Source organism: Enterobacter sp. kpr-6, from assembly GCF_900116015.1.
Classification (GTDB): domain Bacteria; phylum Pseudomonadota; class Gammaproteobacteria; order Enterobacterales; family Enterobacteriaceae; genus Enterobacter_D.
Map to the genome: position 1 here is coordinate 777050 of NZ_FOYH01000002.1, position 57671 is coordinate 834720.

The 57671-nt window shown below is 56.4% G+C and carries 55 protein-coding genes (2 of these 55 running past the window's edge); 19 read left to right on the top strand and 36 right to left on the bottom strand.

Annotation, left to right across the window (positions count from 1 at the left end; all coding sequences use genetic code 11):
* The 5 genes from panE to BM373_RS08420 form a co-directional block, all read left to right on the top strand.
* Positions 1 to 524, top strand: the 3' portion of a protein-coding gene (gene panE, locus BM373_RS08400; protein WP_090460958.1) for a 2-dehydropantoate 2-reductase. 388 nt of this gene lie to the left of the window's left edge; only the last 524 of its 912 coding nucleotides appear in the window; its start codon lies beyond the left edge, outside the window; its stop codon occupies positions 522 to 524.
* Positions 487 to 1086 carry a protein deglycase YajL gene (yajL, locus tag BM373_RS08405; protein WP_090460959.1) on the top strand — a complete coding sequence of 200 codons (600 nt, stop codon included), beginning with the start codon at positions 487 to 489 and terminating at the stop codon, positions 1084 to 1086. Before panE ends, yajL begins: the two co-directional genes overlap by 38 nt.
* A 244-nt stretch (positions 1087 to 1330) precedes the next feature.
* Positions 1331 to 2599, top strand: coding sequence for a PTS sugar transporter subunit IIC (locus tag BM373_RS08410; RefSeq protein WP_090460960.1), 1269 nt, complete (start codon positions 1331 to 1333; stop codon positions 2597 to 2599).
* Positions 2600 to 2610: 11 nt separating this feature from the next.
* Entirely contained in the window at positions 2611 to 3939 is a 1329-nt protein-coding gene (locus tag BM373_RS08415) for a 6-phospho-beta-glucosidase (protein ID WP_090460961.1), read from the top strand.
* Positions 3936 to 4658, top strand: a complete 723-nt coding sequence (locus BM373_RS08420) for a glucosamine-6-phosphate deaminase (protein WP_090460962.1) — start codon at positions 3936 to 3938, stop codon at positions 4656 to 4658. Before BM373_RS08415 ends, BM373_RS08420 begins: the two co-directional genes overlap by 4 nt.
* 1 nt (position 4659) lies before the next feature.
* On the opposite strand, the gene BM373_RS08425 is transcribed toward BM373_RS08420, so the two are convergent.
* Positions 4660 to 5394 (bottom strand): GntR family transcriptional regulator, encoded by a 735-nt coding sequence (locus BM373_RS08425; protein ID WP_090461094.1) that lies wholly within the window; start codon positions 5392 to 5394, stop codon positions 4660 to 4662.
* A 63-nt stretch (positions 5395 to 5457) separates the two neighbouring features.
* Positions 5458 to 6906: a tRNA uracil 4-sulfurtransferase ThiI gene (gene thiI / locus BM373_RS08430; RefSeq protein WP_090460963.1), complete on the bottom strand. Its 1449-nt coding sequence runs from the start codon at positions 6904 to 6906 to the stop codon at positions 5458 to 5460.
* A gap of 196 nt (positions 6907 to 7102) precedes the next feature.
* Here thiI and xseB point away from each other — a divergent pair, with 196 nt between their 5' ends.
* From xseB to BM373_RS08450, 4 genes are all read left to right on the top strand, one after another.
* Positions 7103 to 7345 carry an exodeoxyribonuclease VII small subunit gene (xseB, locus tag BM373_RS08435; RefSeq protein WP_090460964.1) on the top strand — a complete coding sequence of 81 codons (243 nt, stop codon included), beginning with the start codon at positions 7103 to 7105 and terminating at the stop codon, positions 7343 to 7345.
* 1 nt (position 7346) lies between these two features.
* Positions 7347 to 8246: a (2E,6E)-farnesyl diphosphate synthase gene (gene ispA, locus BM373_RS08440; RefSeq protein ID WP_090460965.1), complete on the top strand. Its 900-nt coding sequence runs from the start codon at positions 7347 to 7349 to the stop codon at positions 8244 to 8246.
* Between the two features lie 24 nt (positions 8247 to 8270).
* On the top strand, positions 8271 to 10133 hold the full coding sequence (gene dxs, locus BM373_RS08445) for a 1-deoxy-D-xylulose-5-phosphate synthase (RefSeq protein ID WP_090460966.1): 1863 nt from the start codon (positions 8271 to 8273) through the stop codon (positions 10131 to 10133).
* Positions 10134 to 10197: 64 nt separating this feature from the next.
* Positions 10198 to 11172 (top strand): aldo/keto reductase, encoded by a 975-nt coding sequence (locus BM373_RS08450; RefSeq protein WP_090460967.1) that lies wholly within the window; start codon positions 10198 to 10200, stop codon positions 11170 to 11172.
* A gap of 140 nt (positions 11173 to 11312) precedes the next feature.
* Here BM373_RS08450 and pgpA read toward each other — a convergent pair whose 3' ends face one another.
* The 6 genes from pgpA to nrdR form a co-directional block, all read right to left on the bottom strand.
* Positions 11313 to 11825 carry a phosphatidylglycerophosphatase A gene (pgpA, locus tag BM373_RS08455; protein ID WP_090460968.1) on the bottom strand — a complete coding sequence of 171 codons (513 nt, stop codon included), beginning with the start codon at positions 11823 to 11825 and terminating at the stop codon, positions 11313 to 11315.
* Positions 11806 to 12783 (bottom strand): thiamine-phosphate kinase, encoded by a 978-nt coding sequence (gene thiL, locus BM373_RS08460; protein ID WP_090460969.1) that lies wholly within the window; start codon positions 12781 to 12783, stop codon positions 11806 to 11808. The genes pgpA and thiL overlap by 20 nt, the downstream gene beginning before the upstream one ends.
* 81 nt (positions 12784 to 12864) lie before the next feature.
* The gene (gene nusB, locus BM373_RS08465) at positions 12865 to 13284 is read right to left on the bottom strand and encodes a transcription antitermination factor NusB (protein ID WP_072567523.1); all 420 of its coding nucleotides are present in this window, start codon (positions 13282 to 13284) and stop codon (positions 12865 to 12867) included.
* 21 nt (positions 13285 to 13305) lie between these two features.
* Complete coding sequence (gene ribE / locus BM373_RS08470) at positions 13306 to 13776, bottom strand: 6,7-dimethyl-8-ribityllumazine synthase (RefSeq protein WP_090460970.1); 471 nt, start codon at positions 13774 to 13776, stop codon at positions 13306 to 13308.
* An 86-nt stretch (positions 13777 to 13862) separates the two neighbouring features.
* Positions 13863 to 14966, bottom strand: coding sequence for a bifunctional diaminohydroxyphosphoribosylaminopyrimidine deaminase/5-amino-6-(5-phosphoribosylamino)uracil reductase RibD (gene ribD / locus BM373_RS08475; RefSeq protein ID WP_090460971.1), 1104 nt, complete (start codon positions 14964 to 14966; stop codon positions 13863 to 13865).
* A 4-nt stretch (positions 14967 to 14970) separates the two neighbouring features.
* Positions 14971 to 15420: a transcriptional regulator NrdR gene (gene nrdR / locus BM373_RS08480; RefSeq protein ID WP_090460972.1), complete on the bottom strand. Its 450-nt coding sequence runs from the start codon at positions 15418 to 15420 to the stop codon at positions 14971 to 14973.
* Between the two features lie 154 nt (positions 15421 to 15574).
* Between nrdR and BM373_RS08485 the strand changes: the two genes are divergently transcribed.
* Complete coding sequence (locus BM373_RS08485; RefSeq protein WP_090460973.1) at positions 15575 to 16117, top strand: SadB/YajI family lipoprotein; 543 nt, start codon at positions 15575 to 15577, stop codon at positions 16115 to 16117.
* Between the two features lie 269 nt (positions 16118 to 16386).
* The gene (locus tag BM373_RS08490) at positions 16387 to 17271 is read left to right on the top strand and encodes a nucleoside-specific channel-forming protein Tsx (RefSeq protein ID WP_090460974.1); all 885 of its coding nucleotides are present in this window, start codon (positions 16387 to 16389) and stop codon (positions 17269 to 17271) included.
* Between the two features lie 37 nt (positions 17272 to 17308).
* On the opposite strand, the gene BM373_RS08495 is transcribed toward BM373_RS08490, so the two are convergent.
* The 6 genes from BM373_RS08495 to queA form a co-directional block, all read right to left on the bottom strand.
* On the bottom strand, positions 17309 to 18709 hold the full coding sequence (locus BM373_RS08495) for a M24 family metallopeptidase (RefSeq protein ID WP_090460975.1): 1401 nt from the start codon (positions 18707 to 18709) through the stop codon (positions 17309 to 17311).
* A gap of 114 nt (positions 18710 to 18823) precedes the next feature.
* Positions 18824 to 19795, bottom strand: a complete 972-nt coding sequence (secF, locus tag BM373_RS08500; protein ID WP_090460976.1) for a protein translocase subunit SecF — start codon at positions 19793 to 19795, stop codon at positions 18824 to 18826.
* A 10-nt stretch (positions 19796 to 19805) separates the two neighbouring features.
* On the bottom strand, positions 19806 to 21653 hold the full coding sequence (gene secD, locus BM373_RS08505; RefSeq protein ID WP_090460977.1) for a protein translocase subunit SecD: 1848 nt from the start codon (positions 21651 to 21653) through the stop codon (positions 19806 to 19808).
* A 27-nt stretch (positions 21654 to 21680) separates the two neighbouring features.
* The gene (gene yajC, locus BM373_RS08510) at positions 21681 to 22013 is read right to left on the bottom strand and encodes a preprotein translocase subunit YajC (RefSeq protein ID WP_002890398.1); all 333 of its coding nucleotides are present in this window, start codon (positions 22011 to 22013) and stop codon (positions 21681 to 21683) included.
* Between the two features lie 22 nt (positions 22014 to 22035).
* Complete coding sequence (gene tgt / locus BM373_RS08515; protein ID WP_090460978.1) at positions 22036 to 23163, bottom strand: tRNA guanosine(34) transglycosylase Tgt; 1128 nt, start codon at positions 23161 to 23163, stop codon at positions 22036 to 22038.
* Between the two features lie 228 nt (positions 23164 to 23391).
* On the bottom strand, positions 23392 to 24462 hold the full coding sequence (gene queA / locus BM373_RS08520) for a tRNA preQ1(34) S-adenosylmethionine ribosyltransferase-isomerase QueA (RefSeq protein ID WP_090460979.1): 1071 nt from the start codon (positions 24460 to 24462) through the stop codon (positions 23392 to 23394).
* 216 nt (positions 24463 to 24678) lie between these two features.
* Here queA and acpH point away from each other — a divergent pair, with 216 nt between their 5' ends.
* Entirely contained in the window at positions 24679 to 25260 is a 582-nt protein-coding gene (gene acpH, locus BM373_RS08530; RefSeq protein ID WP_090460981.1) for an ACP phosphodiesterase, read from the top strand.
* A 3-nt stretch (positions 25261 to 25263) separates the two neighbouring features.
* Here acpH and BM373_RS08535 read toward each other — a convergent pair whose 3' ends face one another.
* The 7 genes from BM373_RS08535 to phoB all read right to left on the bottom strand — a co-directional run bounded on the left by BM373_RS08535 (position 25264) and on the right by phoB (position 36498).
* Positions 25264 to 26634 carry a DUF3999 family protein gene (locus tag BM373_RS08535; RefSeq protein WP_090460982.1) on the bottom strand — a complete coding sequence of 457 codons (1371 nt, stop codon included), beginning with the start codon at positions 26632 to 26634 and terminating at the stop codon, positions 25264 to 25266.
* Positions 26631 to 29309, bottom strand: a complete 2679-nt coding sequence (locus BM373_RS08540; RefSeq protein ID WP_090460983.1) for a DUF2339 domain-containing protein — start codon at positions 29307 to 29309, stop codon at positions 26631 to 26633. The genes BM373_RS08535 and BM373_RS08540 overlap by 4 nt, the downstream gene beginning before the upstream one ends.
* 27 nt (positions 29310 to 29336) lie before the next feature.
* Positions 29337 to 31178 carry a maltodextrin glucosidase gene (gene malZ / locus BM373_RS08545; RefSeq protein ID WP_090460984.1) on the bottom strand — a complete coding sequence of 614 codons (1842 nt, stop codon included), beginning with the start codon at positions 31176 to 31178 and terminating at the stop codon, positions 29337 to 29339.
* A 140-nt stretch (positions 31179 to 31318) separates the two neighbouring features.
* Positions 31319 to 32689, bottom strand: a complete 1371-nt coding sequence (proY, locus tag BM373_RS08550) for a proline-specific permease ProY (RefSeq protein ID WP_090460985.1) — start codon at positions 32687 to 32689, stop codon at positions 31319 to 31321.
* Between the two features lie 73 nt (positions 32690 to 32762).
* Positions 32763 to 34082, bottom strand: a complete 1320-nt coding sequence (gene brnQ / locus BM373_RS08555) for a branched-chain amino acid transporter carrier protein BrnQ (protein ID WP_090460986.1) — start codon at positions 34080 to 34082, stop codon at positions 32763 to 32765.
* 409 nt (positions 34083 to 34491) lie between these two features.
* On the bottom strand, positions 34492 to 35787 hold the full coding sequence (gene phoR / locus BM373_RS08560; protein ID WP_090460987.1) for a phosphate regulon sensor histidine kinase PhoR: 1296 nt from the start codon (positions 35785 to 35787) through the stop codon (positions 34492 to 34494).
* A gap of 21 nt (positions 35788 to 35808) precedes the next feature.
* On the bottom strand, positions 35809 to 36498 hold the full coding sequence (gene phoB, locus BM373_RS08565; protein WP_090460988.1) for a phosphate response regulator transcription factor PhoB: 690 nt from the start codon (positions 36496 to 36498) through the stop codon (positions 35809 to 35811).
* Positions 36499 to 36696: 198 nt separating this feature from the next.
* On the opposite strand from phoB, the gene sbcD reads away from it, so the two are divergent.
* Genes sbcD through araJ form a run of 3 tightly spaced genes read left to right on the top strand, consistent with a single transcriptional unit; the run spans position 36697 to position 42240 of the window.
* The gene (sbcD, locus tag BM373_RS08570; RefSeq protein ID WP_090460989.1) at positions 36697 to 37899 is read left to right on the top strand and encodes an exonuclease subunit SbcD; all 1203 of its coding nucleotides are present in this window, start codon (positions 36697 to 36699) and stop codon (positions 37897 to 37899) included.
* Positions 37896 to 41051, top strand: coding sequence for an exonuclease subunit SbcC (gene sbcC, locus BM373_RS08575; protein WP_090460990.1), 3156 nt, complete (start codon positions 37896 to 37898; stop codon positions 41049 to 41051). The genes sbcD and sbcC overlap by 4 nt, the downstream gene beginning before the upstream one ends.
* 25 nt (positions 41052 to 41076) lie before the next feature.
* Positions 41077 to 42240 carry an MFS transporter AraJ gene (araJ, locus tag BM373_RS08580; RefSeq protein ID WP_143102640.1) on the top strand — a complete coding sequence of 388 codons (1164 nt, stop codon included), beginning with the start codon at positions 41077 to 41079 and terminating at the stop codon, positions 42238 to 42240.
* Between the two features lie 5 nt (positions 42241 to 42245).
* Here the strand turns inward: araJ and mak are convergent, their stop codons facing one another.
* Positions 42246 to 43154, bottom strand: coding sequence for a fructokinase (gene mak / locus BM373_RS08585; protein ID WP_090460992.1), 909 nt, complete (start codon positions 43152 to 43154; stop codon positions 42246 to 42248).
* A gap of 124 nt (positions 43155 to 43278) precedes the next feature.
* Between mak and rdgC the strand changes: the two genes are divergently transcribed.
* Positions 43279 to 44190 (top strand): recombination-associated protein RdgC, encoded by a 912-nt coding sequence (rdgC, locus tag BM373_RS08590; protein WP_090460993.1) that lies wholly within the window; start codon positions 43279 to 43281, stop codon positions 44188 to 44190.
* A gap of 125 nt (positions 44191 to 44315) precedes the next feature.
* Here rdgC and ppnP read toward each other — a convergent pair whose 3' ends face one another.
* From ppnP to BM373_RS08615, 5 genes are all read right to left on the bottom strand, one after another.
* Positions 44316 to 44600, bottom strand: a complete 285-nt coding sequence (gene ppnP, locus BM373_RS08595; protein ID WP_090460994.1) for a pyrimidine/purine nucleoside phosphorylase — start codon at positions 44598 to 44600, stop codon at positions 44316 to 44318.
* 74 nt (positions 44601 to 44674) lie between these two features.
* Positions 44675 to 45352 carry an AroM family protein gene (locus tag BM373_RS08600; RefSeq protein ID WP_090460995.1) on the bottom strand — a complete coding sequence of 226 codons (678 nt, stop codon included), beginning with the start codon at positions 45350 to 45352 and terminating at the stop codon, positions 44675 to 44677.
* A 252-nt stretch (positions 45353 to 45604) separates the two neighbouring features.
* Positions 45605 to 45796 carry a protein YaiA gene (gene yaiA / locus BM373_RS08605; RefSeq protein ID WP_090460996.1) on the bottom strand — a complete coding sequence of 64 codons (192 nt, stop codon included), beginning with the start codon at positions 45794 to 45796 and terminating at the stop codon, positions 45605 to 45607.
* A gap of 44 nt (positions 45797 to 45840) precedes the next feature.
* On the bottom strand, positions 45841 to 46365 hold the full coding sequence (gene aroL, locus BM373_RS08610; protein ID WP_090460997.1) for a shikimate kinase AroL: 525 nt from the start codon (positions 46363 to 46365) through the stop codon (positions 45841 to 45843).
* Positions 46366 to 46591: 226 nt separating this feature from the next.
* Entirely contained in the window at positions 46592 to 47050 is a 459-nt protein-coding gene (locus BM373_RS08615; RefSeq protein ID WP_090460998.1) for a YaiI/YqxD family protein, read from the bottom strand.
* 141 nt (positions 47051 to 47191) lie between these two features.
* On the opposite strand from BM373_RS08615, the gene proC reads away from it, so the two are divergent.
* Complete coding sequence (proC, locus tag BM373_RS08620; RefSeq protein WP_090460999.1) at positions 47192 to 48001, top strand: pyrroline-5-carboxylate reductase; 810 nt, start codon at positions 47192 to 47194, stop codon at positions 47999 to 48001.
* 15 nt (positions 48002 to 48016) lie between these two features.
* Here proC and adrA read toward each other — a convergent pair whose 3' ends face one another.
* From adrA to BM373_RS08650, 6 genes are all read right to left on the bottom strand, one after another.
* Positions 48017 to 49132 (bottom strand): diguanylate cyclase AdrA, encoded by a 1116-nt coding sequence (adrA, locus tag BM373_RS08625; protein ID WP_090461000.1) that lies wholly within the window; start codon positions 49130 to 49132, stop codon positions 48017 to 48019.
* A gap of 90 nt (positions 49133 to 49222) precedes the next feature.
* Positions 49223 to 49543 (bottom strand): phosphate starvation-inducible protein PsiF, encoded by a 321-nt coding sequence (psiF, locus tag BM373_RS08630; RefSeq protein ID WP_090461001.1) that lies wholly within the window; start codon positions 49541 to 49543, stop codon positions 49223 to 49225.
* Positions 49544 to 49636: 93 nt separating this feature from the next.
* Positions 49637 to 51052, bottom strand: a complete 1416-nt coding sequence (gene phoA, locus BM373_RS08635) for an alkaline phosphatase (RefSeq protein WP_090461002.1) — start codon at positions 51050 to 51052, stop codon at positions 49637 to 49639.
* A gap of 87 nt (positions 51053 to 51139) precedes the next feature.
* Positions 51140 to 51400 carry an anti-adapter protein IraP gene (gene iraP / locus BM373_RS08640; RefSeq protein WP_090461003.1) on the bottom strand — a complete coding sequence of 87 codons (261 nt, stop codon included), beginning with the start codon at positions 51398 to 51400 and terminating at the stop codon, positions 51140 to 51142.
* Positions 51401 to 51590: 190 nt separating this feature from the next.
* Entirely contained in the window at positions 51591 to 52796 is a 1206-nt protein-coding gene (locus tag BM373_RS08645) for a multidrug efflux MFS transporter (RefSeq protein WP_090461004.1), read from the bottom strand.
* A 30-nt stretch (positions 52797 to 52826) separates the two neighbouring features.
* Positions 52827 to 53510, bottom strand: coding sequence for an extensin-like domain-containing protein (locus tag BM373_RS08650; protein WP_090461005.1), 684 nt, complete (start codon positions 53508 to 53510; stop codon positions 52827 to 52829).
* 107 nt (positions 53511 to 53617) lie between these two features.
* On the opposite strand from BM373_RS08650, the gene ddlA reads away from it, so the two are divergent.
* Positions 53618 to 54715 (top strand): D-alanine--D-alanine ligase, encoded by a 1098-nt coding sequence (ddlA, locus tag BM373_RS08655; RefSeq protein WP_090461095.1) that lies wholly within the window; start codon positions 53618 to 53620, stop codon positions 54713 to 54715.
* Here ddlA and BM373_RS08660 read toward each other — a convergent pair.
* The gene (locus BM373_RS08660; protein ID WP_090461006.1) at positions 54712 to 54939 is read right to left on the bottom strand and encodes a DUF2754 domain-containing protein; all 228 of its coding nucleotides are present in this window, start codon (positions 54937 to 54939) and stop codon (positions 54712 to 54714) included. The genes ddlA and BM373_RS08660 overlap by 4 nt on opposite strands.
* 252 nt (positions 54940 to 55191) lie before the next feature.
* On the opposite strand from BM373_RS08660, the gene BM373_RS08665 reads away from it, so the two are divergent.
* Positions 55192 to 55500 carry a YaiY family protein gene (locus tag BM373_RS08665; protein WP_090461007.1) on the top strand — a complete coding sequence of 103 codons (309 nt, stop codon included), beginning with the start codon at positions 55192 to 55194 and terminating at the stop codon, positions 55498 to 55500.
* Positions 55501 to 55509: 9 nt separating this feature from the next.
* On the opposite strand, the gene BM373_RS08670 is transcribed toward BM373_RS08665, so the two are convergent.
* Together BM373_RS08670 and sbmA are read right to left on the bottom strand one after the other, a co-directional pair.
* Positions 55510 to 56601 (bottom strand): DUF1615 domain-containing protein, encoded by a 1092-nt coding sequence (locus BM373_RS08670; RefSeq protein WP_090461008.1) that lies wholly within the window; start codon positions 56599 to 56601, stop codon positions 55510 to 55512.
* 13 nt (positions 56602 to 56614) lie between these two features.
* Positions 56615 to 57671, bottom strand: partial view of a peptide antibiotic transporter SbmA gene (gene sbmA / locus BM373_RS08675; protein ID WP_090461009.1) — the 3' portion only. It continues 164 nt past the right edge of the window; the window shows 1057 of its 1221 coding nt (coding positions 165–1221); its start codon lies beyond the right edge, outside the window — the gene reads right to left on this strand; it ends in the stop codon at positions 56615 to 56617.

Here is a 57671-nt window from a genome sequence, read left to right on the forward strand (position 1 = left end):
TCCACGTCGCCAGCGGCACCACCCACATCGGCCCGGCGCGCGTGCATGACGGCGATTACAGCTACCTTGCGGATACCCTGCAGGAAGTGCTGCCGGATGTCGCCTGGCATAACCGCATTCGCCCGGAACTCTGGCGTAAGCTTGCGGTGAACTGCGTCATTAACCCGCTTACCGCGCTGTGGGATTGTCCTAATGGTCAGTTGCGCACGCAGCCGGAGCTGATCAACAGCATCTGTAATGAAGTCGCGGCGGTCATGGAGCGTGAAGGCCACCACACCTCCGTGGAGGATTTACTGCACTACGTGCATCAGGTCATTGAAAGTACGCAGGATAATATCTCGTCGATGCTCCAGGACGTGCGCGCCCTGCGCCACACGGAAATAGATTACATCACCGGGTATCTGCTCAGGCGCGCCCGCGCGCACGGTATCTCCGTACCGGAAAACACCCGTCTGTACGAACTGATTAAGCGTAAGGAAAGTGAATATGAGCCGATCAGCACTGATATGCCTCGCCCCTGGTAGCGAAGAAACCGAAGCGGTCACCACCATCGATCTGCTGGTGCGCGCGGGGATCAGCGTCACCACGGCTAGCGTCGCGGGCGATGGCGATAAAGTGATCGTCTGCTCACGCGGCGTAAAACTGCTGGCGGATGCGCCGCTGGTAGAAGTCGCCGACGGCGATTTTGATGTGATTGTGCTGCCCGGCGGCGTGAAGGGCGCGGAGTGCTTCCGTGACAGTCCGCTGCTGGTGGAAACGGTCAGGCAGTTTCATCGCTCCGGGCGCATCGTGGCGGCAATTTGCGCCGCCGCAGGCACGGTGCTGGTGCCGCATAACCTGTTCCCCATCGGCAATATGACCGGCTTCCCGGCGCTGAAAGACCGCATCCCCGATGAGCAGTGGCAGGATAAACGGGTGGTCTGGGACCCGCGCGTCAATCTGCTGACCAGCCAGGGACCGGGCACCTCCATTGATTTCGCCCTGAAGATTATTGACCTGCTGGTCGGGCGCGAAAAAGCCCATGAAGTCGCGTCACAACTGGTGGTCGCCGCCGGGATCTACAGCTATCGGGATTATATCGACTAATCCCACTCCAGCCCGGTGCACGCTGCGCCGGGCTTTTTCTTTGTGCTTCTTATCACATCCTGCATTTAAATCTCCCCGTATTTCTGTGAACCGGCGCAGCCCGCTTTCATAAACATCATTTTAAATCAAATAAATACGTGCATGCATGGGTGAAATCGCCTGCCTTGACGGGCTGACGTTGCCGTGAAAAACTTCAATAACTGGTATATACCAGTACAAAGCGACTTCATGCGGAGGAGTTAAGGTGATCCAGTTTATTGAAGGCAAGGTCGTCCCGATCCTTATTCAGGTAGGCGAAAATAAAATGCTGGTGGCGGTGCGTAACGGGATTGCGCTGACGCTGCCGTTTACGATTACCGGCAGTCTGTTTCTGATCGTGGCGAATCTGCCCATTCCCGGCTGGGCGGAATTTTTAGGCCCGGCGGCGAATAAACTCAGCGCCCCGGTCGCCGTCACCTTCGGCGCGATTGGTTTGATCTCGGCTATCGGCATCAGCTACAACCTGGCGAAAGAGTACCAGCTTAACGCCCTCACCTGCAGCGCCGTGGCGATGGTGGTGTTTCTGCTCGCCCAGCTTAACGAGAATTATCAACTTAACGTCGATAACCTTGGCGCGGCGGGCCTGTTCTCGGCAATTATTCTCGCCATCGCCACCGTGCAGATCATGCGCTTTTTTGTGGTGAGAAACATCGTCATTAAACTGCCGGACGGCGTGCCGCCCGCCGTCGCGCAATCATTTGTCAGCCTGATCCCGGCGGCGGCGATCATCACGCTGGTGTGGCTGGTGCGGGTGATGCTGAACTTCGATATCAACAGCTTCTTTACCTGGCTGGTCAGCCCGCTGGTGAGCGGTTTAGGCTCGCTGCCGGGCATGCTGGTATTAATCTTCCTGATTTCTCTGCTCTGGTGCTGCGGTATCCACGGCGACAACATTCTCTCTGGCATCACCAGCCCCATCTTCCTGAAATATATCGCTGAAAACACCCAGGCATATCTCAATCATCAGCCCATCCCGCACATCACCGCCGATGGCTTTTACATCGTCTTTATGTGCCTCGGCGGAACTGGCGCGACGCTGGGCCTGGTGCTGGCGATGCTGCGCTCCCGAAGCAAAATGTATAAATCGGTCGGCAAGCTCTCGCTGCCCTCGGCGATTTTCTGCATCAACGAACCGGTCATTTTTGGCTGCCCGATCGTCTTTAACCCTTTACTGATGATCCCTTTCACCTTAACGCCGATGATTTTATGCACCGCAACCTACAGCCTGATGTATTTCGACATTATCGGACGCCCGGTGCTGCAAATTCCGTGGACCATGCCGCCGATATTTGCCGCCTGGTTCGTGACGGGCGGCAATATTCCGGCGGTGATCTGGTCGGTCTGCACCATCGTTATTTCGGCGCTGGTTTACCTGCCCTTTTTCAAAATTGCCGAACGCCGGCAAATGGAAAAAGAAGCGGCCGCCCAGGATGCAGAAAACGCCAGCACCACCGTCTCTGATTCAGCACTGTAAAAGGACACCTTATGAAAAAGCTTAAAATCGTTACCATCGGCGGCGGGTCCAGCTATACGCCGGAACTCATCGACGGCTTTATCAAACGCTACGCTGAATTACCGGTCAGCGACTATTACCTGCTGGATATTGAAGAGGGGCGTGAAAAGCTGGAAATCGTTGGCAAACTGGCAAAAAGAATGGTGGAAAAAGCCGGTATTCCGATGACGATCCATTTAACGCTGGATCGGGAAGAAGCATTAAAAGACGCGGATTTCGTCACCACTCAATTGCGCGTCGGGTTTCTTGATGCGCGCATTAATGATGAAAAAATCCCGCTTAAATATGGCGTGCTCGGCCAGGAAACCACCGGCCCCGGCGGATTTATGAAAGCGCAGCGTACCATTCCGGTGCTGCTGGATATTTGCCGCGACATGGAAAAATATTGCCCCAACGCGTGGCTGATTAATTTCACCAACCCGGCAGGCATTGTTACCGAAGCCATTGCCCGTCATTCTTCCATCAAATCGCTGGGTATTTGCAGCGGCGCAAACAGTATGCTGATGGATATTGCCAAAGCCTATGACGTGGAAAAATCGCAGGTCTACGCGCGGATCATGGGATTAAATCATCTGATCTTTGCCGATCGCATTTATATCGACGGCGCAGACGTCACGGATGATTTTATTGAAAAACTGGCACAGGGGAGCGCGACAAACGCCCTAAAAAATATCCCGGATATTGGCTTTTCCGCGCGCTTTGCGAAGGCGCTGCGTATGTACCCCATCTCCTATCTGAAATACTTTTTCCTCACCCGCGAAATGGTGGACGCCGCCCTTGCCGATCAAAAAACCAAAGGCACCCGTGGGGAACAAACCCGGGAAATTGAGCGTAAATTATTTGAGCTGTATCAGGACGAAACCCTGACCGGCAAGCCGAAAGAGCTGGAGCAGCGCGGCGGGGCCTGGTACTCGGATACCGCTTGCTCGATTATCAGCGCCATCTATAACGATAAAAAAGAAATCCACGTGGTGAATACCACCAATCGCGGCGCAACGGGCGATCTGCCGGATCACGTCACCCTTGAAACCAACGCGGTGATCGACCGCCAGGGTGCTCACCCGCTGGCTTACGGCCCGCTGCCGGTGAAAATCCGTGGCCTGATCCAGAGCGTCAAAGCCTATGAAGAACTCACCGTCGAGGCGGCCATCACCGGTGATTACGACACCGCGCTGCTGGCGCTGACGATTAACCCGCTGGTGCCTTCCGCAAACGTCGCCGAGCAGATCCTCAACGAGTATCTGGAAGTGAACCAGCGCTATCTACCGCAATATTTCAACAACGCTAAGGAGCAGCAATGAACATAGATATCAAACAGGATTACCCGGAACTGTGCGCCGCTGTTGCACAGCAGGTCATCGACTGCGTGGCGGCCAAACCCGACGCGCTGATTTGCATCGCAGGCGGCGACACGCCGCTCGGCGTCTTTGCGGCACTGGTGGAGGCCAGCAATGATGGACGGGTGGATTTCAGCCGGGCGTTTTTTCTGGGCCTCGACGAATGGCTTGGCCTGGGCCGGGACGATAAAGGCAGTTGCCGGGAAATGGTCTGGCACCATTTTTTCGACAAACTGCCGCTGCGGGATGAGCAGATTTGCTTTTTTGACGGCCTGACAAACGATCCGGCGGCGGAATGCCAGCGCGTTGACGCGTTTATTGCCGCCCACCAGCAGATCGACATTGTGGTATTAGGCATCGGCATGAACGGGCATATAGGCTTTAACGAACCGGGCGTGTCAGCGGAAAATACCTGCCACGTTGTCGATCTCGATCCTGTGACTCAGGCGGTATCGGTGAAATATTTCGGCGAACCGCGCGACGTTAAGCAGGGAATATCGCTGGGGATTAAAACGCTTCGCGCGGCGAAGCGCATGATCCTGATGGCCAGCGGCGAGAAAAAAAGCGCCATCGTGGCCAAAACCGTGCAGACAGAAAGTAGCAGTGATATTCCGTCCACCCTGGTTAAGGATCACCCTAACGTAACGTTAATGGTGGATCGGGCGGCGGGCGGTCAGCTTTAATTCAGCGCTCAATGCGCATGTTTTTCACCCGGAAAATATCGGCGCGGTTGAAACTGAGCGAAAAGTTAAACACAGTTTTGTTATCCAGCCGCGTGACTTCGGTGATTTTCAGCATGGGCAGACCGGGGGCAATATTCAGTAAACCCGCCATTTCTTCATCAAACAATGCCGCTTCGATAATCGAATCGGCATCTTTAATTTTGCGTTGGGTAAACTCTTCGATATAGCGATACAGCGATCCCTGCCGTAATACCTCTTCCGGGATCTCAGGGATCACGCTAAGGGGGATATTACTCTCTTCGATCAGTACCGGAATATCATCCAGCAGGCGGATACGGCGGATAAAATAGATCTTCTCGCCGGGCGTAATATCCAGATGGCGGGCAACGTTACGGTCGGCGTCGATGACGTCAAAAGCCAGTAACTGGCTGCTGACTTTCACCTGCCCCTGAAATTCGCGGGAAAAACCTAAAATGCTGTCGCTTTTTTCATTGTTGAGAATATAGATGCTGGTGTCGGTGTTCTTCAGGACAAACATCCCTTTGCCGTGGATGCGCTCGATAAAACCATCCTGCACCAGACTGGCCATCGCTTTTTGCACCGTGACACGGGTGACCTGATATTCACGGGCGATGTCGCGCTCGGAGGGAATGCTCTCACCAACAAGATATTTGTGAGCGAGAATATCGTGCTTAAGTTTTTCCTTAATCTCCAGATATTTATGCTGCTTTTCCAAAAGCACCTCCGATCGGTCCAGAATCTGTGCCCGGTAACCTTGCGCTACCGGGCATTCGGGCAATTACGGGCGATACACTTTCACGTTGTTAAAGCCCTGCTCGCGCAGATAGAGCGCCTGCAGGCGGCTCATCACACCGCGTTCGCACCACAGCAGCCAGGTTTTGCTCTGATCGAGATCGCCAAACTTCGTGCTGAGTTTGTAGAACGGCAGCGACACCACTTCAACGCCTTCCACGTTTAACGGCTTGTCGTCCTGCTCGTCAATGGAGCGGATATCCAGAATCGCCTCGTTCGGGCCAAAACCGGTGACGGTTTCCACTTCCACCACGTCCTGCTCGGTCTGGGTGGCGATTTCGCGGATGTCGATATTGCTCGCCGCTGCGACCACTTCATCGAGAATAGCAAAGTTGAAGTTTTCTTCTTCCGCTTCGATCTTTCCTTTAACGGCTTTCACGGTCGGGCTTTTCGAAATCACGCCGCAGTATTCCGGCATGGTACGGGCAAAATCAGCGGTGCCGATTTCGCGCGCCAGATCGATGATGTGCTCTTTATCGTGAGAGATCAGCGGACGCAGGATCAAGGTGTCAGAAACGTTGTCGATAAGGCGCAGGTTGGTCAGCGTCTGGCTGGACACCTGGCCCAGCGCTTCGCCGGTGACCAGCGCCTGCACGCCGTAGCGTTCTGCTACCTGCGATGCCGCGCGGACCATCATGCGTTTGAGTACCACGCCCATCTGCCCGTCTTCGACTTTTTCGAGGATCTCGCCGACAACCGGTTCAAAATTGATGGCCACAAAACGCACGCGGTGCGAACTGCCAAAGCGGTTCCACAGATAATGCGCGACCTGGCGGACGCCGATTTCATGCGCCGCGCCGCCCAGATTAAAGAAGCAATAATGCACGCGGCAGCCGCGACGCATTAGCATGTAGCTGGACACACCAGAGTCAAATCCGCCGGAAATCAGCGACAGCACATCTTCCTGGGTACCGATCGGATAGCCGCCGATGCCTTCATAGCGGCCTTTGACCAGCAGCAGGCGATCGTTTTCGATTTCCAGATGAACGGTGACGTCCGGCTGGGTCAGCTTCACGCGCGCCGATTCGATATGCTGATTTAATCCGCCGCCGACATAGCGTTCGACTTCAATCGAACTAAACTCATGTTTACCGCGGCGTTTTGCGCGTACGCAGAAGGATTTTCCTTCCAGCTGGTCGCGGAACTGGACCAGCGCTTTCTCAAAGATGTCGTGCAGGGAGGTGAAAGGGACATCTTCCACTTCCAGAATATGGTGGATCCCCGGAATGCGGGTCAGGGCATCACGAATCGCCAGACGTTCGTTCTCGTCTTTGGCGCGGACTTCGATATGATCCCAGTGGCGAACAATAGCAATGGTTTCGGCGTACTGCTTAAGGACGTTACGAATATTTCCGGTCAGCATCTTAATAAAGCGCAAACGCACAGATTGGCTTTTGATGGTGATTTCCGGGAACAATTTAATGATAAACTTCATGGCGGCAATGGTTCTTTGGCAAGTCGACAGACTGACTTGTGAGGGGAAAAATACAGCAGCCCACACCTGCGGCTGCATCCAGGCGCAGAAGTATACCACCATCATGGGCAAGCTGTGCATATTCGCGTTATTTGCTTAGCTTCGCGACTCCGCTACCATAGCGGGGCCGAATAAATATGAGAGTCAGATATTCACTATGCCAAAAAAAAACGACGCACCGGCCAGTTTCGAAACGGCGCTTACTGAACTGGAACAGATCGTAACGCGTCTTGAAAGCGGCGATTTACCGCTCGAAGACGCACTCAATGAATTCGAGCGCGGTGTTCAACTGGCGCGCCAGGGGCAAACCCGGCTGCAACAGGCGGAACAGCGCGTGCAGATCCTCCTTTCTGACAACGAAGATGCGCCTCTGACGCCTTTTACCCCGGACGCCGGTTAACATGGATTTTATTTCGCAACTCGATCTCTGCGTGGATCGCGCTAACAGTGCGCTGCGGCAGTTTATTGCGCCCCTGCCCTTTCAGAACACTCCTCTGGTTGAGGCCATGCAGTATGGCGCATTGTTAGGCGGTAAGCGGCTGCGACCTTTTCTGGTGTATGCCACCGGCGAGATGTTTGGCGTCAGCGTGCAAACGCTTGATGCGCCTGCGGCCGCGGTGGAATGCATCCACGCTTATTCGCTGATCCATGACGATCTCCCGGCGATGGACGATGACGATCTGCGTCGTGGGCAGCCGACCTGCCACATTAAATTTGGTGAAGCGAATGCCATTCTTGCGGGCGATGCCCTTCAAACGCTGGCGTTTTCGATTCTCACTGACGCGCCAATGCCGGAAGTGGCATTACGCGATCGCCTGGCGATGGTTTCCGAACTGGCGCAGGCCAGCGGCGTGGCGGGAATGTGCGGCGGTCAGGCGCTGGATCTGGAAGCCGAAGGCAAACAGGTCAATCTTGAAGCATTAGAGCGCATCCATCGGCATAAAACCGGTGCGTTGATCCGCGCAGCGGTCCGAATGGGTGCGTTAAGCGCGGGCGATAAAGGCCGCGAAGCGTTGCCGGTGCTCGACAGGTTTGCTGAGAGCGTCGGCCTGGCGTTCCAGGTTCAGGATGACATTCTGGATGTGGTGGGTGATACTGCGACCCTTGGCAAACGCCAGGGTGCCGATCAGCAATTAGGTAAAAGTACCTACCCCGCACTGCTGGGCCTGGAGCAGGCCCGAACAAAAGCCCGTGACCTGATTGATGATGCCCGCCAGTCATTAGCACAACTGGCCGCACAATCACTGGATACCACGGCACTGGAAGCACTGGCGAATTACATAATCCAGCGTGATAAATAATGTTCAAATTCTATTGAGAACCTGATGAGTTTTGATATTGCCAAATACCCGACTCTGGCGCTGGTAGACTCCACTCAGGAGTTACGCCTGCTGCCGAAAGAGAGCCTGCCGAAACTGTGCGACGAGCTGCGCCGCTACTTGCTCGACAGCGTAAGCCGTTCCAGCGGCCACTTCGCCTCCGGGCTTGGCACCATCGAGCTGACCGTGGCGCTGCATTACGTCTATAACACGCCCTTCGATCAGTTGATCTGGGACGTGGGCCACCAGGCTTATCCGCATAAAATCCTCACTGGTCGCCGTGACAAAATCGACACTATCCGTCAGAAAGGCGGCCTGCACCCGTTCCCGTGGCGCGGCGAAAGCGAGTATGACGTATTAAGCGTTGGCCATTCGTCCACCTCCATCAGCGCCGGGATCGGCATTGCGGTGGCGGCGGCGAAAGAAGCCAAACAGCGCCGCACCGTCTGTGTAATTGGCGATGGCGCGATCACCGCGGGCATGGCTTTTGAAGCGATGAACCACGCGGGCGATATCAGACCTGACATGCTGGTGGTGCTGAACGACAACGAAATGTCGATCTCAGAAAACGTCGGCGCGCTGAATAACCATCTGGCGCAACTGCTCTCAGGCAAACTCTATTCCACGCTGCGCGAAGGCGGCAAAAAAGTGTTCTCCGGCGTGCCGCCAATTAAAGAGCTGCTCAAACGCACCGAAGAACACATCAAAGGCATGGTCGTGCCGGGCACGCTGTTTGAAGAACTGGGCTTTAATTACATTGGCCCGGTTGACGGACACGATGTGCTGGGCCTCGTCACCACGCTTAAAAACATGCGCGATCTGAAAGGCCCGCAGTTTTTACATATCATGACCAAAAAAGGTCGTGGCTATGAACCGGCAGAAAAAGACCCTATCACTTTCCACGCTGTGCCGAAGTTCGATCCCGCCAAAGGGACGTTGCCGAAAAGCAGCGGCGGTATGCCGTCTTATTCAAAAATCTTTGGCGACTGGCTGTGCGAAACCGCCGCCATCGACAGCAAACTGATGGCGGTCACGCCCGCCATGCGTGAAGGCTCCGGCATGGTGGAGTTTTCCCGTCAGTTCCCGGATCGCTATTTCGACGTGGCGATTGCCGAACAGCATGCGGTCACCTTCGCGGCAGGGCTGGCGATTGGTGGCTACAAGCCGGTGGTGGCGATCTACTCCACCTTCTTGCAGCGCGCCTACGATCAGGTGATCCACGATGTGGCGATCCAGAAATTACCGGTGCTGTTCGCCATTGACCGTGCGGGCATCGTCGGCGCTGACGGGCAGACGCACCAGGGCGCGTTCGATATCTCTTACCTGCGCTGCATCCCGGACATGGTGATCATGACGCCGAGCGATGAAAACGAATGCCGCCAGATGCTGTTCACCGGTTATCACTATAACGACGGCCCGGCTGCGGTGCGTTACCCACGCGGCAATGCGGTGGGCGTTGAACTCGCTCCGCTGGAAAAAATGCCGATCGGTAAAGGGGTGGTAAAACGTCGCGGTGAGAAGCTGGCGATCCTCAACTTCGGCACCCTGTTGCCGGAAGCGGCAGCGGTGGCGGAATCGCTTAACGCGACGCTTGTGGATATGCGTTTTGCCAAACCGCTGGATGAAGCGCTGATTCTGGAGATGGCGGCGCGTCATGAATCGCTGGTGACGCTGGAAGAAAACGCCATTATCGGCGGCGCGGGCAGCGGCGTGAATGAAGTGCTGATGGCGCATCGCAAACCGGTGCCGGTTCTTAACCTCGGCCTGCCTGACCACTTTATCCCGCAGGGCACGCAGGATGAAGCGCGCGCGGAGATTGGCCTGGACGCCGCAGGCATGGAATCACGCATCCGCTCCTGGCTGGCATAACTCCCCTCTTCCGCTCCTGCTATGCTTAAAGGTAATTTCTTACCCCAATAGCAGGAGTGGAACCATGCAATACAACACGTTAGGAAAAACAGATCTCAAGGTTTCCCGTCTTTGTCTGGGCTGTATGACTTTTGGTGAACCAGACCGCGGGAATCACGCCTGGACCTTGCCCGAAGAGAGCAGCCGCCCGATCATCAAACACGCCCTTGAAGGCGGTATCAACTTTTTCGATACCGCGAACAGCTATTCCGATGGCAGCAGTGAAGAGATCGTTGGTCGCGCACTGAAAGATTTTGCCCGCCGCGAAGAAGTGGTGGTCGCAACCAAAGTGTATTACCCGTCCGGCGATCTCACCGAAGGCCTTTCCCGCGCGCAAATCCTGCGCTCCATCGACGACAGCCTGCGTCGTCTGGGCATGGAGTATGTCGATCTGCTGCAAATCCACCGCTGGGATTACAACACGCCGATTGAAGAGACGCTGGAAGCGCTGGATGAAGTAGTGAAATCCGGCAAAGCGCGGTTTATCGGCGCATCGTCGATGCACAGCGAGCAGTTTGCTCAGGCGCTGGCGCTGCAAAAACAGCACGGCTGGGCCTCTTTTGCGACCATGCAGAACCATTACAACCTGATCTACCGCGAAGAAGAGCGGGAGATGCTGCCGCTATGCTATCAGGAAGGCATCGCCGTGATCCCCTGGAGTCCGCTGGCGCGTGGTCGCCTGACGCGTCCGTGGGGGGAAACCACCGCCCGCCTGGTCTCTGACGAAGTGGGGAAAAATTTGTATAACGATGCAGATGCCAGCGACGCGCAAATCGCGGAACGACTGGCGGGCGTGGCGGAAGAGACGGGTGCAACGCGGGCGCAGGTGGCACTGGCATGGCTTCTGAGCAAACCGGGCGTGGTCGCGCCGATTATCGGTGCCTCGCGGGAGGAACAGCTTGAGGAGTTACTTCAGGCGGTGGATCTGACGCTGACTGAAGAGCAGATTGCCGAGCTGGAAACGCCGTATAAGCAGCATGCGGTGGTGGGGTTTAAGTAACCCCTCACCCCGGCCCTCTCCCCAGGGGAGAGGGAGAAAGGCGGGCAACTCTCCCGGCTAAAGGGAGAGGGAGAAAGGCGAGTTCACGCACGGTTTGTCCCCTCTCCCTCAGGGAGAGGGTTAGGGTGAGGGTGGTGTTGTTAGATAATCCCAATCGGCCAGTGATGCCCGATATAGTACAAAATCCCCGCCGCCACGATCCCGGCAACGATATCATCCACGATAATCCCCATCCCACCATGCACGTTGCGGTCAAACCAGCGGATCGGCCAGGGCTTCCACATATCAAAAATACGGAACAGCACAAATCCGGCGGCGACCCACTGCCAGTCGTTGGTGGGCAACGCCATCAGGGTGATCCACATGCCGATAAATTCATCCCAGACAATGCTGCCGTGATCGTGCACGCCCATGTCTTTCGCGGTCTGGTGGCAAAGATACACACCGATGCTGATCGATAACATCACCACCATCGAGTAAAGCTGCCACGGCAGGAAGGTCATCAGATACCAGAAGGGAATGGCCGCCAGCGAGCCTGCGGTTCCTGGCATAATTGGGCTTAAGCCGCTGCCAAAACCAGTGGCCAGCAAATGCCAGGGATTGCGTAAATTAAGACGGCTTTTAGCGATATCTTTAGTGCGCTGCAAAGTGATCGTATCCTTTTAAATCAAATTTCACCGGCTGGCCCGCGCGGGTATAGCTGATGCCCTCGACATCTGCGCTCATCTGGCCCACGCAGGTGAACTGCGTGCCAGTCTGCTTTAGCGCCACATCAAGCGCACCGCGATTGAGTTCCGGCACGGTAAAGCACAGCTCGTAATCTTCGCCGCCCGCCAGCGCCCAGTGCAGAGCCTGCTCAGGATCGACGTGTCGTTGCATCGCCTCGGACAACGGCATGGCGTCCATATCGATAAACGCCCCGCAGTCGCTGGCTTTCAGGATATGCCCAAGATCGGAACTAAGACCGTCAGATAAATCGATAGCTGAACTCGCCAGCCCGCGTAACGCCTGCCCCTGCAGAATGCGCGGCGTCGGGCGCAGATGGCGTTTTACCAGCCAGTCGGCGTCTTTCGCGTCTTCAACGCACAGGCGGTTTTGCAAAATCGCCAGCCCGGCGGCGCTGTCACCCGGCGTGCCGGTGACGTAGATCCAGTCACCCGGTTTTGCGCCGGAACGTTTCAATGCGCGGCCCACGGGAACGTAGCCGTAAATACCCAACGTCATCGACAGCGGTCCACGCGTGGTGTCCCCGCCGATCAGTTGCATATCGTAGTAATTAATTTGCTCAAACAGGCTGTCGCTGAAGGCAGCAAGCCACGCTTCATCCACTTCGGGCAGCGTCAGTGCAAGGGTAAGCCAGGCCGGATCTGCGCCCATGGCAGCCAGATCGCTTAAGTTTGAGGCCAGTGCTTTATGCGCCAGATCGGCGGGAGAAATGTCCGGCAAAAAGTGATTGCCGCATACCAGCGTATCAGTGCTGATCGCCAGCGTTTGTTTTTCCGGGACGTTGAGCAGTGCGCAATCGTCACCAATGCCGGTTTCGACATCCAGACGCGCACGTCTGACTCGGTCAAAATAACGGGCAATAAGGGAGAATTCGCCGCATGCCATACGTTATGCCTCAGCAGAAAAATAGACGGGAGCCTGGCGCGCAACGAAATGCCATCAGCACTTCGTTACGCAGACCAGAGATTACTTTTTGTGGGGGCGGATCGCGGGTGCGGCTTTATCCAGCACGCCATTGACGAACTTGTGGCTGTCTTCAGCGCCAAAGGTCTTAGCCAGTTCGATGGCTTCGTTAATGGCCACTTTGTAAGGCACGTCAGCACGTTTTGACAGTTCAAACAGCGCAATGCGCAGCACCGCTTTCTCAACCTGGCCCAGCTCTTCGAGCAAACGGGACAGGTAAGGCTTCATCAGTCCGTCGAGATATGCGCTGTTAGTCGCCACCCCGGACAGCAGTTCGCGGAAATACGCGATGTCGACATCTTTGACATCCTGTTCAGACAGGAACTGGTATTCAACATCGGCGATGTCGTTCTGGGACAACTGCCAGGAGTAAAGCGCCTGAACGGCACACTCACGGGCGCGGCGACGAGCAGCAGGTTTCACGGAATTCCCCTTACAAAAAAATCAGCCTTTAATGGCCTTCAATACATTAATCATCTCAAGCGCGGTCAGTGCCGCTTCAGCACCTTTGTTACCCGCTTTGGTACCCGCGCGCTCGATGGCTTGTTCAATACTTTCAGTGGTGAGTACACCAAAGGCTACCGGAATTTCGCTGCTTTCAGCGACATGCGCCAGACCATTGCTTGCACCGCCAGCCACATATTCAAAGTGAGCGGTACCGCCACGGATCACCGTGCCGAGCGCAATAATCGCATCATATTTAGCGGTCTTCGCCAGCGCACCCGCAGCCAGAGGCAGCTCATAGGCACCTGGAACCCAAACCACGGTGATGTTTTCATCTTTAACCTGACCGATACGTTTTAACGCATCAATAGCGCCGTCCAGCAGGCTGTCGTTGATGAAGTTGTTGAAACGCGCAATGGTGATGGCGACGCGAGCGTCCGGGGCAGCAACGGTAGCTTCAATAATGTTCATACTCTTCCTTTACGGGTTCATTTGCCCCACAAGGGGGGCGGATTTTATCATAATAATTCGCGCACTGCTTCCCTTTTACGAGGGCATTACACGTTGGTCAGATGCAGGCAAATATCGCGCCCCACCTGTCGAATTTCACTGAATGTAAACTGCGGCGCGTCGGCCAGTTTTTCAAGTCCTGGCAGAACGCAAAGGCCGCGCGCGTCGCTTCCGAGCAGCGTCGGCGCAAGGTAAACCACCAGTTCATCCACCAGTCCCGCGCTTAACAGTGCACCGGCAAGGCTGGCACCGGCTTCAACCCAGATGCTGTTAATCTGCTCGCGACCGAGCAACATCATCATGACCACCAGGTCAAGATGGCCGTTGTGTTCCGGCACAGTAATATGGCGTACGTTCTCCGGCCAGTTTTGTGCATCCGGCCGGGTGCGGGCAAACCAGGTTTCGCAGGGCTGATTCACCAGACGATGCGCAGGCGTGACGCGGTTCTGGCTGTCGATCACAATGCGCAACGGCTGACGCAGATCCTCTTTGGCGTACAGGTCCTGGGTGTCGGCTGAAAGCTCACCCCAGCGCACGTTAAGCAGAGGATCGTCGGCCAGCACCGTGGCGCTGCTGGTGAGAATAGCATGGCTCTGCGCACGCAGGCGCTGCACGTCCCGGCGCGCTTCCGGGGAGGTGATCCACTGACTTTCACCGCTGGCCATCGCCGTGCGACCATCGAGGGACGCGCCCAGTTTCAGTTGCACATACGGAAAGCCGGTGCGCATCCGTTTCAAAAAGCCTTTGTTGAGGTTTTCCGCTTCACTCATCATCAGCCCGTGGCTGACTTCAATGCCTTCCTGTTGCAGACGGTACAGCCCTCGCCCGGCGACCTGCGGGTTAGGGTCCTGCATCGCCGCAACCACCCGGCTCACCCCGGCGGCAATCAGCGCTTCGCAGCAGGGCGGCGTGCGGCCGTGGTGGCTACAGGGTTCCAGCGTCACGTAAGCCGTGGCACCGCGCGCCTTCTCGCCTGCCATACGCAGGGCATGAACTTCGGCGTGGGGTTCGCCCGTGCGCTGGTGGAAACCTTCCCCGACAATCACGCCGTCTTTGACGATCACACAGCCGACGTTCGGATTGGGATGGGTGGTAAAACGCCCGCGCTGCGCCAGTTTCAGCGCACGCGCCATGTACATTTCGTCCTGCATGAACTTAATCCTGTAAGCGGGCGATCTCTTCGCCAAATTCGCGGATATCTTCGAAACTGCGGTAAACGGAGGCAAAGCGGATATAGGCCACTTTATCGAGCTTTTTAAGCTGCTCCATCACGAGGTTGCCGATCATTTTGCTGGGGACTTCGCGCTCGCCGGTAGCACGCAGTTGCGATTTGATGTGATTGAGCGCCATTTCGACGTCATCGGCGCTGACCGGGCGTTTTTCCAGCGCGCGGAGCATGCCGTTGCGTAATTTATCTTCGTTAAACGGCTCGCGGATTTCATTGCTCTTCACCACGCGCGGCATGACCAGTTCGGCCACTTCGAAGGTCGTAAAGCGCTCGTTACAGACCAGGCACTGGCGGCGACGGCGTACGGATGAACCTTCGCCCACCAAACGAGAGTCGATTACTTTGGTATCCACGGCTAAGCAAAATGGGCAATGCATACGGCGTCCTGACGGTAAAGTGATATGAAACCTATTTTAACCCGAACTGGCACGACAACAAAGGCAAGACCGCTTTTGAGACAAAGGATCGATGCCAGCGCCGCGCCGCCGGACTACTATTAACAGCAATGCTATGTTGAAGGAAACCGACACAATGACAAGACGTTACCTTAAATCGCTGCTCCTGATGAGCGCTTTTGCCCTCAGCGCCTGTGCACAGCAAAGCGAAGTGCGCCAGTTGCATCAAAGTGTAAGCACGCTTAACAAAGAGATGAGCAAGCTGAATCAGGAAACGGTGAAAATCACTCAGCAAAACTCACTGAATGCCAAATCCAGCAATGGCGTGTACTTGTTGCCGGGGGCCAATACCCCTGCCCGCCTGCACAGCCAGATTGGAATGCTGAAAATGTCGCTGAAGGATGTGGCACCCAATGCAGGCGGTACGCGTGTGACGCTGCGCATTCAGGGAGAATCTAACGATCCGCTCCCGGCGTTTAGCGGCACCGTCGAGTGGGGTCAAATTCAGGGCACCACAGAAAACTTCCAGGAAGTTAATGTGCAAAATCAGCTGATTAATGCGCCCGCCAGCACGCTTGCCCCGAGCGATGTGGATATTCCGTTGCAGCTTAACGGTATCACGCCTGAGCAGTTAGGCTTTGTGCGTATTCACGATATTCAGCCTGCCATCACGCAATAAATTCTTACAGGGCGGTGCCAGCCGCCCTTCTTCTTTGCGCCACTGATTTCCCATCAAATATTGGCAATGTGAATTATTGCCAGTACAATCGCGCCGTTTTATCTACGCAAACGTGAACGCAATCGATTACGCGTGTGACAGATCTGTGAAACAACACATATTTTTGTGAGCAAGGATACTTATAATAGCCCGCAGAAATACAAAACATTTAGTAACGCAATTTGCGCGTCCTTTCGCTCCCGTAAGGGAACTCAATCAGTGGCTAAACTATGAAAAAAACTTTACTCGTCGCCGGTGCGGCACTGGCGCTCTCCTCCGCTTTCTCTGCTAACGCGGCTGAAAACGACAAACCGGAATTCGTCTCTGACTGGTGGCACCAGAGCGTAAACGTGGTGGGCAGCTATCACACCCGTTTTGGACCGCAGATCCGCAACGATACCTATCTGGAATATGAAGCGTTCGCGAAAAAAGACTGGTTTGATTTTTATGGCTATCTGGATGCGCCGGTCTTCTTCGGCGGTAACACCGATGCGAAAGGGATCTGGAACCACGGTTCTCCGCTGTTTATGGAAATCGAACCGCGCTTCTCTATCGACAAACTGACCGACACCAGCCTGGCGTTTGGCCCGTTCAAAGAGTGGTATTTCGCCAACAACTATATCTACGATATGGGTCGCAACGAATCTGGCCGTCAGAGCACCTGGTACATGGGTCTGGGCACGGATATCGAAACCGGCCTGCCGATGAGCCTCTCTCTGAACGTCTATGCAAAATACCAGTGGCAGAACTACCTGGCAGAGAACGAAAATGAGTGGGACGGCTACCGTTTCAAAGTGAAATATTTCGTGCCGATCACCCAACTGTGGGGCGGCAACCTGAGCTACATCGGTTTCACTAACTTTGACTGGGGTTCAGACCTTGGCGACAACGGCTTCCGCGATCTGAACGGTCGTAAAGCGCGTACCAACGACTCTATCGCCTCCAGCCACATCCTGTCTCTGAGCTACGATCACTGGCACTACTCGGTAGTTGCCCGTTACTGGCACAACGGCGGTCAGTGGAACGACGACGCGAGCCTGAACTTCGGCAACGGCAACTTCAGCGTGCGTTCTACCGGTTGGGGTGGTTACCTGGTGGCAGGTTACAACTTCTAATCGGCCTGATAAGCCCGGCAAGCGCTGCCGGGCTTTTTTAATTTTTACACACCAATGCCGACGACTTATCCAGCAGCCACGGGCGCAAATACCCCACCGTGTTGGAGAATGGCAGCACCTCTTCAGGCAGTTGAATATTCAGCGTGCTGGTGATGTACGCCCGCCGGTGCTGGACGCGCGCCCACAGATCCGGGTACTCACTCGCCAGTTGTTCCCGCAAGGCGGTATCCGCCAGCGCCACCGTGTCTTCAATACTCGCACCCGCATACCCCGCCCGTGACGGGATAATATCGATTTGCAGCAGCATGCCGCTTTTTAACGTTTGCGAAGAACCGGGCGCGATCGGCGAGCACAACCACTCTTCGTCGGCGACCAGATGCCCCGGATTCAGATGCCAGTGGTATTCCGCTTTCGGTAATACTGATTCTATCAGCGCGTAAATCTCACCGCCCGTCACCCCGACGCGCAGGTTTTCAAGCCAGGCGACTACCGCGCGGTAATAAGGGATCGCCACCACGTCCAGATAATTCGCCACCTCCGGCATCAGTTCTGACGCATCATGGACCACATACGCCGCCCGGCTGCTTAAGCCGCCTTTGTAACTGGTGGTCAGGGAAAACTTATCGCCGAGGGTAATAATTTTATCGCCCGGGTAAAGACCGGCGTTGGCGAAACGCTCGCCGGTGGCGGCAATGGAGATCACATTATGCGGCTGGCCCTGGGCTGCCAGACATGCGCCGATCTGCTTTTCGGTTTTACCCGGTTCAATGGCATTCAGCGCAGTGAGAATGGCCGTGGACGCCAGATTCGCGCCGTATTCGTAATGCGCCAGCTCGTTGGCGTTGTTAACCACGCGCGCGCCGGAATCGGGCGAGATAAACACCCCGGTGGCGTTGACCACCGCCGTTCCGGGTGTGACGGCCGCGTGGAGTGTCTGCATGATGAAGTACGGCACATCGAACATCTGCTCAGGAACATCCTGCGTACCGGTAAACAGCTTCCAGCCCGCCACGCCGACACGGAGTTTATCGGTCAGGCCTGCCTGCTGGAGTAATTCCGCCAGCGTGACGTCATGCGTCATCGGCTGATTGGGCAGCGAAAACCACGGCGCGTGCAGCACCCGGTTTTCGAGACGGGCATAACGCGCCAGCTTGAGATTCTCATTACCCAGCACCAGCACCGCCTCGCCCGACTGATGCAGTACCAGCAGCGCCTCTTCAAAGCGGGGAATAAATCCGGTCAGGTATTCAAAATTGCCGCCGTGCTCTTTATCGGCGTACACCACCAGCGCATCCAGCGCCAGCCGCTGCATCTGCGCAATCACCCGCGCTTTACGCGCTTTCAGGGTGGCATCGCTGAGCGTGACCGATGGCAGATTGTGCCAGCAGGTGGGTTGGGGTATGGACTGAAGGACAAACGAATGGGCGGGCCTGTTCATTGCAAAGTGCTCCCTGTCATCTGGACGTGAACAGGCAGAGTAGCGCAAAAACGAATAGTCAGAATAAAAAAATCCCGGCCTGTTGACCGGGATCTTCTTTCAGCGGAGCAAAAGTTACGGAAGGATGGACGGTTGATCCGCGCCTTCTTTCTCGACTTTTTGCACCAGCAGATGCTCGCGCTTCATGCCCAGTTTCAACGCCAGCGCGGACGCGACGTAGATGGACGATGCCGTACCGATGGAAACACCGATAAGCATGGTCAGGGAGAAGCCCTGCAGCATTGCGCCACCGAACAGGTAGAGCATCAGGATAACCACTAACGTGGTACCTGAGGTGATCAAGGTCCTGTGCAGCGTCTGGGTCAGCGACACGTTAAAGATTTCGTAAGGCGTTCCGCGGCGGATCTTGCGGAAATTCTCACGAATACGGTCGGAAACCACGATGCTGTCGTTAAGCGAGTAACCGATCACCGACATCAGCGATGCCACGATGGTCAGGTCAACTTCGATATGGAACAGCGACAGCACGCCCATGGTAATGATCACGTCGTGCGCCAGCGCAATAACCACACCGGCAGCCAGACGCCACTCAAAGCGGAAACCGACATACACCAGGATGGAGATCAGGGCCACCATTAGCGCCATCGCGCCCGTTTGTGCCAGATCGGCACCCACGCTCGGCCCGACAAACTCAATGCGCTTCACAGCGGCATTCTGGCTGGTCGCTTCGTTAATCACGCTCACGACCTTGCTGCCCAGTGCCTGGCCGCCGTTCGCGCCTTCGGCTGGCGGCATACGCACCATGATGTCGCGGCTGCTGCCAAAGTTCTGCAACAGCGGATCGGCAAAACCTGCTTTCTCCAGCGATTCACGCATCAAATCCATATCGGCTGGTTTTTCCAGCGAGATTTCAATGACCGTGCCCCCGGTGAAATCCAGACCCCAGTTAAAGCCTTTCACGCCAATAATGACCAGTGACAGGATCAGCAGAAAACCGGAGAGGCCGAACGCCCAGTTATCCCAGCGCATAAAGTCCCAGACTTTACGGCCGTAGTTCAATTGTTCAACAGTATATTCCTGTGCCACAACGCACTCCTCAGATAGACAGCTTTTTGACGCGCTTGCCGCCATACAGCAGGTTCACGATGGCACGGGTGCCGACAATAGCGGTAAACATCGACGTTGCCACACCGATACCGGTAGTAATAGCAAAGCCTTTGATCGCGCCAGTACCCACTGCATACAGGATCAGAACCTTGATCAGTGTTGTTACGTTCGCATCGAAGATGGAGCTAAACGCCCCTTTGTAACCTTCATCAATCGCCTGTTGGACAGAGCGACCGTTGCTCAGTTCTTCTTTAATACGCTCGTTGATCAGTACGTTCGCATCCACCGCCACCGCAAGGGTTAAGACGATACCCGCGATCCCCGGCATCGTCAGCGTCGCCCCTGGCAGCAGGGACATAATGCCAACAATCAGCACCAGGTTCGCGATAAGCGCAGTGGTCGCAATCAGGCCAAACTTCTTATAGAAGAACAGCATGAAGAGGATGGAAACGGCCAGACCCGCCAGACACGCTTCCAGACCCTGAGTGATGTTTTGCATCCCAAGGGTTGGACCGATCGTGCGTTCTTCAACGATCTGAATCGGCGCAATCAGCGCACCCGCACGCAGCAGCAGCGACAGCTGACGCGCTTCGTTCGGGTTGTTGATACCGGTAATACGGAAGCTGTTACCCAGGCGAGACTGGATATTCGCGACGTTAATCACTTCTTCCTGTTTCACCAGCACCGCGCGCCCGTTGGCATCTTTTTTACCGCTGTCTTTGTACTCCACAAACAGGGTCGCCATCGGTTTACCGATGTTGTCCTTGGTGAAGTTAGACATGATGTTGCCACCTGCGCTATCAAGCGAGATGTTAACCTGCGGCTGGTTGTATTCGTCCTGGCTGGAAGTGGAATCGGTGATGTGGTCACCGGTCAGGATCACGCGTTTGTACAGCACAACTGGCTGGCCTTCGCGCATCTGTTTCACTTCGGAATCACCCGGTACACGGCCAGAAGCCGCCGCCGACTGATCGACGTTCGTGTTTACCAGACGGAATTCCAGCGTCGCGGTTGCGCCCAGAATTTCTTTCGCGCGAGCGGTGTCCTGAATACCCGGCAGTTCAACCACGATGCGGTCAGCACCCTGACGTTGAACCAGCGGCTCAGCCACGCCCAGTTGGTTTACACGGTTACGCAGGATATTGATGTTCTGCTGAACGGCGTATTCACGCGCTTCGCTCAGACGCGCATCGGTCATGACCGCGCGCAGAGCGTTACCGCTTTGGCTGGTGATCACCATATCGCGATGGCGCGCGGTCAGATAGCTGATGGCTTTATCGCGCGCCGCGCTGTCGCGGAACACAATGCTGACGCCATAGTTATCTTCTTTACGCACGTTGGTGTAAGGGATGCCCTGCTCACGCAGATCGCTACGCAGGCTGTCGGTATTTTGTTCCTGGAGCTTACCGAGGGCGGTATCCATGTCCACTTCCATCAGGAAGTGCACGCCGCCACGCAGGTCGAGACCGAGTTTCATCGGCTCGGCGTTGATGGTGGATAACCAGCGCGGCGTTGCGGGCGCAAGGTTCAGCGCGACAACATATTTGTCACCCAATACGCTGAGCATCGCCTCACGAGCGCGAAGCTGCATATCGGTGGAGTCGAAGCGCGCCAGAATAGCGCCCTCTTCCAGTGCCACAGACTTAGCGGGAATTTTTTCTTGTTGTAAAGTTTTCTGGACCTGGATCAGCGTTTGCTCACTGGCGGCGACACCGCGCGCGCCAGTGATTTGAACAGCCGGATCCTCACCATACAGGTTGGGAAGTGCGTAAAGCAGGCCGACGATAATCACGACGACCAGCATAATGTACTTCCACAAAGGATAACGGTTTAACACGGCAGTTCCCTTTGGGAAAACGAAAGATTACAGCGCCTTCATGGTGCCTTTCGGCAGAACGGCAGCTACGAAGTCACGTTTGATAACCACTTCAGTGGTATCGTTCAGTGCGATAGCAATGTAGCCCGTTTCTGCTACTTTGGTCACGCGACCTACCAGGCCACCGTTGGTCAGCACTTCATCGCCTTTCGCGATGGAGTTCATCAGGTTTTTGTGCTCTTTGGTGCGTTTCTGCTGTGGACGCAGGATCATGAAGTAGAAGATCAGACCAAACACCACCAGCATCAGAATCAGAGACATCGGGCTGCCCTGCGCCGGAGCACCTGTTGCCGCTACCGCATCAGAAATAAAAAAGCTCATTCAAATTCCCTCATTATTAAAATTAATCAACGTTCAAAGGTGGAACATCCCGGCCCTGACGTTGGTAAAAATCGGTCACGAAGCTCTCTAATTTACCCTCTTCGATAGCCTTGCGTAAACCAGCCATTAAGCGCTGGTAGAAACGCAGGTTATGAATGGTATTGAGGCGCGCGCCCAATATTTCGTTGCAACGGTCAAGATGATGCAAGTAGGCGAGCGAATAATTGCGACACGTATAGCAATCACACTCTTCATCAAGCGGGCCAGTGTCGCTTTTGTACTTCGCATTGCGAATTTTCACTACGCCTTTGGTGACAAACAGATGGCCATTACGCGCATTACGTGTTGGCATCACGCAGTCAAACATGTCAATGCCGCGACGCACACCTTCAACCAGATCTTCTGGTTTACCGACGCCCATCAGGTATCGCGGTTTATCTGCCGGGATTTGCGGGCAAACATGCTCAAGAATGCGGTGCATATCTGCTTTCGGCTCGCCGACAGCCAAACCGCCGACAGCGTAGCCATCAAAGCCTATCTCTACCAGACCTTTGACGGAGATATCGCGTAAATCTTCGTAAACGCTGCCCTGAATAATGCCGAACAGCGCGTTTTTGTTCTCAAGCGAATCAAAGCGGTCGCGGCTGCGTTTTGCCCAGCGCAGGGACATTTCCATGGAGCGCTTCGCATAATCCCAGTCCGCCGGGTACGGCGTACATTCGTCGAAGATCATCACGATGTCGGAGCCGAGATCGTACTGGATCTCCATCGATTTTTCGGGATCGAGGAAAATCGGATCGCCGTTGATTGGGTTGCGGAAGTGCACGCCCGCTTCGGTGATCTTGCGGATGTCGCCCAGGCTGAAAACCTGGAAGCCGCCGGAATCGGTGAGGATCGGCCCTTTCCACTGCATGAAGTCATGTAAGTCGCCATGCAGCTTCATGATTTCCTGGCCGGGACGCAGCCACAGGTGGAAGGTATTACCGAGGATGATTTGTGCGCCAGTGGCTTCAACTTCTTCCGGCGTCATCCCTTTTACGGTGCCGTAGGTGCCTACAGGCATAAAAGCAGGCGTTTCAACGACGCCGCGATCAAACACCAGGCGGCCACGGCGTGCGCGCCCGTCGGTGGTATCCAGTTCAAATTTCACTACGTTTCTCCTGCATCAGAGAGACAGTCTGATGGTTAATATTGCGGGATGAAGGAGGGTATCACCCTCACCCCGGCCCTCTCCCTGAGGGAGAGGGGGAAAGGCGGTTCCGTGCCCGTTTCATCCCCTCTCCCTCAGCGAGAGGAGAAAGGCGGGTCCGGGTCGTGCTCGATCCGTTCCCTCTCCCTCAGGGAGAGGGTTAGGGTGAGGGTGGCACGCAAGGAAAACTCACTCGCCCGGACGCTCGTTTACCGCGTGCGGATTGTACGTGATAAACATCGCATCCCCGTAACTAAAAAAGCGATATTCCGCTTTTACTGCCGCGTCGTAGGCCTGCATGGTGGCTTTATAACCAGCAAACGCTGAAACCAGCATAATCAGCGTGGATTCCGGCAGGTGGAAATTGGTCACCAGGGCGTCAATCACCCGGTACTGATAGCCCGGATAAATAAAGATTTGCGTATCGCCAAAGAACGGCTCGATCAGATCGTTTTTGGCGGCCTGGGCCGCGCTCTCAAGGGAGCGTACCGACGTGGTGCCGACGGCGATTACCCGATTGCCGCGCGCTTTGGCGGCCAGCACCGCGTCGACCACCTCCTGCGGCACTTCGGCGTATTCGGAGTGCATGATGTGATCTTCGATAGAATCGACGCGCACCGGCTGGAAGGTACCCGCGCCCACGTGCAGCGTGACAAAGGCCTGTTCAATACCTTTCTCGCGCAGACGCGCCAGCAAGGGTTCATCAAAGTGCAGACCTGCGGTTGGTGCGGCGACGGCACCCGGCTTCTGGCTGTAGACGGTCTGATACAGCTCGCGGTCGGCGTCTTCGTCCGGGCGATCGATATACGGCGGCAGCGGCATGTGGCCGATGGCGTTGAGGATATCCAGCACCGGGCGTTCGTCGTGGAATTCGACTTCAAACAGCGCGTCGTGGCGGGCGATCATCGTCGCATTAATGCTTTCATCGTCGCCCAGCAGCAGTTCGGCACCTGGCTTCGGTGCTTTGGAGGCGCGAATATGTGCCAGAATACGTTTATCATCGAGCATCCGCTCAACCAGCACTTCAATCTTGCCGCCGCTGGCTTTACGACCAAACAGACGCGCCGGGATCACGCGGGTGTTATTAAAGACCAGCAGATCGCCAGGGTTGAGCTTATCGAGCAAATCGGTGAAAGTACCGTGTGTCAGCGCGCCGGACGGCCCGTCCAGCGACAGTAAACGGCAGCTACTGCGCTCAGCTTGTGGGTAATGGGCTATCAGGGATTCGGGTAATTCAAAGGAAAAATCGGCAACACGCATGACACTAACTCAAGACTTAACAAAGAGGCGGGTAGTCTAGTGCCGGGGCGTGCTCCCTGCAACCGTTACCCTCTGTCGGCTCAAAATATACTCGAAATAATTCGAGTTTCAGGAAGGCGGCAAACGAGCGAATCACCAGGAGCAGAGATAACTCTGTGACTGGTGTGAACGAGTGCAGCCAACGCACATGCAACTCGAAGTATAAAGAGTATAACAATGAACTTTCTTGCTCACCTGCACCTTGCTCACCTGGCCGACAGCTCGCTGTCCGGGAATTTACTCGCTGATTTTGTTCGCGGTAATCCGCAGGATGATTACCCGGCTGAGGTCGTCGACGGCATTCATATGCACCGCCGCATCGACGTGATGACCGATAACCTGCCCGAAGTGCGCGAAGCCAAAGAATGGTTTCGCCCGCACACCCGCCGGGTCGCCCCGATTACGCTCGACGTGATGTGGGACCATTTTCTCTCGCGTCACTGGTCGCAAATTTCGCCCGACATGCCGCTGTCAGCCTTCGTCGGCTACGCCCACGCACAGGTCGCCACCATTCTCCCCACCTCACCTGCGCGGTTCGTTAACCTTAATGAATACCTGTGGTCGGAAAGGTGGCTGGAGCGTTACCGCGAAATGGCGTTTATCCAGCAGGTTTTAAACGGGATGGCGAGCCGCCGCCCGCGGCTCGATGCGCTACGCGATTCCTGGCAGGACCTGGATACGCACTACGACGCACTGGAAAACCTGTTCTGGCAGTTTTATCCCCGCATGATGGCGCAGGCGAAAGAGAAAGCGCTGTAGGCGCTACGCCTGCCCGCGCACTTCGCGCCAGATTTTTAGCGCAATCCAGATAAACACCAGCACGCCCAACACCAGCGCGGCCCAGAGCAGCATAGTTTGCCACTGGCTGCGCTGTTCCACCGGATCCACCGCCGTAAGCCGGGCTTCGCCGCCGAGCGTGATTTTCTCCTGCGCATCGGCATAGGGCAGCGTACCGGCCCCGGATTGCCGCAGCTCAGGCGGGAGCAGCATGGTCTCCTCCAGCGCCTGCGTCCGTGCCGCCTTATTCCCCCAGGCGAGTAAGAACGGGCCGTTCCCCTGCGCGTTAAAGACCAGCATCTGACTGACGCGCTCACCGCTGACGGCGATCTGCGCATCGCCCAGTTGTCCGTTGATTGCCGTAACGCGGATCGCCTGCACCCCACCGCCATCAAGGGCAATGGCCCCTGACGCACTGCCGTTGAACTGATAAATCACTTTTTTCGTCAATGGCTGCCACTCGGCCTGCGCATCACGGCGATAATCAATCTGCACCGGCAGCGCCTGCCCGTTCTGCATTTCCAGGTTGAGGGTTACCAGCGGCTGTGGCTGCGGCCAGTGGTACTCCCTCACCGACGAGGAAACCGCCCTTTCGGTGGCCGCAAGGGGGATATTTTTGACGTCATCGACATGCCCTTTAGCAATGGCCGTCGCCCCGGTCAGCGTCACGGAATGCGCGGCATCGCGGAATACCACCAGCAGGTAGCGGATATCCGGCGGCATTATCGTCATTGTGTTTTCCACGCTGTCGAGCAGCAACCGGTCACCGCCCGTGGTCAAATCCATCAGGGGCATATCACCGGCAAACGGTAACCAGCTTTTTAAATCGCTGCTATAAAATACGTCCACCCGCCCCTGCCAGTTAGCGGGCGCGTCCCGCCAGGCGAGTTTTAGCTGCGACAGCGTAAATTCATCCTTGCGCCCGTCAGGCAGCGCCAGCAGATAGCGTGCGCCCGTGGCCTCTTTCACGTCGCCTTCCAGACGAATTTCAATGCCGTTTTGTGAGCGCAGCCAGAGCGTGTCGGCCCCGGTATTTTTCTCCGGCATCGCCGCCACCGGGAAAACGCGCAGCGCCAGGCTTTCCACCTGCTGATTTTTTTGTACGTCCGGGATCAGGGTAAAGGGCACCGTCTCGCCCTTCTGGTTAAAAACCCGCACATCGCGCAGATCGGACCAGGCGCTTTCGGTGTAGACATTTTCCGGCAGGCTCAACTGGTACAGCGGGGAAGGCGTTTGCGCGTTGATCGCAGCGCCCCACGCATAATCCTGCGGCGTTTCCTGGCGCTCATCCTGAGCCCAGCCCGGCAGTGCCACAGCCAGCAGCGCCCACAGCAGCAGATTGTTGACGATTTTCATTGCCCTTCTCCCTCGCTTTGCGCCTGCCGTGCTTTTGGCGGCAGCGGCGCGAAATATCCTACGATCAGCACCAGAACCGCCACGCCGATAAAGGCGATGGCACGCGCCAGTCCGCCGCCGTGCGCGCTGTCCACCAGCATTAATTTGACGATCACCACGCCCAGAAGCCCCGCACCGTACAGCCAGTGCTGGCGGGAGTGTTGACGCGTTGCCCGCACCATTACCAGCAGCGCCACCAGCATCCAGAACAGAGCAAAGGTGGTCTGCACCAGCCGCGATGCCCACAGCGCATCTGCCGTCCAGGTGATTTCCCCGTACCAGGCCAGCGTGCGCATCAGCGCGCCGTTAAGCCACCAGAACGCCAGTGCTGCCAGCGCCAGTGGTACCCATTTGTTGATTTCAGCGGCAAATGTCGGCAAGGCGCGTGCGCACAACCGTGCCTGCACATAAAGCGCGAGCAGCGCGAAGGCCGCGCCCTCTTCCAGCGGATTGACCAGCGGCAGATAGCGCCAGCCCACCGCCGTGCCGTGATGAAGGTTTGCCAGCACCAGCAGCATCAATAAAACCGGCACCAGCGGGGCTGCCGCCAGCGCACCGTACCACACCGGCCAGACGCGCAGCGGCCACAGGCCACGGTTTAACCCGGCGTTGACCAGCAGGATCACCGCCGCGCCCGCGGCCATCGGCAGTCCGGCCTGCCACGGCATCATTCCCCAGCCGAGCGAGTCGATAAACCACCACAACTCCGCCGCAAGCGCGGTGAGGATCAGCCAGAACAGCGACAGATGCAGCGCCTGCGAGAAGTACTTCACGAAGGTGACGTTCTCCTTAGCAAGCAGCCAGAACGCGGAAGGCAGCGCGATAAGCCAGGCAAGATTTTGCCAGCCAGCGTCGAAAATCGCTCCTTCACCGATCTGCCAGCAGAGCGTGGCGAGCATCGCGGGCCACAGCAGCCAGATGGCGTAGCCCAGCACGGGCCAGTTCAGCCGGTGGCTGGCGATCCGCCAGAGGTGAACGCTCACGCCGAGCAGCGCCAGCACGCCTGGCATCGTCGCCATAAATCCGCTTAACGCCAGCAGCGACAGGCCGTGCAGCGCCAGCAGCCAGAAGAGAACAGAACCTGCCAGCAGCGTATAACTGCCCTGTTTCTCAAGCCCGCGCCACAGCCACGCGCCCGCAAGCCAGGTGAGGCTCAACACGCCAAAAATCATCAGTTCTGACAGCGGCGGCAACGGTTCCTGCGCCACCCACAACGCGCTTCCCAGCGCCATCACCAACAGCGCCGTGCCGCTGTAGCTCATCCGCCGCTGTTGCTGCATGACGCCCAGCCAGAGGATGCCAAGCCCCTCCAGCGCCCACGCCATTGAGGTCCAGCGCATAGAGAGTGCAAGCGGAATTGCCAGGGTGACAAACGCACCGCCCAGTGCCAGCGCCGCCAGCAGCAGCGGTCTTCCCAGCGTCGGGTAACGCTTCAGCACCAGCCAGGCCATCGTCAGGTAAAACGCACCAAAACCCAGCGCCGAAAACGCCGGGCCAAAAGCGTAATCATGGGTCAGACCGTACTGCATCCCGAAGCCGAGCAGCGGCGGTGCGAACAGTAAAATGCCATCAAGCACCCGCCGATCGCCCCGCTGCGCGCGCAGCGACAAGCCGACGCTCAGCACGCCAAACAGCAGGATATTAACGATGAGGAAAAGCTGGCAGATCAGGTAGAACTCAGGCCGGTAATCGTGCAATCCCCAGATACCGCCGATGCCGAAGGTAAATGCCATGCCGAGCAGATTCAGCTCGCGCCAGTGCTGCCAGGCGCTGATGGCGAGAATGCCGCAGGAGAGCAGGAGGTAGAACGAAAAGAGCGCGATGAAATTACCGCTGCCGGTCGAGAGCAACAGCGGCGCGAGATACCCGCCGAGGCTCGCCAGCATCGCCAGACTCAGGGCACGTTGCAGCACCGCCAGCGCCACGCTTATCGCACAGATCAGCAGCAACAGCCCGAACGCCAGCGTCATCGGCAGCATCTGCCACAGGCGGAATGCGCCAAACACCGTAAGATAGAGCGCACCCGTGGCACCGCCCTGTAAGATCAGGGCATAAACCCGCTGCTTATGCCGCAGCCGCCAGCCCAGATAGAGCAGTCCGGCCGCCGCCAGCGACGCCGTTGCCAGCCGCAATTCCAGCGGGAAAAGATCGCGCTCCACGCTGTAGCGGAATAAAAACGCCAGCCCAAGAAACAGCAGCAGAATGCCGAGTTTGGCCAGCGGATTGCCGCGCATAAACCAGCCCACCAGCGTGGTGAGTGTGCCGCCGAGCGGGTTTTCGCGGGGAGTGGGAATAGCCTCAGGGACAGATTCCGGTTCAGGCGCAGTTTCAGGTGCGGATTCAGGTACAGGTTCCGGGGGCGCAATCACAGGCGCACCCCAGACATCGTGCGGCGTGGCCGCCTGCACAGGCATCGCAGGTGGCGCGATCTCCTGCATGACAGGCGCAGGCGTCATTTGCGGAACGACCTGCTCCCCGCCCGCCAGACTTTGCTCAAGAAGGGCGACCCGTTCACGCAGCGCGCCCAGTTCCCTTTGTGCATCGCTGCTTTTTCGCCATGCCATAACCGCCAGACAGGGTGCGACGATCAACACGAAAAACAGCACAATACCGGCAATCAGTAAAAGCTCATCCATGGTTTTACCTGAGGTAAAAGAGTTCAGTTATGCCGGGATAGTAGTTCGAATCTCACTCCCGCGCCACACTGTTGCTGAAATTGCAGGCAGGCCAAGCACGCCATCTTCCAGGTAACCGTTACCCTCTTTGCAGTGCCAGGCGTCGACGCTGACCAGCGCTAAATCGGTTAAAACCACTTCGCACGGCTGACCCCGGTTGATCGCCACCAGCACGCGCTCGTTCTGCCAGACGCGCACAAACACCACTACATCGCCTTCGGCATGCAGCACCTGGCAGCCGCCGTAGCGCAGGGCGCGGCTTTGCTTGCGCAGTTTGATCATCCGCTGGTAAAGCGCGAACAGGCTGGCATCCTGCTGCGTTTTATCCCACGGGAACGGCTTGCGGCAGAAAGGATCGTTGCTGCCATCCAGCCCCACCTCATCGCCGTAATAGATGCACGGCACGCCGGGCCAGCTAAACAGCCAGACCACCGCCAGCGGCATCCGGGCGATGTCTTTGCCGAGCAGCGTTTTGAAGCGGCTGGTGTCGTGGCTGTCGAGCTGGTTGAACATGCGTAGCTGCTGCTGATGCGACAGGCCCGCGCGATAGTTATCCATCCACGCCACGCAATCGCGGGCGTCGAGGTGCTGCGGATCGTATGAGATATCGGTATTCGCCAGAAATCCCCACAGCGGCAGGGTAAAGCCCCGGTAGTTCATCGCCGCGTCTTCCGCGTCGGCCTGCAACCACTGGCGCGCATCGCCAAAATGCTCGCCAAGGATATAGGCATCCGGGCGGGTTTCTTTCGCCGCCTGGCTGATGCCGCTGACGTGCAGCAAATTATTGCGCGCGCCGCCCGCTTCACCGAGCATGTGCACCACGTCCAGCCGCCAGCCGTCCATGCTCCAGGGCGCTTTCAGCCAGTGGCGCACAATACTGTCTTCGCCTTTGTAGATCTCATCCACCAGCGCGTCGGCCTGATAATCCAGCTTCGGCAAACTGGGGTAGCCGAGCCAGTCGAGGGCGTGGCCCTCGTCCGAGAAGCTAAAAAACGACCGCCAGTGGGAATCCGGGTTGTGGCACGCCCCGCCGGTGCCGCGATTGTGGCGATCAAACCAGGCGTGGGAGTCGCCGCTGTGATTGAACACGCCGTCGAGCAACAGCCGCATCCCCTCGCGCTGGGTGTTAGCGCGCAGACGCAGCAGCGCCTGGTCGCCGCCAAACTGCGGATCAACATGGCGATAATCTTCGGTGTCATATTTATGCACGCTCGGCGCGGTAAACACCGGGTTGAGATAGAGCGCGGTGACACCGAGTTTTTTCAGGTACGGGAGTTTTTCGCTGATGCCATCGAGATCGCCGCCGTAAAAAGTCGATCCGCCCGCTTCCGCGGTTAACGGTTCATCCCAGTTGCGCAGCACGATTTCGCGCCCGGCGGCGTGATGATAATACACGTTGTCCTGATTAGCCGTGCGCGGCAGGCTGCGGGCGAAGCGATCCGGGAAGATCTGGTAAAACACCTGATCCGCCACCCACTGCGGGCCGTTGTCGGGGTAATCCACCGCAAACTGCTCAAGGCGCGCGGGCGGAAAACGGGCGAATCCCTGCGGCGTGAACCAGCACTGTCGGTTGTCCCACAGCAGCTTAAAGCTGTAGCGACGGCGCGGCTGGCCTTCGGTCAAATCGATGCGCGCGCGCCAGGCGACAATGCCCGGTTGCGGGGCGAGACGATGGCGGTGCATCTCAATGGAATATTCTTCATTGTCTTTTTCCGCACGCAGTTTAACCCGCGTCGGCAGATCGCTGCCCGAAAGCCAGAGGGTGATAACAAGCTGATCTTTATTGCGTTTAATAAACGGCGCAACCGGAAGATGCCAGGCGTTCAACATCGGTTTTCCCCTTTTATAAAAATGACGCCACCTTGCCACAGGGCTTTTAAGGATAACTCATCACGGCGTTAATAATTGAGGGAGGAGATCGGGGGAGGAGGAAATGACCGGGCAGCCAGATGCCGCCCGGAGGAACATCATTATACTTTTACGCGGTTGCGGTCGTGACGGCGCTTAAACGCCCAGCCCACCAGCAGTAGCGCGATCCACGCAAAGCCGACGTACAGCGAAATGCGTGTTTCCGGGTGGTAGCCAATCAGCGCAATGATAAACACCAGGAACAGCAGGCCGACCACGGTGGTGGCCACGCCGCCCGGCACTTTAAATTTCAGCGCGCTGACTTCTTCCGGCGAAAGGCGGCGACGGAAAGCGATTTGCGAGAGCAAAATCATGATCCACACCCACACGGTGGCGAAGGTCGCCAGTGACGCGATCACCAGGAAGATGTTTTTCGGCATGACGTAGTTAAGCCAGGCCGCGAACAGCAGCGCGATGGTCATCACCAGCACCGTGACCCACGGAATGCCGCGACGGGAGGTTTTGGCGAAGAACTGCGGCGCACTGCCCTGCTCCGCCATACCGTGCAGCATACGCCCTACGCCGAAGACGTCGCTGTTGATTGCCGACAGCGACGCGGTCAGCACCACGAAGTTGAGGATGCTGGCAGCAAAGGTAATGCCGAGGTGCTCGAAGGTCAGCACAAACGGGCTGCCCTGGGTGCCGACCTGATTCCACGGGTAAATCGACATGATCACAAACAGGGTGCCGACGTAAAACACCAGAATACGCATCGGCACTGAGTTAATGGCGCGCGGAATGGATTTCGCCGGATCTTTCGCTTCACCAGCGGTGATGCCGATGATTTCGATGCCGCCGTAGGCAAACATCACCATTTGCAGCGACATCACCATGCCGATCCAGCCGTTGCTGAAGAAGCCGCCGTTGCTCCACAGATTATGGATACCCGTCGACTGGCCGCCGTTGCCAATCCCCCAGAAGATGATGCCGATACCCGCCACGATCATGATGATAATGGTGGCGACTTTAAAGAAGGAGAACCAGAACTCCAGTTCGCCAAAGACCTTCACGCTCATCAGGTTGACGGCGCTGATGATCATCACCACGCTCAGAACCCAGATCCATTGCGGCACATCCGGGAACCAGACGCCCATATAAATGCCGAAGGCGGTGACGTCGGCGATGGCGACGATCAGGATTTCAAAACAGTAGGTCCAGCCGGTGATATACCCCGCGAGCGGGCCGAGGTTTTCCTGCGCATAGCGTGAAAACGAGCTGGCGGAAGGGTTGTGCACGGACATCTCGCCCAGTGCGCGCATGATGATATAGGCCGCCACGCCGCCAATAATATAGGCCAGCAGCACGCTCGGCCCGGCCATTTTAATGGCGTCGGCTGAACCATAGAAAAGGCCCGTACCAATTGCCGAGCCCAGCGCCATAAAGCGGATATGCCGGGTGCTTAAGCCCCGCTTTAGCTTGTTCGTACTTTCCATTCTTTCCTGTGCCGTCGCTAAAAATAAAAAACCACGGGATGTTAAGGCCCGTGGTTAAATTTGCAACCCTTGATTAATGTGCGCTGGAAGTCACCTGACGTCCTGCGGTGCGATCCCAGACCACTGCCAGGACCACCATCACCACGGTTGGCATCAGCCACGCCAGACCCTGTTCCGCCAGCGGTAAACGCTGCGTCCAGGCCGGTAACATGTCAGCAAACGCGGAGGCTTTGATGCCGTCGAGGATGCCAAACACCAGGCTGATAAACATGGCAGGCGCGATGATGCGCGACGAATTATGCCACCATGAGCGAGTGAAACTGAGTACAACCAGTGCGATACACGGCGGGTAGATAGCCGTCAGTACCGGAATAGAAATCTGGATCAGATGGCTTAAGCCCAGATTGGATACCAGCATCGAGAAGCCGCCCAGTATAAACGCCAGCGTGCGGTACGAGAACGGCAGGTACTGCGCGAAGAACTCGGCACAGGCGCAGGTCAGGCCAACCGCCGTCACCAGACAGGCCAGGAAAATCAGCGCCGCCAGCAGCAGGCTGCCCGCACCACCAAAGGTGTGCTGGACGTAAGCATGAAGAATTGCCGCGCCGTTAGCAGACTGCTCAACCAGCGTCCCGCTGTCAGAACCCAGGCGGAACAGCGCCAGATAGAGCAGCGTCAGGCCCACACCGGCAATCAGACCGGCCCAGATGGTGTAACGCGTCAGCAGGCGGGCGTCGGAAACACCGCGTGAACGGGCGGCGTTAACAATCACGATGCCGAAGACCATCGCGCCCAGCGTATCCATGGTCAGATAGCCGTTCACAAAGCCGTTGGAGAAGGCCGCATTTTTGTAGGCGTCCATCGCGTCGCTGATTGGACCCGCCGGCCAGACCAGCGCGGCCACGGAGAGCACGGTCAGGGCGATAATTTTCATCGGCGCGAGGAAATTCCCCACCGTATCCAGCAGTTTGCCCGGGTAGAGCGACACCAGGATCACCAGTGCGAAATAGATCAGGCTGTAGATCAGAAGCGGCATTGCGCCGTCGCCGGTCAGCGGGGCAATCCCTACTTCGAAAGAAACGGTCGTGGTACGCGGGATCGCGAATAACGGCCCTACGGCGAGATAACATACGGTCGCCAGCAGTACCCCGGCGGCTTTACCAATCGGCGTGCTCAGGCTGTCGATGCCGCCGCCCACTTTGGCCAGCGCAACAACGGTTAGTACCGGCAGACCAACGGCGGTAATCAGAAAGCCGACTGCCGCAGTCCAGACGTGTTCACCGGCCTGCAGGCCGACCATGGGTGGAAAAATAATGTTCCCTGCGCCAACAAACAGGGCGAAGGTCATAAAGCCCAGTGCCATGATGTCGCGTGGTTTTAAACGATGGGTCATAAACGTTTGATGCCTGTGGATGTGGTGTTGAAAGTGATGAATTTTCCGCCAGCCCCAGCGGGACAATACGGCAGCAATATCATGTTATTCCAGCGGGATATGCTTCCCGCACGACGTGGCGAAGAATAGTTTTTCGATTTACCACGCAAATACAGTCGGTCTGACAATATCTGGGGCGCAATTTAAACGCTTATAACGTTTAAAGGCAAGGCGGGATCCTAAAACCAGATGCTTATATTGCCTGTGAAATTAAAAGCAGCATAAAGCCCTAATTATAAGAAAAACACATGGCTTATCATGCGAACAAAAAAGCATCACACGTATGAAAATCAGGTTTATCTGCGTTGACTGCAAAGCAAACAGGCCAGTTTATGCTGGCCTGTGGAAAGATATGCTGACAGAGCGGGGACTAATCGCCATTTCTGGCAATTAAACGCTCCGGGAGGGTGAAGCTAAAACGGGTGCCTTTGCCGGGCGTACTGTCGATTTCGAGGCGGCTGTCGTGATGATTCACCGCATGTTTTACAATCGCCAGCCCCAGACCGCTGCCGCCGGTTTGCCGCGAGCGGGCTTTATCGACGCGGTAAAAACGCTCCGTCAGGCGCGGGATATGCTCAGCAGAAATGCCCGGCCCGCTGTCGGTGACGCAAAACTGCGCGCCGTGGGCCACCCGCTGCCAGCTCACCGTAATCTGCGTGCCTTCCGGCGTATGGTTAACCGCGTTGTAGACCAGATTCGAAATAGCACTGCGCATCTGATCTTCATTGCCCATCACCTTCAGCGCGCTGTCCACTTCAAAGGCGATCTGGTGCCGGTTCTGGCTCAGGGTTTGCGCTTCCCGTTCCACCACCCGCAGCATCATCGGCACATCAATGATTTCATTTTTCAGTTGTACCGGTGAGGCTTCAATTTTTGACAAGGTCAACAACTGGCGCACCAGCCCTTCCATGCGAGAGGTCTGCTCACGCATGGTATGCAGCGCTTTGTCGCGCTGCCCGCCTTCCAGCGTCTGCTCCTGCATCATCTCCAGATACCCCTGTAACACGGTCAGCGGGGTACGCAGTTCGTGGCTGACGTTGGCGAAGAAGTTGCGCCGTGCGCCTTCAAGCTGGTGCATTTGCGTGACGTCGCGCGCCACCATCAGCATCTGCTTTTCACTGTAGGGCATGACGCGGATTTCCAGATGCCGCCCACTGTTAAGCACCAGATTGAGCGGCTTCACAAAATCGTGGCGCTTTAAATACTGGGCAAATTCCGGGTAGCGCAGCAGGTTTAAGATGTTCTGCCCGTTATCGTCCGGCCAGCGCAATCCCAGCAGTTGCTGAGCCAGGCCGTTACACCAGAAAATCGCGCCCTCTTCGGTGGTAAGAACGACCGCATCGGGTAACGATTCTGCGCCACTACGAAAACGCTTGATCAGGCTGCCCAGTTCACGACGGCGCTTTTTATTACGCAGTTGCATCTGGTGCAGCCCGTAGAGCAGCGGTTCCCAGCTTCCGTGGCCGGGCGGCGGCGTCATGCTGCGATCAACCCACAGCCACCAGGAGAGTTGCAGTAAATTCCAGAAATGCCAGATCAGTAACCCGGTGACTGCCGCCAGCAAAAACCACGGCAGATAACCAAAAACGGCACCGAGCACAAAGGCAGGGATGCAGCACATCAGTAGCTCGAAAACCAGCCTTTTCCATGACAGCCGTTCCAGCACGCGTCACACTCCTGTCAAATTTTAGAAACGGGTCGAGAAACGATAACCCGTGCCGCGAACGGTTTGTACCATCCGGTCGTGGCCGCTGTGTTCCAGCGCTTTACGAAGACGACGAATATGCACGTCTACGGTGCGGTCTTCAACGTAAACATTGGTTCCCCAGACGTGGTTAAGCAGTTGTTCACGGCTGTAAACGCGTTCCGGGTGCGTCATAAAGAAGTGCAAAAGTTTGAATTCGGTCGGCCCCATGTCCAGCGGATTTTCCCCGGTCATGACGCGATGTGAGGTGGGATCAAGGCTCAGGCCCTGCATTTCAATGACTTCTTCCACCGCCATCGGTGAAATCCGGCGCATCACGGCTTTGATTCGCGCCACCAGCTCTTTCGGCGAAAACGGTTTGGTGATGTAGTCATCCGCGCCCGTTTCCAGACCGCGCACCCGGTCCTCTTCTTCACCGCGCGCCGTCAGCATCATGACCGGAATGTCGCGGGTCAGGGCTTCGCGCTTTAAGTGCTTAATAAACTGAATGCCAGAGCCGCCGGGCAACATCCAGTCGAGCAACACCAGATCCGGCCAGGGTTCATTAAGTTGGTTCACCGCGCTGTCATAATCTTCCGCTTCGACAGGCTGAAAACCGTTTTGCTCCAGAACAAAGCACACCATCTCACGAATTGGCGCTTCATCTTCCACGACCAGGATGCGTCTTGCCATAATTTGCCCTGTTTTTATTAAGTCATAAGTATATGTTGCGGCGTCATTATGCGTCAGATTTATGACAGATTTATGAAAATGATGACCGCCAGATGACGCAAACCGTTGTTTTATGACACCCGAAAAAAGGCGGCGAAACTATCATCACACGGCGTAATGTTTATAATCGGCCTCACGCTTTTTTGCCACGGAATTACTATGCGCCTCCTCCACACCTCTGACTGGCACCTCGGACAAAACTTTTACAGCAAAAGCCGCGCGCCTGAACACGCCGCTTTTCTCGACTGGCTGCTTGCCACGGCGCAGGAACAGCAGGTGGATGTCATTGTGGTGGCGGGTGATATTTTCGATACCGGCTCACCACCGAGCTATGCCCGCGAACTGTACAACCGCTTTGTCGTTAACCTGCAACAAACCGGCTGTCATCTGGTGGTGCTGGCGGGCAACCATGACTCCGTTGCCACCCTGAATGAATCGCGCGAGATCCTGGCGTTCCTGAATACCACGGTGGTCGCCGCCGCAGGGTGTGCACCGCATTATCTTCCGCTGCGCGACGGCACACCGGGCGCGGTCTTCTGCCCGGTGCCGTTTTTGCGCCCGCGCGATATCGTCAAAAGCCTGCCGGGACAATCCGGCGGCGAAAAGCAGCAGCATTTACTGAAAACCATCACCGACTATTATCAGCATCAATATCAGGCCGCCCTTGATTTACGTGGTGACCAGCCGCTGCCGATTATTGCCAGCGGCCACCTTACCACCGTCGGGGCCAGTAAAAGTGACGCGGTGCGTGACATTTATATCGGCACGCTCGACGCGTTCCCGGCGCAAAATTTCCCGGCGGTGGATTATCTGGCGCTCGGACACATTCACCGCGCGCAGGTGATCAACGGGCAGACGCATATCCGCTACTGTGGCTCCCCTATTGCGTTAAGTTTTGATGAAACCGGCAAGCAGAAGTGCGTCAATCTGGTGACCTTCCGCGACGGAAAACTGGACGAGATCACCGCCCTGCCGGTGCCGGTCACGCAGCAACTGGCGGTGGTTAAAGGCGATCTGGCGGGCATCGCGCAGCAGCTTGAACAGTGGCGCGACTCCCCGGTCACGCCCCCGGTGTGGCTCGATATTGAAATCGCCACCGACGAATACCTCACCGATGCGCAGCGTAAAATTCAGGTGCTGACGGAAGGCCTGCCCGTTGACGTGTTGCTGGTGCGCCGCAGCCGTGAACAGCGCGAGCGGATCATGAACGGTGAAATCCGCGAAACCCTAAGCGAACTGCGGGTGGAAGAGGTGTTTGAGCGCCGCCTGGCGCTGGAAGAACTCGACGACGCACAACAGCAGCGCTTACAGACGCTGTTTAAGCAGACGGTTCACGATCTCCAGGAGGAGAACGACGCATGAAAATCCTCAGTCTGCGCCTGAAAAATATCAACTCGCTGAAAGGCGAATGGAAAATCGATTTCACCCAGGAGCCGTTTGCCAGCAATGGTCTGTTCGCCATTACCGGGCCGACGGGGGCCGGGAAAACCACCCTGCTGGACGCCATTTGCCTCGCGCTGTACCACGAAACGCCGCGCCTGAGTAAAGTGTCCCAGTCACAAAACGATCTGATGACCCGCGACACCGCCGAATGTCTGGCGGAAGTCGAGTTTGAGGTGAAAGGCGTGGCCTATCGCGCCTTCTGGAGCCAGAACCGCGCCCGCAATCAGGCCGACGGCAATTTACAGGCCCCGCGCGTGGAGCTGGCCCAGTGCGAAGACGGCAAAATCCTCGCCGATAAAGTGAATGACAAGCTGGAACTGACCGCCACCCTCACCGGGCTGGACTACGACCGTTTCACCCGTTCGATGCTACTGTCGCAGGGTCAGTTTGCGGCGTTTCTCAACGCCAAACCGCGCGAGCGCGCTGAACTGCTCGAAGAGCTGACCGGCACCGAAATCTACGGGCAAATCTCAGCCCAGGTATTTGAAAAACATAAAGCGGAGCGCAGCGAACTGGAGAAACTTCAGGCGCAGGCCGGGGCCGTGCAGTTACTGAGTGACGAGCAGATCCAGACGCTCACCACAGGTTTGCAGGCGCTCACTGACGCTGAAAAAATTCTCCAGTACGAGCAGACGCAATTTCAACAGCAGCACCAGTGGCTGTCGCAGTTACAACGCCTGAGCCTCGATCGGCAGAAGACGCAGCAGGCGCTGGCGCTTGCGGTGCAGGCCTCCGACGCGGCGGCTCCGCAGTTAGAAAAACTCACCCGCGCGCTGCCTGCGGAAAAACTGCGCCCGCACTGGCAGCGCGTGCAGGATAAACAGCAGGCGCACCAGCACGCTCTCCTCCAGCAAGAGAGTGTGAATACTCGCTTACATGCCGCCCGTTTGCGTCGTCAGCAAACCCGCCGACTGGCCGCACAGCAGGCGCAGAGCGTGAATGCAGAGGTTGAGCAGACCCGGCAGTGGCTGGCCGATCACGACCGCTACCGCCTGTGGAGCGCAGAACTGGCGGGCTGGCGACTGACGTTCGAGCAGCAACGGCGCGATGAGAAAAACCGCGCTGAGGTGCAAAAAGCCATTGATGCCAGCCAGCAAAAGCTCGCGGCGCTGCCTCCGGTAACGCTTACGCTGACGCAGGACGAAGTAAGCACTCATTTACGTGAGCTTACCGCCGCCCGCACCGCGCGTCAGACGCTGGCAACGCTTCTGCCGCAGTTTGCGGCCCTGGCACAGCGCAAATCCCGCCAGCAGAACGAACTGACGGAGATGGATAAAGAGATCGCCCGGCGCGAGGAAGAACTCGCCCTGAAACGCCAGCAGTACAAAGATAAACGCCAGCACGCCGCCGATCTGGAGGTGCTGGTCGAGCAGGAAAAAATTATTCACAGTCTGGAAGCGGAACGCTCGCGCTTACAGCCCCATACGCCCTGTCCTCTCTGTGGCTCCACGGAGCACCCGGCGGTGGCGGCGTATCAGACATTAGAGCCCGGTATCAATCAGCAGCGCCTGACCACCTTAAAAGGTGAAGTCGATACGCTGGGCAAAGAGGGATCGGCCCTGAAAGGCCAGTTAGATGTCCAGCGCCTGCACCGGGAAAAAACCGTGGCGGCAATCGACGCCCTGCAACAGGAAGAGACCTCCGTTACCGCCCGCTGGCAGTCATGCTGCGCGCAACTGAACATCGCGCTGACCCCGCAGGATGACGTGACCGGCTGGCTGGAAGCCGAGGAGCAGCGCGAGCAACAGTTGCGGCAGTTAAATGAACGCCTGACGCTGACCGATGCGCTGCAACAGGAACAGCAGCGTTACGCGACCCTGAGCGCTGAGATCGCCCACCTGGATGCGGCGCTCAACGCGGCGCTTGCCGCGATGAGCCTTGCGCGACCGGCGCAAAGCGAGGAGCAGAACTGGCTCGCCGCGCGCCTGGATGAATCCCGGCAGTGGCAGGCGCAGCAGGACAAATTGCCCGCGCTGCGTGAACAGCTCGCCGCGCTGGACGCGATGTTGTCCACACTGCCGGATGACGGCACAACCCCGCCCGCGCTACCCGATAGCGAGCAGGCGATGGCACTCAGCCACTGGCAGCGGCTGCACGGCGAATGCAGCACTCTGGAAGGCCAGCTCAGCCAGCTTGTCGATCAACTGCAATTGCTGGCAAGCGAACTCGCCGCCGCCCGCGCGCAATTTGCCGATGCGCTAAGCGCCAGTCCGTTTGCCGATGAAAGCGCCTTCCTGAATGCGCTATTAGAGGAAGCGGAGCGCGTGGCGCTGGAGCAGCGTCGGGATCAACTGGCGCGCGAACAGCAGCAGCAAACCGTGTTGCTGGCGCAGGCGGAATCAGCGCTCGCACAGCATCAGGCCACCCGCCCGGTGGCGCTGGCAGAAGAAACCAGCATCGACGCGCTGGCAGCGCAGATTGCCGAACGGACGCAGCGGCTTCGCGATAACACTACCCGCCAGGGCGAGATCCGCCAGCAGCTTCGGGCGGATGCCGATAACCGCCAGCATCAGCTTTCGCTGCTTGCCGCCATTGAGCAGGCGAGCGCGCACGTGGAGGACTGGAGTTATCTCAACGCGCTGATTGGCTCAAAAGAAGGCGATAAATTCCGCAAATTTGCCCAGGGCCTGACGCTCGATAATCTGGTGTGGCTGGCGAATAACCAGCTGACCCGCCTGCACGGACGCTATCTGCTCAAGCGTAAAGCCAGCGAAGCGCTGGAGTTAGAAGTCATGGATACCTGGCAGGCCGATGCGGTCCGCGACACGCGCACGCTGTCCGGCGGGGAAAGTTTCCTCGTCAGTCTCGCGCTGGCGCTGGCGCTCTCCGATCTGGTCAGCCATAAAACACGCATCGACTCACTGTTCCTTGATGAAGGCTTCGGCACGCTCGACAGCGAAACGCTGGATACCGCGCTGGATGCCCTTGATGCGCTCAATGCCACCGGCAAAACCATCGGCGTAATTAGCCATGTCGAAGCGATGAAAGAGCGCATTCCGGTGCAAATCAAAGTGAAAAAAATAAACGGGCTGGGTTACAGCAAGCTCGATAGATCGTTTGCCGTGGATTAAAGGATAATTACGCGTGAAAGGCAGTGTGAAAAAAGTCATTATTTCGCTGGCGCTGGGAACATTCGGCCTGGGAATGGCCGAATTTGGCATTATGGGTGTATTAACCGAGCTGGCCACGGATGTGGGTATTTCCATTCCCGCCGCCGGGCATATGATCTCCTATTATGCGTTAGGCGTGGTAATAGGCGCGCCGATCGTGGCGATCTTTTCCAGTCGGTTTTCGCTCAAACATGTGCTGTTATTTCTGGTGATGCTCTGTGTTATCGGCAATGCGCTGTTCACCCTGTCGTCCTCTTATTTGATGCTCGCGCTCGGCAGGCTGGTATCCGGATTTCCGCACGGGGCATTTTTTGGCGTGGGGGCGATTATTCTCACCAAAGTTGCCCGCCCCGGAAAGGTAACGGCAGCGGTGGCGGGGATGATTTCCGGCATGACCATAGCCAACCTGATCGGTATTCCCGTAGGCACGTACTTAAGCCATGAATTTAGCTGGCGCTACACCTTTCTGCTGATAGCGGTCTTTAATCTCGCGGTGATCGTGTCGATTATATTTTGGGTGCCCGATCTGCGCGATGAAGCCACAACCCGGCTTAGCGAGCAATTTCATTTTCTTAAATCCTCTGCGCCGTGGTGTATTTTTGCCGCCACTATGTTTGGTAATGCGGGCGTATTTGCGTGGTTTAGCTATATCAAACCGCAAATGATGTACGTTACCGGTTTTTCTGAAAACGCGATGCCGTTCATTATGATGCTGGTCGGTCTGGGAATGGTGTTAGGCAACATCTTAAGCGGCAAATTATCACGCTGGTTTACGCCGCTACGCATCGCCATTATTACCGACTTTATGATTGTGCTGGCGCTGATAATGATCTTCCTGCTGGCGTGGAATAAAGCGGCGGCATTAACGTTCGCCTTTATTAGCTGCGCGGGATTATTTGCGCTCTCGGCCCCGCTGCAAATCCTGCTGCTGCAAAATGCCAAAGGCGGTGAAATGCTGGGCGCGGCGGGCGGGCAAATCGCCTTTAATCTCGGGAGCGCGGTGGGTGCGTTTTGTGGGGGATTAATGCTGACGGCCGGGTTTGACTGGAATTATGTGGCGCTGCCTGCTGCGCTGCTGTCGCTGTCGGCCATGTCGTCACTACTGCTCTACCGGCAGGTAATGTCGCGCACCGCAGAGGGTGCGCGATAGTTTCTTCAGGTTTGCGGCCAGAGCCAGGCCGCGCCGCGCACACCGCTGGAATCGCCGTGTACCGCTTTGCGGATCGGCGTTTCGCACTCTCCACCGAAGACCCAGTTTTTGACCATTTGCGGTACGGTTTTGTAGAGCCTGTCGACGTTGCTCATCCCGCCGCCAAGCACGATCACATCGGGATCGAGGATGTTCACCACGTGTGCCAGCGACTTCGCCAGCCGCATTTCGTAGCGGCTTAATGCCAGTTCCGCGATGGCGTCCTGCTCGTCCACCAGACGGATAATCTCGCTGCCTTTAAGCGGGTGGCCGCTCAGACGATGGTAGTCGGTGGCAAAGCCGGTGCCGGAGATAAAGGTTTCGATACAGCCCTGTTTGCCGCAGTAGCACGGCACTTCAGCGCGGTAGCGAAGCTCGTCTTCATCCATCCACGGCAGCGGATTGTGGCCCCACTCGCCCGCCGTGCCGTTGCCGCCAATGTGCGAGTGACCGTTAAGCGCAATGCCGGAACCGCAGCCGGTGCCGAGGATCACCGCAAAGACGGTCTGTGCACCCGCAGCCGCACCGTCTACGGCTTCTGACACCGCCAGACAGTTAGCGTCATTTGCCAGTCGCACTTCGCGGTTAAGGCGTTTACTCACATCTTTGTCGAACGCCTGACCGTTAAGCCAGGTGGAGTTTGCATTTTTGACCACGCCCGTATAAGGCGAGATGGAACCGGGGATCCCCATACCGACCGTGCCGCGCTGCCCGGTCTCCTTTTCTGCCATTTCCACCAGCGTGGCGATGGTTTCTACCGTTTGCTGATAGTCATTTTTTGGCGTCGGCAAACGGTAGCGAAAAAGCTGTTCGCCGCTGTCGCTAAGTGCAATCACTTCCGTTTTTGTGCCGCCTAAATCTATTCCAATACGCACAGAAATCTCCTTATGCCGGGTGAATCTCATGAGAGTAGAACCCACGCCTGGGATTAGCAATGCAAGCGGGGTGACAATTCGTTATCATGCCCGCTGATTTAACGACAAGGCCGTGGAAAATATCATGCTGTGGTTCAAAAATTTGATGGTTTACCGTCTCAGCCGCGACGTTTCATTGCGCGTTGAAGAGCTGGAAAAACAATTAGCAGAGCTTACTTTTACCCCCTGCGGTAGCCAGGATATGGCAAAAACCGGTTGGGTACCGCCGATGGGTTCACACAGTGACGCCCTGACCCACGCTAACAATGGCCAAATCATCATTTGCGCGCGTAAAGAAGAAAAAATTCTGCCCACGCCGGTGATTAAGCAGGCGCTGGAAGCCAAAATTTCTAAGCTCGAAGCCGATCAGGGCCGCAAGCTGAAAAAAACCGAAAAAGATTCGCTGAAAGACGAAGTATTGCATTCGCTGCTGCCGCGCGCGTTCAGCCGTTACAGCCAGACGATGATGTGGATCGATACCGTGAACGGCCTGATTATGGTCGATTGCGCCAGCGCGAAGAAAGCGGAAGACACGCTGGCGCTGCTGCGTAAAAGCCTGGGTTCGTTGCCGGTGGTGCCGCTGACGCTGGAAACCCCGATTGAACTGACGCTCACCGAGTGGGTGCGCTCCGGTGGCGCGGCGCAGGGCTTCCAGTTGCAGGATGAAGCCGAGCTGAAAGCCTTGCTCGAAGACGGCGGCGTGATCCGCTGTAAAAAGCAGGAACTGGTGAGCGACGAAATCGCCGTGCATATCGAAGCCGGGAAAGTGGTCACGAAACTGGCGCTCGACTGGCAGCAACGCATTCAGTTCATGATGTGCGATGATGGCTCGCTGAAGCGCATGAAGTTCAGCGACGAACTGCGCGATCAGAATGAAGATATTGAGCGGGAAAATTACGCGCAGCGTTTCGATGCTGATTTTATTTTGATGACGGGCGAGCTGTCCGCGCTGATTGAGAATTTAGTGGAAGGGCTGGGCGGGGAAGCGCAGCGTTAATCTTTTACCCTCACCCCGGCCCTCTCCCTCAGGGAGAGGGTGAAAAGCAAGCCCGCGCTCGATCTGTGGAGAGGGTGGTTTTAGTTCCCTCTCCCTCAGGGAGAGGGTTAGGGTGAGGGTAAAAATCACAGATACCGGCAAAGATACGAACTTGGCTCCGCCACCTGCAAATGGAATTCACTCTGACCAGGCACGTTAAATACCGCTCCGGCGGTGTAGGTCGTCCACTCGGTTTCCCCTGGTAACAACACGCGAAGCGCGCCGCTCACCACGGTCATCTCTTCTGGCTGCGCGGTACCGAAAGTATATTCCCCTTCCGCCATCACGCCGACGCTGGCGCGGCCAGTGCTGCTGCTGGTAAAACCAATGGATTTCACTTTACCGGAAAAGTATTCATTACTTGAAAGCATGTACTGGCCCTTATTGAAAAAGAATATGGAAAACCACTATAGGGGCCAGGCTTTGCGCCTGTCACGCAAAATCGCTACACCAGAAGCTCAGAGGCCAGACGGGCAAGCAGAACGTTAGAAAGGAGGACCGGCACATCAAGGGATTTTTGCAGTAAATCGCGGTGCTTCTGATGAAAACCGAGGCAATCCAGCACCAGCACATCGGCACCCTGCGCCATTAGCGTTTTACCCGCGTCAACGAGTTCGTCAGCGGAATGGCTTAACGGATTTGCCAGCGCGTAGTACGGCGGATTTTGCAGCCCCTGCCACTTCTGCTCTTGCACACTGAGCAACTCGCGCATCGGCACAATCACGCCAACCTGATGACCATCCACAATAGACGCAATAAGCGGCGGAATAATGCGCTGCGGTTCGAGCAGAATCGCGTTGTAAGCCATCAGACCAGTAAATTTCTCATTAGACATCAGCATGATGACGTCGAAGCCCTGATTATCCATGACTTCAATCGTACTTTGTAAATCACGCTCGACCTTTGCGCGGGAAACCGCCACAACGTTGCTGTCTTTGAGCAGGACATAAATTTCAGCTTCACCCGCCTGCGAACCGTATTCGGCCAGGACATCATCCGGCTCCATGTTGCCTAACAGACTGACATGGGTGATCTGCTGTTCGTCGATGTGCTCGGTTAAGAGCGGTAGCACTGCAGAAATGGGTATCACACCGATCGTGAGGATAGCCAAAGTTGCACTCATGGTTCTTTCCGCCTTTCTTCACTTCTGTTCTTTGACATTGACACCTGCGTGCCCTGACAACGCGAGGGGGGCTTAAATTATCATTGCAAAAGCGTAGCAGCAGATGGTTGCTGCGAAATGTAAAGATTTGCGTCGCGGCGCGACATCGTTGTAATTGTTCGAGGTTAACATTTCAGAAACATACTTTTGGGTGAAAACATGTGGTTTCCCCGCCGGCCAAAATATTTCACGGCCAGGCGGGGTGACGCTGAATCAGGATTTTTCAGGATCCTCATAGCGCCGTTTGGCATCGAGCGCTTCCTGCTCGGTTTTGTGTTCACTGATTAACGAGTCTGGCTTAGGGTGATCGGCCCGGAGCTGATACCAGGTCACCGTCTGATCCTGGTTTCCTTTCTCGATGGTAACAATGCGTGCTTCACGGGGATAAGGCGGTTTCGTCGGCATAGCGCTTCCTTTTTCATCAGCAGAACTATGAGTATAGCCAGGCCTTAGCTTGCGCGCGCCAGCAGCAGGGCCGCCTGAATCGCTTCGATCACGTTCTCTACCGGTTGCGCCGCATCGACAATGTGATGGGCCGTTTCCCGGTATAGCGCGTCGCGTTCTGCCAGTACATCGCCAATCTCTTCGCTGATGGGTTTGCCGGTAAGCGTCGGGCGCTGCGTTGCTTTCGGCACCGCTTCAAGGCGCTCAGCCAGCACGGAGGCCGGGGCGTAGAGATAAATCACGATGCCCTTCTCACGCATAAACTGCCGGTTTTCTTCACTCAGGATGATGCCGCCGCCGGTCGCCACTACCGTGCCGGGTGACGCCACACGCTGCAACGTGGCGGTTTCACGGGCGCGAAAACCCGCCCAGCCTTCCTGTTCGACGATATCTGCCACGGTCATTTGGGCCTGCGCCTGCAAAGCGACGTCAGTATCAATGAACTGGCTATCCCGGATCTGTGCAAGCGCCACGCCGATGGTGGATTTTCCGCAGCTGCGGGCCCCAATTAAAAAGATGGGTAACGTCATGACCTGGTGATCCCCTTAATAGCAATAGCGCGACGCAATAATATGAAAATGATAATACCCTTAAACAGGCGCGATTTCCGTCAATAAATCGTTACAGATTTATGAAGAAACGGCGTGGCAACTGAATTCAGCAAGATGTAATGTGCTGGCAAGTGTAAAGATAAAATGGCATTTGCGACCTGGCTTACCTTACTGTAAAGCACTGCCCGTTGACAAGCCCGGGCGATCAGGACTGCCGACGCTTCACATCAAGCAGCCATTTATCCAGTTCGGCGGCAAAGTGCTGCCTGTCGCGTTGAGTCAGCGAGTCCGGCCCGCCGGTCTGGACGCCGCTGGCGCGCAGGGTGTCCATAAAATCGCGCATCGTTAAGCGCTCGCGAATGGTGGCTTCGGTATAGCGTTCGCCGCGCGGATTAAGCGCCGCGCCTCCTTTGGCGATAACTTCAGCGGCCAGCGGGATATCCGCTGTGATCACCAGATCGCCGGGATTGCACAGGCGCACGATTTCATTATCTGCCACGTCAAATCCCGCTTCCACCCGCAGCGTGCGGATAAAGCGTGAAGGCGGTACGCGCAGCGTTTGATTGGCCACCAGCGTAAGCGGTGTTTGCGTGCGCTCGGCGGCGCGAAACAAAATTTCTTTAATCACATTCGGACACGCATCGGCGTCCACCCAGATAACCATAAGCACTCCTGACAGGCTGTTGGGGCTATTCTCGCCTGAATTGCCCGCGCCCGCAAAGAGTATGCGGAAGCCTTAGCCCTGGGCAGGGATCCACGATAAGCTATTCTTCCCCTCATCACTGACAAACCAGGGAGCGACATAATGGAAAAAAAAATCGGTTTTATCGGCTGCGGTAACATGGGCAAAGCTATTCTTGGCGGGATGATCGCCAGCGGCCAGGTGCAGCCGGGCCAGATTTGGGTCTACACGCCCTCACCTGAAAAAGTCGCTGCGTTACGCGACCAGTTCGGGATCAATGCCGCGCAAAGTGCGCAGGAAGTGGCCCAGGAAGCCGATATTGTGTTTGGCGCAGTGAAGCCAAACACCATGATCAAAGTGCTCAGCGAAATCACGTCCAGCCTGAATAAAGAGACGCTGGTGGTTTCTATTGCCGCTGGCGTCACGCTCGATCAACTGGCCCGCGCCCTCGGTCATGACCGTAAAATTGTGCGCACCATGCCCAACACCCCGGCGCTGGTGAATGCCGGCATGACCTCGGTGACGCCCAATGCGCTGGTGACGGATGAGGATATTGCAGATGTGCTGGCGATTTTCCGCAGCTTTGGCGAAGCAGAAGTGGTGGCAGAAGCGATGATCCACCCGGTAGTCGGCGTCAGCGGCTCGGCACCGGCATATGTATTTATGTTTATTGAAGCGATGGCAGATGCCGCCGTGCAGGGCGGAATGCCGCGCGCACAGGCTTATAAATTCGCTGCACAGGCAGTGATGGGATCGGCAAAAATGGTACTGGAAACCGGTAAACATCCGGGTGAGTTAAAAGACATGGTCTGCTCGCCAGGCGGCACCACGATCGAAGCCGTGCGGGAGCTTGAGGCACGCGGATTCCGCTCGGCGATTATGGAAGCCATGGCGAAATGCATGGAAAAATCCGACGCGTTAAGTAAAGCCTGACGATCTGGCCGGGTGTCAGGCCGCCACTTCGGTGCGGTTGCGCCCGGCGTTTTTCGCTTTATACAGCGCCACATCTGCCGCTTTCAGCCATTCGCTATAATGCCCCATTTCGTCGGTTAACGGCGCGACACCAACGCTGATGTGCAAAGCCACCTGCGGGGCGCAGGGCATTCTGTAGGTCGCAAGTCTGGCGTGAACCCGGCTCATCGCCGCAATTGCGCTCTCCGCCGTCGCGCCGCGCATGATCACCGCAAACTCATCACCACCGAAGCGCCCTATTACATCGCTGCTGCGCAGTGTCAGTTGCAGATGGCGCGTCAGCGCGATGAGGGCTTCGTCGCCGACATCGTGCCCGTAGGTATCGTTGATAGTTTTAAAATGGTCGAGGTCGATCAACATGACGGCGGAAACCTGTTGATGGCGGCGGCAATTTTCGTATTCATCGCGCAGCAGGGTTTCCCAGTGGCGGCGGTTATACACGCCGGTCATGCCGTCACAGGTGCTCATCACCTGCAAACGCCGCTTTTGCTCCGCCAGTCGGGTGGCGGTGCCGTAACTCACCCAGGCAAAAACGACGGGATAGATCAGAATAAAGGGCAGTGAAAGCCACCACTCCAGCGGCGCGCTGGTTAACAGCATCGAGATGCCGCTGATTTGCAGGGTAGCCAGCGATGTGCCGACCAGCAGAACGATCCCCGCCCAGCACAGCTTTGGCCCGCCCGCTCCCATCAGGTTGACGCCAATCATCATCGCCAGCACGGCGGAGGGCATAATATTCACCCCGATAATACCAATCCATATTCCGGCGAAAATGGCATCCGCTTTCAGATTGTTCAGTTCGCAGGTCAACGGGTCGCTGGACCGGTTTGCCCGCTGCCAGGCCAGATGCGGCCAGACGAATGACCAGAACAGCAGCGCCAGCCACCAGCCCCCGTTGATGGGCTGCGACACCATGACTCCCGACATGGGTAAAAAGAGTCCCGCCAGGCCTGCCATACGCGGCAGCCGCGCCCTTCTTGCGAAATGCTGTCCCGTCCGAAAGTGATCGTCCTGACTCAGTAAGGGGTCGCTATGATGCAATGTCTGCGGTGAGGTATAAAAATTATTATCATTCATCATTTTTGGGAACATTCTGAAACATTTCCAAAAATTATAGAAAGGGATCAAGGCAGGAAAGTATGATATTTCGGGTGAGCCGGAACGGCAGCTCACCCTTAAGGACTAATCCTTTTTCGTCAGGCAGGCGCTCATAAATTTACTGCGGTCCTCCCCTTTCAGGGATTGCTGGGTTGCCTGTGAATTACATTCGCGCATCTTTTGCTGCTGGGGAGAGAGGCTTTTCTGCCCCGGTTCGGTTTTGGTGTTCTTCAGACAATCGCTCATATAAGTTTTGCGGGCGTCACCGCCGAGCGTCTGCGCAGTCGCCTGCTGGTTGCATATCGTCATGCGTTGTTGCTGGGGAGTGAGTGTTTTTTCAGCGGCGCTGACCGCCACCATAAACATCATGCCAAACAGAAGGGTAACCAGTAATGTTATTTTCATATCACCATCCCTCAGTGAGAGTTTCACCTTAAGCATGGTAAATTTCGGCTAAAAAACCACCCGACGGCGCAGATTTACGCCGTCGGGCAGCGATTATTGCAGCCCTAACGCATTCTTCATGGTGAAGAACAGATCCGTCTGATCGGTTAACCCGACCACGTTAGCGGCGTGCGGGCCATAGGCCGCGATGCGTAACTGTGCGCCGGTATGCTCCATCGACTCTTCTTCCGAGTTGCCGTAGGTCATTGCCATAACCGCGCCGTCTTTAGTATTCAGGCTCTGGCTCAGGCCAGGCGCTTTGCTGTCCGGGGCGATGATCTGGCTGGCATGGGCGTGATCGGCGGTGACGATCACCAGCGTATTGCCATCTTTCTTCGCAAACGCCAGCGCTTTCTGGACCGCTTCATCCAGATCGACCGTCTCACCGATCTGACCGCACGGATTGGCCGCATGATCCTGTTTATCGATAGACGCGCCTTCCACCTGTAAGAAGAATCCTTTCTGATTCTTGCTTAACAGCTCAATGGCTTTGTCCGTCATCTGCGCCAGCGTCGGCACGCTGTCGGTGCGCTGAGCATTCGGGGTACAGGTGACGGCAGGCTTATCCAGATTGCCATGGTAGGAGGCTTTCGGCCCTTCCCAGCGCACCGGCATGTTACCCTCAGAGAACAGGCCGAGCAGCGGTTTATCCTGATTCGCTTCGGTGATGGCCGCAAGCGTTGAGGCGTCGCTCACCATCTGATAACCGCGCGCCTGCGCCTGCTCGCGCAGCGTTTTACCCTGCCATTCCCCGGCGGTAGCGGTTTCGGCAAAGGATTTCGCTCCGCCGCCGAGGGTGACATCGGCGCGGGCGTTCAGCATCTGTTCAGTAATCGAGCCTTTACCGCCTTTTTCCAGCGCATTGACGGCGCATTTTTCAGAGGTCACGCTCGGGGCGTAGCATTTACGGGAAATCACGTGCGCGAACAGCGCTGCCGGGGTGGCATCCTGCAATTCGGCGGTAGAAACGTTGCCCGTGGCGTAGCCTGCGGCTTTGGCTAATTCGAGAATGGTCTGGTGATCTTTTTCATGGATATCCACACCGAGCGCGCCGTTGTAGGACTTCACGCCGGTCGTCCATGCCGTCGCGGAGGCGGCCGAGTCGGTCACGTAATCCGGCTTGCCGGTTTTTTTGTCCAGCGAGTAGTGAGTGTATTGCCCGGTCAGCGGCAGTGCGTCGATGCCTTTAAAGAAACCGCCCGCCCCTTCGGCGTAATTGCGCGCCGCGGTAATTTCCGAATCGCCCATCCCATCGCCGATTAACAGAATGATATTTTTGGCGGGCTTATCCAGCAGAGAATCACGCAGGGCACTGGTCTGGTCAGCCGATAAACGACGGGCCCCGCCCTGAGAGGTAATATCCCCCTGCGCGGCACGATTATCGAGCACAGCCATGTTGGTTGTATCCGCGTGAATAACAGGGGTAAATATTAATGGTAATAAGGCAATAACCAGCGCGCTCTGTTTCACTCTATTTCTCCATGATTAAACATTCAGAATAAACAGAGCGACTATAGGCAGCCCCTGTGACAGTGTTATGACACACTTTTCAGGTTCTTAATGACGGGGATGCCTTAATAGCTTTTTTATATATTGTTGTAACAGTTCAGAATCTTCGACCGGAACCTGAGAGTCGGGACTGGCCTGCTCAAGCGCGTTTTCAATGCCGTGGATAAGCGCCTGTTGCTGGGGTTCTGCCATATGGCGCACCAGTGCCGTCACCACGATTTCCAGGGCTTCTACCTGGGCCACCAGCTCTTTTGACTCTTCTTCCTTTTGGGCAAGTTTAACCAGTAATTCCGCAATGAGATTTTTCATAACACAATTTCCTTATGAGATATCCGCAGACGTTATCACCCGGCATGGGTATTGCAAATAGGTCAACGTACTATTTTTTTAATAGGAATTTCTTGTTTTGTCGAATAAAAAAACAGATTGTCAGATAAAACATTTTATCCGTTCCTTAAGGTAAATCCTAAAACAGCTTTTTATATAAAACAGAATATATTTATTCGCGGCGCGAAGAAGTACGGGAACGTTTAAGTTGAACGGCTAATTGCCAGATATTAATCAATACCACCACTGCCGTCGCGGCAAATACCCATCGAAAACCGGCCATTGCGGAAACCGTTGCGCCCATCAGCGGCCCTGCGACATTCCCCAGATACATAAAGGACTGGTTATAGCCAAAAATGCGTCCGGTCACCTGATCGCTGGAATATTTCAGCAACAGGGTCTGCACCGCCGGAAGCATTGCGCCATCGGCAAAGCCCAGCAAGAAACGCAGAATGCCCAGTTGCAGCGGGGTGGTCACGAATGACATGGCGAAAAACAGCCCCACCGCGCAGATCAGCGTCGCCATCAAAATACGCGCAGTACCAATGCGATCGCCCAGCTTGCCTAAACGCGGCGCGGCCATCAGCGCAGAAACGCCCGGCACGGCGGCAATCAGCCCGCTGAGAAAGGCAATATTACTGCTGTCCGGGGCCAGCGACTGAATAAAGAGCGCCAGAATCGGCCCGACGGAGCCGTTGCAGAGCTGGATCACCAGGGTCGTGAAAAACAGACTGATCACCAGCGTCGGGTACGGCAGCGTGGCAAACACCGCTTTGCCGGAGAGCCGTTGCGCTTTGCTGACTTTGGGCCGCACGCCCTCTTTGATCAGAAACAGGGTGACGAGAAAACTCACCATCAGCAGAATCGCGGTAATCAAGAAAACGGTTCGCAGGCCAACGTGGTCAGCCAGAAAGCCTCCCATCAGCGGCCCGCCTATGACGCCGCTGATTTGCGCGGTAGAGAGCGTGCTAAGCGCCCAGCCGCTGCGCTCGCGCGGAACCTGCGAGGCTACCAGCGCCATCGCGTTGGGGATGTACCCGGAGGTCAGTCCCATGATCCCGCGCAGAAGGAGCAACTGCCAGACGTTAGTGGCAAACGCCTGCAACAGAATGGCAATCGCCATGCCCAGCGAAGCGCGGAGCAGCATCAGCTTGCGCCCTTTTCGGTCAGCCAGACTGCCCCACATCGGCGAGACAATGGCGGAGATTAAAAAAGTAATACTGAACGTTAACCCCGACCACATCGACAGCGCTTCATGCGACGTGACGCCCAGTTGTGCCACATAGAGCGGCAGAAAAGGCAGGATCTGGCTGATGGCAAGGCCAGTAAAGAAACAGCCAAACCAGACTGAAATGAGGTTAACTTTCCAGGATTCCATAACCGTTTTAATTCTTAAGTGGATCGGACATTAGCGGCACAGGCCGTAGCCCCGCATGCCGAGGTGAAAATGGTTCGCATGGGCGGCATTATAGTTCGGCCCCAGACCATTCCCATAATAATTACAACTGGCGCTCAGCATCGCCTGAAGCCAGGGCTGCGTTTTCTCCACCTTCCAGCCGCGCAGCACGCTCACCTGCTGACCGTTGGCTAAGCGAAAACCGCTGATATCCAGCGCGTCTGCCGTGGCGTGCTCGCTCAGGCGGGCATTTTCGCGGTGATAGATATTCCGGCAGGCGTAACTCCCCAGGTGCTCAATGCGCACCAGTTCGCTTGCCATAAATTGTTGGGTGAGCGGCCTTGCCTGCTGCTGGACAAACAGCGCTGAACTGAGCGCCAGCGGGCAGGAAGCGAGGAAGCTGCTGCTCAGTTTGACCGGGCCGAAATCGCGCACCCGCACGGCGTTGGTCAGCGGGCAGGTGCCTTTGCTGTCTGCCACCGGCTGTGCGGTGATCAATCCCTGCTGATTGGCTTCGACAAGTAACGCCGCGCACTGGGCTGCCTCCAGTTTCCGCAGTTTGAACTGCGTGATTTTTCCCGGCGGATCGCTTAAGCGCAAGGGGACGAACGGGTTGTAATACGACGGCAGATGGCGGTAGCCCGCGACACCTGCCCCGATGATAATCAGCCAGACGATCACACTTTTCCCTTTCACTCTTCCCCCTTTTTTAATTCCAGAAACATTATGGCAGAAGGCCGGGAATCGCGCGTTTTGTCGTGGTAAGGTATGGCCTTTCAGGATATTGATGAGTGGATGTTGTGATGGCGAAATTGCGGGTAGGCGTGGTGTTTGGCGGCAAATCGGCGGAGCATGAAGTGTCGCTCCAGTCGGCCAAAAACATTGTTGAGGCGATGGATAAAAACCGCTTCGAGGTGGTGTTGCTGGGAATAGACAAACAGGGTCAGTGGCATATTAATGATGCCGGTAACTTCCTGCAAAATGCGCACGATCCGGCGCGGATTGCGCTTAACCCGTCAGAGATTCGTCTTGCCCAGATCCCCGGCCAGGCACACCAGCCGTTCATCAATGCCGACAACGGTGCTCCGCTGCCCCATCTTGATGTGATTTTCCCTATTGTCCACGGCACGCTCGGTGAAGATGGCTCCCTTCAGGGGATGCTGCGCATGGCGAATCTGCCGTATGTCGGGTCCGACGTGCTTGGCTCCGCCGCCTGTATGGATAAAGACGTGACTAAACGCCTGCTGCGCGATGCGGGCCTTGGGATTGCGCCTTTTATCACCCTGACGCGGGCGAATCGCCAGCAGGTCGCTTTCAGTGAAGTGGAAGCGAAACTCGGTCTACCGCTGTTTGTAAAACCGGCGAATCAGGGCTCGTCCGTGGGCGTCAGCAAAGTCACCAGCGAGGCGCAGTACCATGAGGCCGTGCGTTTCGCCTTTGAATTCGATCATAAAGTGGTAGTAGAAAAGGGCATTGTCGGTCGTGAAATCGAATGCGCGGTCTTAGGAAATGAAGCGCCTGAAGCCAGCACCTGCGGCGAGATCGTGCTTAACAGCGAATTTTACGCCTACGACACCAAGTACATCGATGATAACGGTGCGCGTGTGGTGGTTCCGGCTGAAATCGATCCTGCGGTGAATGACACTATCCGCCAGATTGCGATTGTGGCGTATCAGACGTTAGGCTGCGCCGGCATGGCGCGGGTGGATGTCTTTTTGACCCCGGAAAACGAGGTCATCATCAATGAGATTAACACGCTGCCGGGCTTTACCAACATCAGCATGTATCCCAAGCTGTGGCAGGCGAGCGGTGTCAGTTATACCGATCTGATAAGCCGCCTGATCGATCTGGCGTTAGCGCGCCATCAGGCTGACAGCGCCCTGAAAACCACACTCTCTTAATCTTCGATCTTCGTCGCTGTCTCGTCTTCCTCAACGGGGCGGCGGCGAATAATCAATCCCGCCAGCCAGAAGCTAATGACCCACGTTACCAGGCCAACCGCATAGGTTTGCCAGCCTTGCGCTTCGAAACCCAGCAGCCCCACCACACCGTTCAGAATAAAGATCAGGCCAATGGCAAAGGCGTAATAGTGCCAGTCACGGCGAATTTTTAAAGGCAGTTTCATAACAACTCCGCAGGCTAAAAAAATATCGTCGCATATTTCCTTACGCGCGTCTGCGAAGCATACGGAAAATCTTAATTGTTACCTAAAAATAACAAATGTAACAGAAATGTGAGAACAAGCAAAAAACAGCCATTCTCTGCCGGGCTGGCGGGTAAATTCTCACCAATCTGATATTGACAATCGTATTGAGCTGTCAAACTAGCATTGAGTCACAAGCTCTGAGCCTGGTCTATCAAGCATGCAGGAGGTCATATGGCAGACTTTACTTTGTCGAAACCCTTTACCAGGGCAAAGGGTAAAAAGCGGGATGCCTCAACGCCTGGCAACATCGCGTATGCGGTGTTTGTGCTGCTCTGCTTCTGGGCGGGCGCGCAACTGCTGAACCTGCTGGTTCACGCGCCTGGCGTGTTTGAACATTTGATGCAAATGCAGGATACCAACCGACCCCATGTCGAAATGGGACTGGGTGTAGGCACGATTTTCGGCCTGGTGCCCTTCCTGATCGGCTGTGCGGTACTTGGCGTTATTGCTCTGCTGTTACGCTGGCGTCGTTACGACTAACGGCCCTGGCTAGAGCGATAAACAGCGCAACCTGCGATCGTCTACGCGTTTAGCGAACCAGGCGGTCGTCAGGCTGCGGGTGATTTTGGGGCTTTCCAGTTGAATGCCCGGCAATATCTCCTTCGGCTGCTCCTTCCCGGTTTTCACCTTCGCCAGACGATACACTTCGCGGTACAGGGCGGTTTTTTCAAACGCCAGGCTGTCACCTTTTTCCAGTTGCTGACGAATTTCACGCTCGCTCATATCCAGTTTGCCTGCCAGTTTGCGTACCGCCAGTTCAGTCTTGCCCGGCTCACGGCTATCGTAGCGAATCAAATCACCATCCAGCGCCAGTTTCACCCCACTCGCTTTACTTACCGCATTCTGAAACGCGGCATTGCGGCTCGCGTACCAGCCAGCATTAAAATCTGCAAAGCGGTAAATCGACGCACTGTAATTAGCGGGATAATTGAGCAGATGGTAGGTGCCGAACCACAGCCCGCCCCGGCGGGTAAAGACTTCCTGGCGCACGGTCCCCGTCATTTTCCACGGATACCCCGCCGCGTGCTGCTCGGCGAATGCAATACTCACCTGCATCGGCCCGCCGGTATGCACCGGGTTGAGCGAACCAAACAGTGTCTGGCCCATCGGCACCATGTTGATGAAATCATCGAAAATGGCGCTTAACTGTTTCTCAGTTTTGACCTTATCCAGCCGTTCGCTGTAGCTTTTGCCGTTGGGCGAGGTGATTTTCAGCGCGGTATGCACCAGAAACACCGGGATGTGCAGCCGTTCGGCACGCTTGTCGATCTCCTGCCAGGCGATTTTATTCAGCCCCGGCACGGCGGGATCCGCCTGGTAAGTCGACTCCTGCTGCGCCACCGCCAGCACCGCACAGACGTTTTCTTCCGTCGGGGCCAGCTTCTGGCTTTCAAAGGTTTTGGCAATATCACGCGCCCAGGCGTCGCGATCTTTCACGCTGGCGGGCATTTTCTGGCGCACCACGCTTGCCACATCGATCGGCTTTTCGCCCTCTTTAAGCGGTGCGGGGCGATCGGTGCTACACCCGGCGAGCAGCAAGCCCAGCAGGGGCGGTAAATAACGTGGTGCGACAAGCGGCATAGCGATTCCTTTATTAGCTCAGTGGCAACGTCACTTCCACAACCTCTCCCTCGTCCAGCACCTGTTCAAAAGTGCGCAGACGTTTGTAGATCGACATCAGTTCAACCAGCGTCGTCCAGGAGTTGATCAGATACTGGAATGAACTGCGGACCTGATCAAAGACGTTGAGGATCTGGTTCATTAATCCAAGGGTGATCGTACCGGCGACAATGGACGGAAACAGCAGGAACAGGCCGAAAACGTTATCAATTTGCAGATAAAAAATGCGCGCGATGTTGAAGTACATATAGTGAAAATAGAGGCGGAAATAGTTACGGCGCACGGCGGAAAACAGTTCACGCACGGTAGGCGGATCGGCACGCTGTGGATCGTCTTCGCCATACACCAGCTCTTTACGGTAGGCCGCTTCAACGCGCTGATTTTTAAACTCCAGTCCCGGTAGCTTGATCCCAACCACCCCAAGCAGACCCGTTCCCAGCAGCGACCAGAGGATCGCGGCAATCACCAGACCGTACGGGATATGGCCGACGACAGGCAGTTCAGGCACATGTGGGGAGAGCGCCACCAGGATCGGCAGAAAGGCGATCAGTTTCATGATGGCGTTCAGCAGACTGACGCCCATGTCTTCGAGGGTGGTCGAAAAACGCATGGTGTCTTCCTGCACACGCTGGGCGGCCCCTTCGACATGGCGCAAACGCTGCCAGTTCGCCATGTAATATTCGTTCATTGCCGTACGCCAGCGGAAAATATAGTGGCTGACGAAGAAGTTATTTAGCACCGCCACCAGCACCGCAATCAGCGCGATGCCGAGGAAAATGCTCACTTCGTGATAAAACTGCCCGATCGTGGTTTTATGCGGCGCGCTGAGTGCATTCTGAATTAAATCGTAAAAAGGCGCGTACCAGGCGTTGATGGCGACACTCACCTGCACCATAAACCAGGTCACGAAGACGATCAGCGCCGTGCCCAGAATCGACCATTTTTGCCAGCGGTGCGGAGCGTAGTTAAACCAGAACAGGGCGAAGGCGGCCACGCAAAACGCGTAGTAGGCATAAAAGACCAGGTATCCG

What these genes read in the sequence shown, in the direction of transcription:
- yajL (WP_090460959.1), top strand. Translation starts at nt 487, where the DNA reads ATGAGCCGATCAGCACTGATATGCCTCGCCCCTGGTAGCGAAGAAACC.
- BM373_RS08415 (WP_090460961.1), top strand. Translation starts at nt 2,611, where the DNA reads ATGAAAAAGCTTAAAATCGTTACCATCGGCGGCGGGTCCAGCTATACG.
- BM373_RS08420 (WP_090460962.1), top strand. Translation starts at nt 3,936, where the DNA reads ATGAACATAGATATCAAACAGGATTACCCGGAACTGTGCGCCGCTGTT.
- thiI (WP_090460963.1), bottom strand. Translation starts at nt 6,906, where the DNA reads ATGAAGTTTATCATTAAATTGTTCCCGGAAATCACCATCAAAAGCCAA.
- xseB (WP_090460964.1), top strand. Translation starts at nt 7,103, where the DNA reads ATGCCAAAAAAAAACGACGCACCGGCCAGTTTCGAAACGGCGCTTACT.
- ispA (WP_090460965.1), top strand. Translation starts at nt 7,347, where the DNA reads ATGGATTTTATTTCGCAACTCGATCTCTGCGTGGATCGCGCTAACAGT.
- dxs (WP_090460966.1), top strand. Translation starts at nt 8,271, where the DNA reads ATGAGTTTTGATATTGCCAAATACCCGACTCTGGCGCTGGTAGACTCC.
- BM373_RS08450 (WP_090460967.1), top strand. Translation starts at nt 10,198, where the DNA reads ATGCAATACAACACGTTAGGAAAAACAGATCTCAAGGTTTCCCGTCTT.
- thiL (WP_090460969.1), bottom strand. Translation starts at nt 12,783, where the DNA reads ATGGCATGCGGCGAATTCTCCCTTATTGCCCGTTATTTTGACCGAGTC.
- ribE (WP_090460970.1), bottom strand. Translation starts at nt 13,776, where the DNA reads ATGAACATTATTGAAGCTACCGTTGCTGCCCCGGACGCTCGCGTCGCC.
- ribD (WP_090460971.1), bottom strand. Translation starts at nt 14,966, where the DNA reads ATGCAGGACGAAATGTACATGGCGCGTGCGCTGAAACTGGCGCAGCGC.
- nrdR (WP_090460972.1), bottom strand. Translation starts at nt 15,420, where the DNA reads ATGCATTGCCCATTTTGCTTAGCCGTGGATACCAAAGTAATCGACTCT.
- BM373_RS08485 (WP_090460973.1), top strand. Translation starts at nt 15,575, where the DNA reads ATGACAAGACGTTACCTTAAATCGCTGCTCCTGATGAGCGCTTTTGCC.
- BM373_RS08490 (WP_090460974.1), top strand. Translation starts at nt 16,387, where the DNA reads ATGAAAAAAACTTTACTCGTCGCCGGTGCGGCACTGGCGCTCTCCTCC.
- BM373_RS08495 (WP_090460975.1), bottom strand. Translation starts at nt 18,709, where the DNA reads ATGAACAGGCCCGCCCATTCGTTTGTCCTTCAGTCCATACCCCAACCC.
- yajC (WP_002890398.1), bottom strand. Translation starts at nt 22,013, where the DNA reads ATGAGCTTTTTTATTTCTGATGCGGTAGCGGCAACAGGTGCTCCGGCG.
- queA (WP_090460979.1), bottom strand. Translation starts at nt 24,462, where the DNA reads ATGCGTGTTGCCGATTTTTCCTTTGAATTACCCGAATCCCTGATAGCC.
- acpH (WP_090460981.1), top strand. Translation starts at nt 24,679, where the DNA reads ATGAACTTTCTTGCTCACCTGCACCTTGCTCACCTGGCCGACAGCTCG.
- BM373_RS08535 (WP_090460982.1), bottom strand. Translation starts at nt 26,634, where the DNA reads ATGAAAATCGTCAACAATCTGCTGCTGTGGGCGCTGCTGGCTGTGGCA.
- BM373_RS08540 (WP_090460983.1), bottom strand. Translation starts at nt 29,309, where the DNA reads ATGGATGAGCTTTTACTGATTGCCGGTATTGTGCTGTTTTTCGTGTTG.
- malZ (WP_090460984.1), bottom strand. Translation starts at nt 31,178, where the DNA reads ATGTTGAACGCCTGGCATCTTCCGGTTGCGCCGTTTATTAAACGCAAT.
- proY (WP_090460985.1), bottom strand. Translation starts at nt 32,689, where the DNA reads ATGGAAAGTACGAACAAGCTAAAGCGGGGCTTAAGCACCCGGCATATC.
- brnQ (WP_090460986.1), bottom strand. Translation starts at nt 34,082, where the DNA reads ATGACCCATCGTTTAAAACCACGCGACATCATGGCACTGGGCTTTATG.
- phoB (WP_090460988.1), bottom strand. Translation starts at nt 36,498, where the DNA reads ATGGCAAGACGCATCCTGGTCGTGGAAGATGAAGCGCCAATTCGTGAG.
- sbcD (WP_090460989.1), top strand. Translation starts at nt 36,697, where the DNA reads ATGCGCCTCCTCCACACCTCTGACTGGCACCTCGGACAAAACTTTTAC.
- sbcC (WP_090460990.1), top strand. Translation starts at nt 37,896, where the DNA reads ATGAAAATCCTCAGTCTGCGCCTGAAAAATATCAACTCGCTGAAAGGC.
- rdgC (WP_090460993.1), top strand. Translation starts at nt 43,279, where the DNA reads ATGCTGTGGTTCAAAAATTTGATGGTTTACCGTCTCAGCCGCGACGTT.
- ppnP (WP_090460994.1), bottom strand. Translation starts at nt 44,600, where the DNA reads ATGCTTTCAAGTAATGAATACTTTTCCGGTAAAGTGAAATCCATTGGT.
- BM373_RS08600 (WP_090460995.1), bottom strand. Translation starts at nt 45,352, where the DNA reads ATGAGTGCAACTTTGGCTATCCTCACGATCGGTGTGATACCCATTTCT.
- yaiA (WP_090460996.1), bottom strand. Translation starts at nt 45,796, where the DNA reads ATGCCGACGAAACCGCCTTATCCCCGTGAAGCACGCATTGTTACCATC.
- aroL (WP_090460997.1), bottom strand. Translation starts at nt 46,365, where the DNA reads ATGACGTTACCCATCTTTTTAATTGGGGCCCGCAGCTGCGGAAAATCC.
- BM373_RS08615 (WP_090460998.1), bottom strand. Translation starts at nt 47,050, where the DNA reads ATGGTTATCTGGGTGGACGCCGATGCGTGTCCGAATGTGATTAAAGAA.
- proC (WP_090460999.1), top strand. Translation starts at nt 47,192, where the DNA reads ATGGAAAAAAAAATCGGTTTTATCGGCTGCGGTAACATGGGCAAAGCT.
- adrA (WP_090461000.1), bottom strand. Translation starts at nt 49,132, where the DNA reads ATGTTCCCAAAAATGATGAATGATAATAATTTTTATACCTCACCGCAG.
- psiF (WP_090461001.1), bottom strand. Translation starts at nt 49,543, where the DNA reads ATGAAAATAACATTACTGGTTACCCTTCTGTTTGGCATGATGTTTATG.
- iraP (WP_090461003.1), bottom strand. Translation starts at nt 51,400, where the DNA reads ATGAAAAATCTCATTGCGGAATTACTGGTTAAACTTGCCCAAAAGGAA.
- BM373_RS08645 (WP_090461004.1), bottom strand. Translation starts at nt 52,796, where the DNA reads ATGGAATCCTGGAAAGTTAACCTCATTTCAGTCTGGTTTGGCTGTTTC.
- ddlA (WP_090461095.1), top strand. Translation starts at nt 53,618, where the DNA reads ATGGCGAAATTGCGGGTAGGCGTGGTGTTTGGCGGCAAATCGGCGGAG.
- BM373_RS08660 (WP_090461006.1), bottom strand. Translation starts at nt 54,939, where the DNA reads ATGAAACTGCCTTTAAAAATTCGCCGTGACTGGCACTATTACGCCTTT.
- BM373_RS08665 (WP_090461007.1), top strand. Translation starts at nt 55,192, where the DNA reads ATGGCAGACTTTACTTTGTCGAAACCCTTTACCAGGGCAAAGGGTAAA.
- BM373_RS08670 (WP_090461008.1), bottom strand. Translation starts at nt 56,601, where the DNA reads ATGCCGCTTGTCGCACCACGTTATTTACCGCCCCTGCTGGGCTTGCTG.